Origin of the sequence: Nocardiopsis sp. CNS-639 (assembly GCF_000381685.1) — a bacterium.
Classification (GTDB): domain Bacteria; phylum Actinomycetota; class Actinomycetes; order Streptosporangiales; family Streptosporangiaceae; genus Nocardiopsis; species Nocardiopsis dassonvillei.
Genome location: NZ_KB906874.1, coordinates 1 through 57,671 on the forward strand (window position 1 = coordinate 1; position 57,671 = coordinate 57,671).

Below are 57,671 nucleotides of genomic sequence, written 5' to 3' on the forward strand. Positions count from 1 at the left end.
AGCCCGTTTCCTGTTTCGCTTCCGTGTTTCCTTGGAAGCGCCTCCCGAAGCCTAGCCGATGCAGAGCGGTGCTCGAACCGGTTCGGTTGAGAGGAGGAAGAGAGTTCGCGGCCGCGGTCCGGTTCCGAGTCGGCCCGAGGGCCGCTCGCCGTCCCGCAGCGACTCGTCCGAGTATAGGGAGGGCCGGGGCAGACGTCAAGCCGGAGCCCGGTACGCGCGTCAACCGCGCGGTCCGGGACTCTGTCGCCCCTGGCGGGCGGCTTGTTCGAGCCCCTGTGACGTGCGCGGTCCTCACACCGGGATCGCGCTGTTACGTCGGCTTTTGTTCAGACAACGAGCTTCCTGCCCGGAAGGTTCCCGCTCGAAACCCATCGGCCCCGGTTGTGGCCCAGCTCTCCCTCCCCCTGCTCCGCGCCCCGCGCTCACAGCAGGTCTGCGAGCAGCGTGGACGCGGAGGCGGGAGGCGGCCGGACCGCGCCGGACACCGGATCAGCGGGCACGGCCGCGGGCCGGTGTCAGGCACCGGCCCGCGGAGCGGCATATCAGCCGTTGAGGACCAGGCCGCCGATGTTGCGCTTGCCCTTGCGCAGCACGACGAAGCGTCCCTGGAGCACGTCCTCGGGGCGGAGCACGGCCTCCACGTCGGTGACCTTGACGTTGTTCACGTAGGCCCCGCCCTCCTGGATAGCGCGGCGGGCCGCGGACTTGCTCGGCGTCAGGCCGCTCTGCGCGAACGCGTCGGTCACCAGCAGCCCGTCGACGGGACCGTCGACCTCGGCCCGGGGAACCTCGGCCAGGGCTGCCTCCAGCGTGCGGGCGTCCAGGTCGGACAGGTCCGCGCGGCCGAACAGCGCCAGGCTGGCCTCCTTGACCTTGCGGCACTCCTCCTCGCCGTGCACGAGGACGGTGAGGTCCTCGGCCAGGACGCGCTGGGCGGCGCGGGCCTGCGGACGCTCCTCGGTCTGGCGCTCCAGTTCCTCGATCTCGTCGCGGTCGCGGAAGCTGAAGGTCTTCAGGTAGCGGACCACGTCGCGGTCGTCGGCGTTGAACCAGAACTGGTAGAAGGCGTACGGCGAGGTCAGCTCGGGGTCGAGCCAGACGCTGCCGGACTCCGTCTTGCCGAACTTGGTGCCGTCGGCCTTGGTGAGCAGGTTCGTGGTCAGTCCGTGCGCCTGGCCGTGCGGCTCGTTTCCGTCCATCCTGCGGACCAGGTCCAGGCCCGCGGTGATGTTGCCCCACTGGTCGGAGCCGCCGGTCTGCAGCGTGCAGCCGAAGCGGCGGTAGAGCTGGACGTAGTCGTAGGACTGCAGGAGCACGTAGCTGAACTCGGTGTAGCTCATGCCCTCACCGTCGAGCCGGCTCCTCACCGTCTCCCGGGCGAGCATCTGGTTGACGCTGAAGTGCTTGCCGACGTCGCGCAGCAGCTCGATGGCGTTGATCTCGCCGAGCCAGTCGGCGTTGTTGGCCAGGACGGCGTCGGTCGGCTCCGGCTGCTCCCCTTCGGGGGTGAAGCGCAGGAACGCGGACAGCTGCCCGCCCAGGTTGTCGACCCAGCCCCGCACGGTCTCCAGCGAGTTGAGCTGGCGCTCGGCGTTGGGCTTGGGGTCGCCGATGAGACCGGTGCCGCCGCCGACCAGCGCGATCGGGCGGTGTCCTGCCTTCTGGAAACGGGCCAGGGTCAGGATCTGGGTGAGGTGGCCCACGTGCAGGCTGCCCGCCGTAGGGTCGAATCCGCAATACAGGGTGATCGGACCATCGGCGAGCGCCTTGCGCAGTGCGTCAAGGTCGGTCGTCTGCGCGAGCAGGCCGCGCCACTGGAGTTCGTCGATGATGTCGGTCACTGTGTTGCTCTCTGTTGTATAGGCGGGCCCCTGGGGCCCGATCTGCCTTGAAGTGTAGGCCGGACGCGGCGGAACGCCATCCGGTTTTCCCGCCTCTCCACGCTATCGGCTGTGGTGGAGCCGCAGATCGCGCGGCCCTGCCCTGCACGGAGACGGCCCCGCCCCACGAAGAACCCGGCCGGACCCCCTTGACCCGGTTGGCTAATGACATTAGCTTTCTGGTTATCAGGGAAAGCCAAACGGCGGGGAGAGCACGATGCACCACCTCACACGTCCTCAGGGGCGGATCGCCTACGACCTCTACGGAGCCGGGAACACCGGACCACTCGTGGTCTGCGTGCCCGGCATGTTCGACCACCGCCACTCCTTCCGGTTCGTCGGCGCGGGCCTGGCCGGGGCCGGGTACCGGGTCGCCGTCATGGACCTGCGCGGCCACGGCGACAGCGACACCACCTTCGACGACCACACCAGCCGGGCGGCGGCCACCGACGTCCTCGCCCTCGCCGAGGAGCTGGGCGGAGAAGACGTGGTCGTCGTGGGCAACTCCCTGGGCGCGGGCGCCGCCGCCATCGCGGCCAAGGAGCGGCCCGACCTCGTCGCGGGCATCGCCCTGCTCGGCCCGTTCCTGGGCCCGCCCTCCCAGGGCCTGTTCACCCGTGTCGGCCAGCGTCTGCTCCTGCTGCGCCCCTGGGGTCCCCGCGCCCTGACCGCCGTCTACGACCAGTTGCACACCGGCCGCAAGCCCGAGGGGCACCGGCGCCAGTTGGAGCTGGTCCTGGAGATGCTGCGTCCGGCCGACCGCTACCGCGCCGTGTACCGGACGGTCTACGCGCCCAACGAGACCGTCTCCGACGCCGGGGGGATGCGGGCCCGGGCCGTGGTGGTCATGGGCGAACTGGACCCCGACTGGAAGGACCCGCGTGCCCAGGCCGAGCGGGTGGCCTCCGTGGTGGGGGGTTCGGTGCTGATGGTGCCCGAGTGCGGCCACTACGCCCACGCGCAGCGACCCGACGTGGTCGTGCCCGCCGTGGAGGCACTGCTCCAGGAGGTGGTGGCCGGTGCCTAGGGCGGGGTTGACCCCGGCGGTGGTGGCCGAGGAGGCGGCGCGGCTCAGCGACGAGGAGGGGTTCGACTCCCTGTCCCTGGCCGCGGTCGCCAAGCGGCTCGGAGTGGCCACGCCCAGCCTGTACAAGCACGTGGACGGGCTGGCGGGGCTGCGCCGGGAGGTGGCGCTGCTGGGCGCGAACGGGATCGGCGAGGAGGTGCAGCGCGCCGCCGTGGGCCGGTCCGGCCCGGAGGCGCTGCGCGCGACGGCCGACGCCTACCGCCGCTACGCGCACGTCCATCCGGGGCGCTACGCGGCCCTGCAACAGCTGCCGGTGCTGGCCGGGGCCAGGGCCGAGCTGGCCACCGACCCGGTACGGGTCCTGGCCGCCGTCCTGCGCGGGTTCGGCATCGCCGAGGAGCAGGCTGTGCACGCGATCCGGGCACTGCGCAGTTCGCTGCACGGGTTCGTGGACCTGGAGACGCGCGGCGGCTTCGGCCTGCCCGAGGACGTGGACCAGTCCTACGCGCTGCTGGTGGAGGGGTTCGTCCGCGCCTTCCAGGAGTGGCCGGACACGGTGCCCGGCGCGGCTGGGGCACACGAGGACACGGGGAGGGGGTAGGCGGTGCTGGCAGGACACTTCGGGGTCGCGGGCGTCGTCAGGGCGTGGCGCCCGGAGCTGCCCATGGGCGCGCTCCTGGTCGCGACGCAGTTGCCGGACCTGGTCTTCCTTCCGCTGGCGGCGCTGGGCGTGGAGAGCGGGGGCCCGGCCTCACCCGGTCTGAGCGGTTACGGGTCCCTCCTCATCCGCGCGGAGTACTCCCACGCCCTGGTCAGCAACCTGCTGCTCGCGTTGTCGGTGGGCGCTCTGGTGCACGTGTCGCTCCGTGGACGGTGGGGTCGGGACGCCGGTGCGGTCCTGGGCGGGGTGGTGTTCAGCCACTGGCTCCTGGACCTGCTCGTGCACCGGCCGGACATGCCGTTCCTGCCCGGTGGCGCGGGCGGGCTGCCGCTGCTGGGCCTGGGGTTGTGGGAGGCGCCGGTGGCGGCGGCCGTGGTGGAGGGCGCGCTGGTGCTGGCGGGCACGGTCCTGTACGCCTGGCGCACGCTCCGGGACCAGCCGGACCGCGTCCGGGCACGGCTCTACAGCGCGGGTGTGGGGCTGCTGCTGGTGGGTTCCTTCGTGTTCGACCTCCTCGCGTCCTGACGTTTCCGTCTCCCCTCGTCGGCGCGCTCCCGGTGAGCAACACCTGGCTTCGAGCGGTGTTACGGCCCTGCCCGGCATGGGCCAAGCTGGTGGGGACGACCGCGCGCCGTCCGCGCGCGGCGCCCGACCCGTTGTGGAGCCCCTGATGCCCAAGAAGGCCGCGTCGAAGATCGGTGGTCTGGTGACCGCCGTGGTCGGCGTCCTCGCCGTCGCCGTGTTCGTGCTGTACCAGCTGGGAGTGATCGAACCGGACCCCGAGCGCACCGCCGAACCCCGGGACGACGGTTCGTCCGTGCCCGGGGACGGTGGCGCCTCCTCGTCGGTGGAGCAGGCCCGGCAGTGGATGGAGGAGTTGCGGGTGGAGGAGGAGAGCGACCCGCCGGGGTACGACCGGGCGCTCTTCCCCCACTGGGACAGCGGTGTGCAGGACAACTGCACCACCCGTCAGGTGGTCCTGCTGCGCGACGGCGAGGACGTGCGGGTCGACGACGACTGCCAGCCGGTGTCGGGGTCCTGGTACAGCCCCTATGACGGGGAGACCCTGACCGAGGCGGAGGACCTGGACATCGACCACATGGTGGCCCTGAAGGAGGGCTGGCGCTCGGGCGCCCACGAGTGGACGACCGAGGAGCGCGGGCGCTTCGCCAACGACCTGGACTCCTCCCAGCTGTGGGCGGTGAGCGCTTCGACCAACCGGTCCAAGGGCGACTCCGACCCGGCGGACTGGCTGCCGCCGTTGGAGTCCTCGCACTGCGACTACGTGGTCTCGTGGATCGAGGTCAAGCACGTGTGGGACCTGACCGTCGATCCGGACGAGGAGGCGGCGCTGCGCGAGGTGCTCTCGGGCTGCTGAGGCCGGTTCAGGCGGGGTTGGCGGCTCTGACGCCCCGGGCGGTGGTCAGGAGTTCCTTCTGACCGACGAGGCCGAAGGCGTCGCGGACCTCCACCGCCGCCCCCCTGAAGGGCGTCCAGAACGCCTCGGTCTCGCCGTGCAGGGCGGTGAGGCCGTTGTTGTCGAACTCGGTGAGCTCCCAGTCGGGTGAGCGCTCGTGGTAGTCGGTCAGGAAGTCGCGGACGGCGGACAGGTCGGTGAGCCTGTCGCCGCGCATGACCAGGACCTGGAGTACCACCCTGGCCCCTCCCCCCTCCAGGGTCGTCTCCCACACCCGGCTGGAGAAGGACACTCCGCCCCACTCGTAGTCGAAGTCGGAGACCGAGGTCCGGTCGTCGATCTGGTCGGGCAGGTACCCGATGGTGAATCCGTCCAACTCTCCCCCTCGTGGGCTTGCTGCGGCCGGGGCCGCGACGAGTGCGAGCGCGGTGGCGAGGACCGCCGCGACCCACCGGAAAACACGCATGGTCACCTCCGGCGGCGGTCACGGGACCCTCCCGCACCGCCGCCACTTCTCATGGTGGGACGCCGCGAAGGCCCGTACCAGAGTGTCCTCGAGCCTGTGGATAACTTCCGCCGACACGCACGGGGCCCGCGTCGGAGCCCCCTACCCCGGCGGTCAGGGGACGAACGTGTCGGTGAGGAACTCCGCGATCGCCAGGGATGAGGTGGCCGCGGGCGAGGGCGCGTTGCGCACGCACACCACCCGCCCGTGGGTGTCCACGTGGAAGTCGTCGAGCAGGGAGCCGTCCCGGGCCAGTGCCTGGGCGCGCACCCCGGACGGGGCCGGACGCAGGTCGGCGGCGGCCAGTTCGGGCAGCAGCCGCCTGGCCTGGGCGGCGAACGCGGCCCGAGAGGCGGACACGAGGGTCTCCCGGGCGCCCACGGCCCAGTGGCGGCGGGCCAGGCGCCAGAACCCGGGCCAGGACAGGGTCCGCGCGAGTTCGCGGGTGCGCACGTCGCGTGCCCGGTAGCCCTCCAGCGCGGTGGCGAGGATGGCGTTGGGCCCGGCCATGACCTCGCCGTGGACGTGGCGGGTCAGGTGCACCCCGAGGAAGGGGTACCGCGGGTCGGGGACGGGGTAGAGCAGGCCGTTCACCAGGTGGCGGCGCTCGGGGACGAGCTCGTGGTACTGGCCGCGGAAGGGCACCACCCGGGGGTCCTCCGCGGCGCCCGCCATGCGGGCGAGGCGGTCGCTGTGCAGGCCGCCGCAGACCACCAGGCGGTCGAAGCGGTGGACGAGCCGCTCGCCCCGGGGATCGCCGGTGAGGACGCGGACGCCGTCGTGTTCCTGGCGCAGGTCCAGGACGGGTGTGTTGAGCAGGATCCGGCCGCCGGACCGGCGCACGTCGTCGGCGAACTGTTCGGCGACGGCGACGAAGTCGGTGACGGCGGTGGTCGGCGAGTGCAGGGCGGCGACGCCCGCCGCGTGGGGTTCGATCTCGCGCAGGCCCTCGGGGCCCAGCCGGGTGACGCCGGGGACGCCGTTCTCCCGCGCGCGGCGTTCGACGTCGTCCAGGCGTGCCTCGTCCTCGGCGTCGGCGGCCACGAGGACCTTGCCGACCTCGTGGTAGGGCAGCCCGTGCTCGGCGCAGTAGTCCCTGAGCAGGCCGACGCCGCGCCGGCACAGCGTGGCCTTGAGGGAGCCGGGCCTGTAGTAGAGCCCGGCGTGGACGACACCGCTGTTGTGGCCCGTCTGGTGCGCGGCGACCCGGTCCTCCTTCTCCAGGACGGTGACGCGGGTGCCGGGGCGGTGGAGGGTGAGGCGGCGGGCGAGGGCCAGTCCGACGATGCCCGCTCCGATGACGCCGATGTGTTCGGTGCTGCGCATGGGCGGCACGCTAGCAACACGGGTCCGGGCGGGAGCGGGCGGACCGGTCACAGCGAGCGCAGACCGACGAGGACGGCGTGCAGCAGGTCCTCCCGGCCCAGCGGGCGTGAGGGACCGCAGCGCTGGAGCGAGCCGTCGGCGACCATGTCGGAGACGATGGCCCTGACCTGGCCGACCGGCAGGCGCACCTCGGCGGCGAGTTCGACGACGGTACGCGCGCGCAGGGCGTGGCGGAGCAGGGCCTCGCGTTCGGGCCGCAGCAGCTCGTGGCGGCCCGGGACACGGGCGGCGACGACGAGGCTGAGCAGGTCGGGCTCGTCCGGGCCGCACCGGGGGACGCCGAAGGCGTCGGCGTCGGGGTCGCCCGCGGCCACGGCGAAGGGGCGCAGGAAGCGCTCCTGGCCGGGTTCCTCCTCGGGGCCGGGGAGGACCGGCGGCGGGGGCGGGTCGGGGCGGGTTCCGTAGGCGTGCGCGGCCGTTCTGCGGCCGGGGCTGCCGTCAGCTCTCACCGTTCCCCCTCTGCTGTGTGGGGGCGGGTGCGTGCAGCGCGCCGTCGTGCCACGGTTCGGGGACGGGTTCCTGTGCGAGCGGGTGGCCGTGCGGGTCGGGGAGGAGGTGCTCCCCCGGCGGAGCGGTGCCGCCGGGACCGCCGGAGGCGGGAACGGACCTCTGCGGTCCGGTGTGCGCGAGGACGACGCCGTGCGGGCCGGTCCGGTCCGGCCGCGGGGAGAAGGGCTGCGGGCCGGTCTGCCCGGCGGGGACCACGGAAGGCTGCGGACCTGTCTGGCCCGCGCGCACGGGGACCCGCGGTTCGGCCCGCTCCGGCCGCGGCACCGAGGGCTGAGGGCCGCTCTGGCCGAGAGGCGGCACGGGGACCTGCGGACCGGTCCGGTGCTGCTGTGCCAGGGGCTGTGGACCACTCTGGCCGGAAGGCGGCACAGGAACCCGCGGTTCGGCCCGATCCGCCCGCGGCACCGAGGGCTGTGGACCGCTCTGGCCGAGAGGCGGCACGGGGACCTGCGGACCGGTCCGGTCCGGCCCCGGCACGAAGAGCTGCGGACCTGTCTGCCCCGAAGGCGTGACGGGCGCCTGCGGGCCGGTCCGGCCGTGGACGGTGCCGTCCGCGCCGCCCGCGCCGTGGCCGCGCGTGGTGAGGGCGGCCCTCGCGGGAGGCGCCCCCCACCCGGCCGGAACGCGGGCCTCCCGTCCGTTCGCCACCTGGCGGCCCGTGGGCGTGCCCGCGACCGTCACGAGGTTGTCGACCGGCTCCAGCAGCGAGGCGGGGATGAGCACGGTCGCCCGGGTGCCCCCGTAGGGCGAGGGCCGCAGCCAGACCCGGACCCCGTGCCGCCCCGCCAGGCGGGACACCACGAACAGGCCCAGCCGGGGGTCCTCGGGCAGGGCCATGACGTCGAACTCGGGGGGCTGGGTGAGCGTGCGCTCGGCCTCCGCGTAGCCGCGCTCGGACATGCCCAGACCCCGGTCCTCGATCTCCACCACCAGCCCCTCCGCGGCCGGGGTGCAGCCGACGTCCACGGGCGTTCCCGCCGGGGAGAACTGCGTGGCGTTCTCGACCAGCTCGGCGAGCAGGTGCACCACGTCGGCGACCACCTGCCCGTGCATGAGCACGCGGGGCGCCGAGGTCAGGCGGACGCGTTCGAAGTCCTCGGTCTCGGCGATGGCGGCGCGCAGCACGTCCACGAGCGGGCGGGGCTGGCGCCAGCGGCGGGCCGACTGCCCCCCGCCGAGGATGATGAGGTTGTCGGAGTAGCGGCGCGCGCGGGTGGCCAGGTGGTCCAGGCGGAACAGGCGGCGCAGCGCCTCGGGGTCCTGTTCGTGGTACTCGATCTCGTCGAGCAGGCGGAGCTGGCGCTGGACCAGGGCCTGGTTGCGGAAGGCGATGCCCAGGAAGGCGCGGTTGGCCCCCCGGCGGATCTCGGCCTGGAGCACGGCCGACTCCACGGCGGTGAGCTGGGCGGCGTCGAAGGCCTCGGCGACCTGGCCGATCTCGTCGTCCCCCCAGTCGTCCAGCGGCGGCAGCTCCTCCTGGACGTCGACCTTCTCGCCGCGCTGGGCGCGGTCGACGATGTCGGGCAGGTCGCCATCGCGCTCCAGGATCTGTTCGCGCAGGTGGGTCAGGCGATCGGTGAGGCGGCGCGAGGAGCGGCCGACCACGGCGATGGCCACCGCGCCGCCCGCCAGGGTGAGCGCGGCCGCCGCCACGCCCAGGAAGACGCGCAGCAGTGCGGCGCTCCAGGCCAGGTCGACGGTGCGCCGGGCCTGGAGCCCGGCCAGGTCCTGTAGCGCCAGGGCGGCCTCGGCGGAGGAGTCGTCCCACGACTGCGCCCTGATGTCGATGTCGGCGTTCCAGTCCGAGCCCGTGGCCCCCTGCCCGGGTTCGTCCGGTTCGGCGAGCGGCTGGCGGGTGACCACCCGACGGCTCAGCTCCTCCGCCCGGGACCAGGCGGGCAGGGACACCAGCTCCTCGTAGCGCGCGGCCACGCTCGGGTGCATGGCGGCGCTGGCCGGCTCCAGGGTGTCGCGGTAGGCGGCGGTGAGGTAGGTGAAGTGCGCCGTCTCCTCGTAGCTCATCTCGCCCCGGGCGATGGTCCCCGCGAGCAGCGCGTCGGCGGTGGAGTAGGCGGAGGACGCGCCCATGAGCTCGCTGGTCAGGACGGCGTCGGTGAGGTTCTCCCCGCCGTCGGTGGTGTGCACGAGCGCGGTGATGGCGCCGGTGGTGCCCGCCAGGACCTCGTCGTAGCGCAGGATGGTCCCCTCCTGCCCGAGGTCGTACGCGTCCACGTCCGCGCGGACCTCGTCGAGGATCCCGGCGCTGTCCACCAGGTCGGTCGCGCTGCGTTCGACCTCGTCGTCGCGGGTTCCGCGCAGTCGCTCGGCGAACGCGACGGCCTCGGCCATGGCCGTGTCGGTGGCCTCGCGCTGCTCGTCGAGGGCGGCGCCGACCTCGTCGTCGCGGGTTCCGGTGCTCTCGAAGCGGCCCAGGTGGACCAGGGAGAGGCGGCGTTCGGCCCGCACCTCGCCGGCCGCGGCGGAGAAGACCTGTGTTCCCTCCCGCGCCTGGACGACGGCTCCCATGAACTGGACGGCGCGGATGGTGCCGATGGCGGCCACGACGAGCCAGAGCGCGAGGAAGCACAGGCTCGGGATCAGCACGATGCGGGTGAGCTGTCTCCGGATCGTGGGCGCGTTGTCGCGGGTTCTGCGCATGGCCCCCTCCGGCCTGTGCGGTTGCCGGGCGGCGAGAGGGCGCCCCGGCGGCTTTCGGTCGGTCAAGCCGAGGCTATCGAAGAATCCTTGCTTTATGCTGTCAAACGATCACTATCAGTTGCCTTTTCTTGGCGCGGTTCTCTTCCCCGGATGTGCTAAAGGCCGCTCTCGGGACGAGAAACCGCAGGTCCGGGCGCCGGGCGCACGCGACGGGGGCCGCCCGCTGTGCGGACGGCCCCCGGGAGGCACACTCGTGTGCCGGGGTACGGCGTGTCGCGCCCTCGGGGCGCTGTCGGGGAGGCTGCGTTCGTCGCGGCCGCGCGCCGTCAGGACTCCGGGCGGTGCCGGGAGCCCACCGGGGCGGGCAGCTCCTCGACCGTGGGCGGCTGCTCCACGCCCAGGGAGTTGAGGACCTCGGCGTAGCGCAGGGCGGCGATCTTGCCCAGCAGGCTGTCCGCGCCCAGGGGCGCGCCGAGTCTGGCGCCGAAGCGCGCGGCGAGCGCCTCCAGCTCCTCGCGGGGCAGCTCCGGCCCCAGGGCGCTGGGCGCGATCACCGGGCGCCTGCAGCCGCCCTGGCGCAGCTGGCCCACGACCTGCTCGACCGCGGCCTCGTTCTCCAGGTCGGCGGGCAGCACGGTCAGGCCCAGGCGCGCGGCGAGCAGCACGGCGCTCACCCCCGCGGCCCCGGCCGCGGCCTCGCCGCCCACGGCTCCGACGATGATGCCGTCCGCCATGGTGGTGTCACGGGCGACGACGCTGATCAGGCGCATGCGGTCCGCGCGCACGTATCCGGACTCGGCCAGCCGCAGGTGCAGCACCTCGGCGAGCATGGGGTGCGGCCCCAGGCCCTCGGTGACGCGCGCTTCGGCGCCGGTCCGGGCGACGGCCTCCTCGATCGCCGCGGACGTGCCCGCGTGCGGTGCGGTGACCAACGGGACGACGACGGCGGACAGGGGGCTGCCCTGGTCGTCCTTGAGATCGGTGAGGGCCTCGGTGAGGCTCTGTTCGTCGCCCTCGGTGTGGCCGTAGCGGATGGTGACCTCGGGGCGGTAGGCGCGCACGAGGTCGGCCATCCGGGCACCGATCGACTCACCGTCGGCGCCCCTGGCCCGGTCGGCCGTGCCCGGGACCGCCATGATCAGGGCGGGGGTGCCGAACCAGTTGTCGAAGGACAGCGGGTTGCGGTGGCGGCCGGAGCGCCGCTTGGGCAGTTCGCGTGGGGGAAGTCGGTCAGAGTTTCGCATACCAGGATTCAGATGAGAGGCGGATGGGGTGCCCGGTGGGGCCGGTGGTCACTGCCGCGACATTGTAGCGTTCGGCACCTTGTTGCATGGGCGTGTCCTCCGAACGTATACCGGATCGAATCCGCAGGGATTGTCCGGGTCGGCGACCCGCACGTGTCACCCGCTCATGACGGGGCTCCGGCCCTGGATCACATGGGTGACCAGCTCCACCAGCACCTCCTTGCAGGACTCGCGCTCGCGGGCGTCGGCCATGATGACCGGCACCTCGGCGGAGATGTCCAGCGCCTCGCGGACCTCCTCGTGGCGGTAGACGGTGGAGCCCTCGAAGCGGTTCACCGCGACCACGAAGGGCAACCCGCGGCGCTCGAAGAAGTCCACGGCGTGGAAACAGGTGTTCAGGCGGCGGGTGTCGGCCAGGACGACCGCGCCCAGCGCCCCCTGGGAGAGCTCGTTCCACATGAACCAGAACCTGTCCTGTCCAGGGGTGCCGAACAGGTACAGGACGATGTCGGGGTTGATGGTGATGCGGCCGAAGTCCAGGGCGACCGTGGTGGTGGTCTTGTCCTCCACTCCCCCGAGGTCGTCCACGCCGTAGCTGGCCTCGGTCATCACCTCCTCCGTGCTGAGCGGGGTGATCTCACTGACGGAGCCGACCAGTGTGGTCTTGCCCGCGCCGAATCCCCCCGCGACGATGATCTTGACCGCCTGGGGGATCGCTTCCTGCGGCCTGGTGTCAGAGTCTGCGGATGCCATCGAGTACCGCCTGAAGTACTTTCTTCTCGGGAAGCTGGGTCATGGGCGCCCGGGTGCGCACGTCGCCGTCGGCGAGGAGGTCTCCCAGGAGCACCCTGACAACGGTCAGGGGGATGTCGAGCCGGGCGGAGATCTCGGCCACCGATATGGGTCTGCGGCACAGGCTCAGGATGGCCTGCTGTTCGGGCTCTCCCTCCCGGTCCCCGCGGTCCGCGGCGGCGACGACGATGGTGACCAGGTCCAGACGCGGACCGGTGCGGGGCCGGGTGCGGCCCCCGGTCATGGTGTACGGGCGCACGAGCTGTCCCGAGGGGGCGTCACCGAGCACGACGCCCGCCGAGGGCCCCTCCGACGTCGGGTGCCCCCGTCCCCTGTACCAGGCCAGTGCCCGGCGGCCGGACAGCGGCTGCGCCGCCTCGTCCGGGGCCGAGGGCACGGCCGGCGGCGCTCCGCGCCGCTCTCCGGACGTGCTCATGAACCGGCGCTCCCGGTGACGGTGAGGTGGTCCGGCCGGCGCGGCGCGGCGGTGAGGAACTGGCCCACCCGCTTGACCCGCAGGTTCATCTCGTAGGCGACCAGCCCGACGTCGGCGTCCTCGGTGGCCAGCACCGCCAGGCACGCTCCGGCGCCCGCGGCGGTGACGAAGAGGTAGGAGTGCTCCATCTCCACCACGGTCTGGCGGACGTCGCCGCCGCCGAAGTGTCGGCCCGTCCCGCGCGCCAGGCTCTGGAACGCCGACGCCAGGGCCGACAGGTGCTCGGCGTCCTCGGGGGCCAGTCCCCGCGAGCCTCCGAGCAGCAGTCCGTCGGCCGACAGCACGATCGCGTTCTCGGCGCCGACGACGCGGTCGACCAGGTCGTCCAAAAGCCAGTCCAGATTGTCAGCGGCCTTGCTCTTGCCCACCATGTCAGTCGCTTTCTCCCGTGTGATCGTCGGCGCTCGCACCGACCTGACCGTCACTGCTGTGTTCACGTCCGTCGGCGTCGGCCCCGATGTCCGCGGCCCGGCCGCGCCGGGTACCGGCGCTGAAGGCGTCCATCATCTGCCGCGCCTGTTCGGGGGTGCGCCGTGAGGAGCCCGGGGGGTCGGCTTCGTCCCACTCCGGCGGGTCCGCGGCTCTGAGCTGGGGGGCGAGGCTGGCCTGGCGCCTGCGCCGGGGAAGTCCGGGACGGCCGGGTGCGGCGCCGACCCGGCCGTCCCCGGGTTCGGCCCCGGGGGCGGCGTCCGCGGTCTCGGAGTCGGGCACGGGCGCCGGTACCCGGCGCAGCAGGGGCGTGCCCCGGGGCGGGCGTGCGCCGTCGCCGTCGCGGGGGACCGGACGCAGGAGCGGCCGACTCCGGTGGGGGGCGTCCTGCGTGGCGAGCGCGTCGCCGTGCTGCGCCGACGGCTCACGCAGTACCGAGTGGGCGCCCTGGCGGATGGCCGCGCGGGGTCGTTCCGGGGCGCTGGATGAGGAGGCGACCAGGGCGCCGGGGATGAGCACCACGGCCCGGGTCCCTCCGTAGGGCGAGTGCCGCAGCTGCACCCGGATGTCGTGTTTGGCGGCGAGGCGGGCGACGACGAACAGGCCCAGGCGCGAGTCCCCGCCGGAGGTCATGACGTCGAACTCGGGCGCCTCGCTGAGGGTGCGGTTGGAGCTGGTCAGGACCTCCTCGGTCATGCCCAGGCCCCGGTCCTCGATCTCCACGGCCACGCCCTTGGGCACGGACTCCGTGGCGATGGTGACCTGGGTGTGCGGCGGCGAGTAGGCGGTGGCGTTCTCGACCAGCTCGGCGAGCATGTGGATGACGTCGGCCACCGCGGCGCCGGACAGCGACAGGTCGGGGACGGAGGTCAGTCGGACCCTGGTGTACTCCTCGGTCTCGGAGATCGCGCCGCGCAGGATGTCCACGAGCGGGACGGGGTGGCGCCAGCGGCGGCCGGGCTGGGCGCCGCCCAGGATGATGAGGTTCTCGGCGTGGCGGCGGCCCCGGGTGGCCAGGTGGTCGAGCTGGAAGAGGCTCTCCAGCAGGTCGGGGTCCTCCTCCTCGCGCTCGACGCGGTCCAGCAGCTGGAGCTGGCGCTGGAGGAGGGACTGGTGGCGGTGGGCGATGCCGAGGAAGACCCGGTTGACGCCCGCGCGGATGTCGGCCTGTTTGACGGCGGCGGCGACGGCGGTGCGCTGGGCGATGTTGAAGGCGTCGGCGACCTGTCCGACCTCGTCGTCGCCGTGGTCGAGCTGCTTCATCTCGGTGTCGAGGTCGACCTGCTCCCCCGACTCCAGGCGGCGCACGATACGGGGCAGGTCGCTGCGCGCGCTGCCCAGGGTGTCGGCGCGCAGCTGGGCGAGCCGGTGGGTGAGGCGTCCGGCGGAGCGGGCGGCCACACCGTAGGCGAGGGTGCCCGCGAACAGGGAGGTGATGCTGCCGCCCAGGGCGAGGGTGAGCATCCAGGAACTGGCCTGCTCGGTGGCGGTGACGACGGAGGCGGCGCGCGTGGCGGTGATGTCGGCCAGTTCGGCGTTGACCTGGTCGGCGGCCTCGCGCCAGCCCCCGAGCCCCTCGGGCGGAGTCGGGTCTCGGGTCTGTTCGCCGCTGAGGACGTCCACGATGACCGGGGCCTCGTGGGCGGCGAGGGTGTCCGCGATGGCCAGGGCGTCCTGCCAGGGGCGGCTCTCGGCGAGGGCGGTCACGGCGGGGGGCTCGCCGTCGTCGGCGGCGGGGCCGGGAGGGGCCATGTCGACGCGGTGGCGGGCGTCCGCGGTGAGCGCGACGACTCGTGCCTGCTGGAAGCGGTCGAGGGAGTCCTCGGCGAGCACGGCCGCGATGAGGGCGTCGGCCTGGCTGAAGCTCTCCTGGGCCCACATCAGGTCGGTGACGGCGGCGGCCTCGGCGGTGGCGGGCCCGTTGTCGAGGGAGCGGGCGGTGCCGGCGTAGAGGCGGATGCCCTGTCCGATCGCGGTGGTGTAGACGGTGAGGGCGTCCTCGGTCGGACCGGGCTCGGCGAGGTTCTGGGCGCGCAGTTCCGTGACCTCGGTCAGGGAGGTGAAGAAGTCCTCGGCGAGGGGTTCGGTGGCCGGGTCGTCCCGGTCGCCGATGGTGCCGCGCAGGTCGTGGACGGGGGCGAGTGCCTCGTCGGTGCGCGAGGCCGCGTCGGACAGGGCGGCGCGGCCGTCCTCGGCGGGGTCGGCGAGGTAGGCGGCGCTCAGGCGGCGCTCCTCCTGGAGAAGGGTGAGCGCCGCGGCGAGCCGGATCCCGGCGCGGCCGTCGCCGACCGAGGAGCGCAGCGACACGGCCTGGACGAGCATGGCCGTGCTGAGGACGACGAACAGCGCCAGGAAGGTGATGCTGGGGATCAGTACGATCCTGTTGATCTGAGCCCTGATGGCGCTGCGGCCGGTGCCTCCCGTGTTCCCCATTGCGTTCCTCCCACGGACTGGTCGCGGGCGCCTGCCGGACGTGGGTCGCACCGCACGACGCGCGGATGCGCCGGAAGTGCCGTGCACCGAGGGGTTCGTCACGGTTCGCACAGGGCAGACCACGCCTGGTGCCCGCAGACTCAGGACGCTACCGCACTCTCACGGCGGGTGCCGGGCGAATTCCAAAATGGGTGTGACGTGGGCGCGGGGACCGTGGACGCGGTCGCCGGAGGGGGTCCCGCGAACGCGCACGGGCGCGCCGGCCCCGGTGGGGTCGGCGCGCCCGTACACGGCTTCGGCGGGGCTCAGGCGGTGAAGGCCTTGCGGTGCTCCTCGACGACCGAGCGCAGCTTCTCCAACTGCTCGGCCACGCGCACGGGGGCGGTGCCGCCCTTGTCGGAGCGCGAGGCCAGCGAGCCGGACACGCTGAGGACCTCGCGCACGGCCGGGGTCAGGTGCTCGGAGACGGCGGCGAGGTCGTCGTCGCCGAGATCGGGCAGGTCGATGCCGCGCTCCTCGCACACGCGCACGCAGGCGCCCGCGATCTCGTGCGCCTCCCGGAAGGGCACGCGCTCGCGCACCAGCCACTCGGCGATGTCGGTGGCCAGGGAGAAGCCCTGCGGGGCGAGTTCGGCCATCCGGTCGGTGTGGAAGGTGAGGGTGGCGACCATTCCGGTCATCGCGGGCAGCAGCAGGTGGAGGGTGTCCACCGCGTCGAAGACCGGTTCCTTGTCCTCCTGCAGGTCCCGGTTGTAGGCCAGCGGGAGCCCCTTGAGGGTGGTGAGCAGCCCGGTGAGGTCGCCGACGAGGCGCCCGGCCTTGCCGCGGGCGAGTTCGGCGACGTCGGGGTTCTTCTTCTGGGGCATGATCGAGGAGCCGGTGGAGAAGGCGTCGTCGAGCGTGACGAAGGAGAACTCCTTCGTCGCCCACAGGATGACCTCCTCCGAGAGCCGGGACAGGTCCACGCCGATCATGGCGGTGACGAAGGCGAACTCGGCGACGACGTCGCGGGCGGCGGTGCCGTCGATGGAGTTGTCCACCGAGTCGGGGAAGCCCAGCTCGGCGGCGACCGCGCGGGGGTCCAGCCCCAGGGAGGACCCGGCCAGCGCGCCGGAGCCGTAGGCGGACACCGCGGCGCGGCGGTCCCAGTCGCGCAGCCGCTCGATGTCGCGCACCAGGGGCCAGGCGTGCGCCATGAGCTGGTGGGCGAGCAGCACGGGCTGGGCGTGCTGGAGGTGGGTGCGGCCGGGCATGGCGGCGTCCGGGTGGGCCGCGGCCTGGTCGGCCAGGGCCCGCACCAGGTCCAGGATCTGGTCGGCGATCTGCCGGGCCTCCTCGCGCAGGTACATGCGCACGAGGGTGGCGATCTGGTCGTTGCGGGAGCGCCCGGCGCGCAGCCGCCCGCCCAGTTCGGTGCCGACCCGCTCGATGAAGCCGCGCTCCAGGGCGGTGTGCACGTCCTCGTCCTCCAGGACGGGGGTGAACGCCCCGGAGGCCACGTCGGCCTCCAGCCGGTCCAGTCCCTCGATCATGCGGTCCAGCTCGTCGGCGGTGAGCAGGCCCGCCCGGTGCAGGGCGCGGGCGTGGGCGCGCGAACCGGCGATGTCGTGGCGGGCCAGGCGCCAGTCGAAGTGGGTGCTCAGCGACAGGCGCGCCAGGGCCTGGTCGGGGCCGCCCTCGAAACGGCCTCCCCACAGGCGCAGCGCCTCGGGCTGGTCGGCCATGGTGGTCTCTCCTTGACGTGTGGTGCGGCGGTGCGGGGCCGGGCCCCGCGTCCGCTCGGGTGCTACGTGCGCGGGCCCGGCGGTCCCGGCGGGGTCCGGGACGTCCCCGTACGAGGTTACGGTCTGCGGTCGGCCAGTCGCAGGAGGGCGGCGGCCAGGTCCTCGCCGCCCTGGGGGTCGCGGGAGATGACCAGGATGGTGTCGTCCCCCGCGATGGTGCCCAGGATGGCGTGGAAGTCGGTGTGGTCGATGGCCGAGGCCAGGTACTGGGCCGCGCCGGGCGGGGTGCGGACGATGACCATGTTGGCGGAGGCCTCGGCCGAGACCAGCAGGTCCTCGGCGAGCCGGGTCAGGCGCGCGCCGGAGACCTGTTCCAGGCCCAGGCTGTCGGGGCGGGTGCGCTGGAGGCGTTCGCCCCCCTCCCCCGGCAGCACGTAGACCAGGTGGCCGTCGGCGGTGCGGAGCTTGACGGCGCCCAGTTCGTCCAGGTCCCGGGAGAGGGTGGCCTGGGTGACCTGGACGCCCGCCTCGGACAGGCGCCTGGCCAGCTCGCCCTGGGACCTGACGTCCTCCCGGGTGAGGACGTCGGTGATCCTGGCGTGTCTGGCCGCCTTGGTCATCGGCGCCGTGCCGCCGTTCTCCGCCGTCATGGGCGGACGGCTCCGGGGTTGTCGCTGGCCTCCAGCAGGAAGGCGAGCAGGGCCTTCTGGGCGTGGCGGCGGTTCTCGGCCTCGTCCCAGACCACGCTCTGCGGCCCGTCGATGACCTCGGCGGAGACCTCCTTGCCGCGGTAGGCGGGCAGGCAGTGCAGGACGATCGCCTCGGGGTGGGCGGTGGCGAGCAGGTCGGCGTCGATCGCGTAGGGGCGGAAGGGCGCCTCGCGGTCGGCGGCCTCGTCCTCCTGGCCCATGGACACCCAGGTGTCGGTGGCCAGGACGTCGGCCCCCCGGGCGGCCTCGCGGGCGTCGGCGGTGACCGTGACCGACCCGCCGGTGGTGGCGGCGATCTCGGCGGCGCGCGCGACCACCGCGGGGTCGGGCTGGTGTCCCTCGGGTGCGCCGACGCGCACGTGGAGTCCGGCGGTGGCGCCGCCGAGCAAGTAGGAGTGGGCCATGTTGTTGGCGCCGTCGCCCAGGTAGGCGAGGGTGAGCCCGGCCAGGTCGCCCTTGTGCTCGCGGACGGTCTGCAGGTCGGCCAGGATCTGGCAGGGGTGGAACTCGTCGGTGAGGGAGTTGACCACCGGGACGGAGATGTGGGCGGCCAGGGTCTCCAGGTCGCTCTGGGCGAAGGTGCGCCACACGACGGCGGCGACCTGGCGCTCCAGGACGCGGGCGGTGTCCTCCAGGGGCTCGCCCCGGCCCATCTGGGTGCTCGCGCTGTCCAGGACCAGGGCGCTGCCGCCCAGGTCGGCCACGCCCACGGCGAAGGACAGCCGGGTCCGGGTGGAGGGCTTGTCGAAGAGGAGGGCGACGGTGCGCGGACCGGCGAGCGGCCGGTGGCCGAAGCGGTCCTTCTTCATGTCGTCGGCGAGGTCGAGGACCCGGGCCTGTTCGTCCGGGGTCAGGTCGTCGTCGCGCAGGAAGTGGCGGGTCACGGCTACTGCTGCTCCTTCGTCGCTGCGGCCTCGGCTGCGTCCAGGATGGTGGGCAGCGCCTCGATGAACAGGCCGATCTGTTCGGGTGTGATGACCAGGGGCGGGGCGATCCGGATCGCGTGCGGCGCCACGGCGTTGACGAGGAAACCGCGGACGGCCGCCTGTTCCTGCACGTGGGCGGCGTGCGGTGCGGTGAGCTCCAGGGCCCGCCACAGTCCGCTGCCGCGCTGTCCGGCCAGCAGGGGGTGGTCGATGGTGTCGAGCTGCTCGGCGAGCAGGTCGCCCATGACGGCGGTGTGGGCGAGCAGGTTCTCGCTCTCGATGGTGTCGAGGACGGCGAGGGCCGCCGCGCAGGCCACCGGGTTGCCGCCGAAGGTGGAGCCGTGGTCGCCCTTGGCGAAGGCGTCGGCGTAGCGGCCGAAGCCGACGCAGGCGCCGATGGGCAGGCCGCCGCCCAGGCCCTTGGCGAGGGTGAGCACGTCGGGACGCACGTCCTCGGCCTGGTGGGCGAACCAGAGGCCGGTGCGGCCGATGCCGCTCTGGATCTCGTCGAGGACGAAGGCGGCGCCGGTGTCGTCGCAGATCCGCCGGACCCCGGCGAGGTATCCCTCGGGGGCGGGGACGACCCCGGCCTCGCCCTGGGTGGGTTCGGTGAACACCGCGACGCAGTGCTCGTCGACGGCTTCGGCGAGGGCGTCCAGGTCGCCGTGGGGCACGAAGCGCACGTCCATGCCGAAGGGGCCGAAGGGCTCGCGGATGGCCTCCTTGCCGGTGAGGGCGAGGGCGCCGGAGGTGCGGCCGTGGAAGCCGTGGGACGCGGCGACGAAGTAGTGGCGGCCGGGCCCGGCGGCGCGCTTGACCAGCTTGAGCGCGGCCTCGTTGGCCTCGGTGCCGGAGTTGGTGAAGAAGACCTTGGCGTCGCCGCCCACGAGGCCGATCAGGCGCTCGGCCAGTTGGACCTCGCGTTCGTGGACGAACAGGTTGCTGGTGTGGGCGAGCGTGGCCGCCTGGTGGGCGACCGCCTTGACCAGTGCGGGGTGCCCGTGTCCGAGGCTGGAGACGGCGATCCCGGCGATGAGGTCGAGGTACTGGCGGCCGTCGGCGTCGTAGACCTCGCAGCCGCGCCCGAGGGTGAGGGCGATGGGCGGGACGCCGTAGGTGGGCATGAGCGAGGCCGCGAAGCGCTCGCGCAGGTGGGAACCGTTGGTCACTGTGCGCCTCCTGCGTTGGTGACGGTGGTGTGGTTGTTGCGCCAGGGGCGCGGAGCGTGGTCGTTGCCCGCGAGCAGGGCGGCCTCCAGTTCCTCGTCGGCGACCATGGTGCCCACGCCCTGGTCGGTGAAGACCTCCAGGAGCAGGGAGTGGGGCACGCGGCCGTCGATGATGTGGGCCTGGGGGACGCCGCCCTCCACGGCGTTCAGGCAGGCCTCCATCTTGGGGAGCATCCCCGAGGACAGGGAGGGCAGCAGCGCGCGCAGCTCGTCGGCGTTCAGACGGCTGATCAGCTCGGTGTTGCTGGGGTAGTCGGAGAACAGGCCCTCGACGTCGGTGAGCACGATGAGCTTGCTGGCGCCCAGGGCCACCGCGAGGGCGGAGGCGGCGGTGTCGGCGTTGACGTTGTAGACGCCGCCGTCGTCGGCGCGGGCGACGCTGGAGACCACGGGGATGCGGCCGTCGTCCAGGAGCGCGGCGACGGCTCCGGGGTCGACCCCGGTGATCTCGCCGACGCGGCCGATGTCGACGGTCTCTCCGTCCACCTCGACGGTCTTGCGCACGGCGGACAGCAGGTTGGCGTCCTCGCCGGACATGCCGACGGCGAAGGGGCCGTGCTGGTTGACCAGGCCGACGATCTCGCGGTTGACCTGGCCGGTGAGGACCATGCGGACGATGTCCATGGCCTCGTCGGTGGTCACGCGCAGCCCGGCGGTGAAGGTGGACTCCACCCCGGCGCGTTCGAGCTGGGCGCTGATCTGGGGTCCGCCGCCGTGCACGACGACGGGGCGCAGGCCCGCGTAGCGCAGGAAGACGACGGACTCGGCGAAGCGGGCCCGCAGTTCCTCGCTGATCATGGCGTTGCCGCCGTACTTGACCACGACGGTGCGGCCGTGGAAGCGGGAGAGCCAGGGCAGCGCCTCGATGAGGTGGGCCGCCTTGTCCAGGGCATGGGCCCTGGCCGGGTCGTCGGTGGTGTGGGGTGAGCGCGCGATCATGAGTTCTGGGCCCGGTCGTGGTCGGTGGCGGGGGTGTCGGCGCGCAGCTGGGTGGCCAGCTCGGCCAGCACCTCGGTGAGCAGTGCGGCGAGGTCGTCCTCGCGGGGGGACGTGCCGCTGGCTCCGCTGGCCATGAGCAGCACGGTGTCGTTGGCGGCGGTCAGGGGGTCGAGGGAGGCCGCGACGGCGTCGGCGAGCAGGCGTCGGCACTGGTCGGCGGTGACGTCGGCGTCGGTGGTGAGCACGCACAGCGCGGTGGACAGGGAGGCGTCCGGGCCCTTGGCCATGGCGCCGACGGTGTAGCCGTCGCCGCGCCGGAAGGCGATCTTGGCGACGGTGTCGGTGGTGCGGATCGCGTCCGCGGCGTCCAGCCCGCCGCCGCGCGAGGCCTGGGCCAGGGCGGCGGTGACGCCCCGGAGCAGGGCGTCGGGACCGGTGCGCCCGCCCACGGGTCCGGCGGAGCAGAGCACGACCTCGGCGGCGGAGTCGTCGAGCAGGTCCGCGGTGTGCTCGGCGGCGGCGTGGACCTCCTGGAAGCCCGCGTCGCCCCCGCCGGAGTCGATGACGGCGGCGCGCACGCGCTCGCCGAGGAGGACCTGCTGGGACCACAGGACGGGGGCGGCCCTGTCCTCGGCGGCGGTGAAGACGGCTCCGGCGGCACGGGAGGGGCCGTCGTTGACGACCACGGCGACGTCCCGGGCGCCGCCGTCCCTGAGCCCGGCGGCGACCCCGGCCGCCCGGAAGCCGCGGGGCGCGGTGACGCTCACGGGGCGACCGCCGCGAGCGGGAGGCCGGTGTCCTCGGGCAGGCCGAGGGCGAGGTTGGTGCTCTGGACGGCGCCGCCCGCGGTGCCCTTGGTGAGGTTGTCCAGGGCGGCGACGGCGACCATGCGGCCCGCGTCGGGGTCGACGGTGACCTGCACGAGGGTGGTGTTGGCGGCGAGCGTCATGGCGGTGCTGGGCCAGGTGCCCTCGGGGAGCAGGTGGACGAAGGGCTCGTCGGCGTAGGCGGTCTGGTAGGCCGCGCGGACCCGCTCGGCGGTGACGCCCTCCTTCAGGGGCGCGGTGCAGGTGGCCAGGATGCCGCGGGGCAGCGGGGCCAGGACCGGGGTGAAGGAGAGCCGGACCGGTTCGCCGGTGACCGCGGTGAGGTTCTGGACGATCTCGGGGTTGTGCCGGTGGGTGCCGCCGACCCCGTAGGGGCTGAGCGCGCCCATGACCTCGCTGCCGACGAGGTTGGGCTTGGGCGCCTTGCCCGCGCCGGAGGTGCCGGTGACGGCGACGACGGTCAGGTCGGGCTCGACGAGCTGTTCGGCCAGTCCCGGGAAGAGGGCCAGTGTGGCGACGGTGACGTGGCAGCCGGGGACGGCGACGCGGCGGGCGCCGGTGAGTCGCTCGCGCTGTCCGGGGAGTTCGGGGAGACCATAGGGCCAGGTCCCGGCGTGCGGGGTGCCGTAGAAGCGTTCCCAGGCGGCGGCGTCGTTGAGGCGGAAGTCGGCGCCGCAGTCGACCACGAGGGTGTCGTCGCCGAGCTGCTGGGCGATGTCGGCGGACTGGCCGTGCGGGAGGGCCAGGTAGACGACGTCGTGGCCGCGCAGCTCCTCGACGGTGGTGGGCGCCAGGATCCGGTCGGCCAGCGGCAGCAGGTGCGGCTGGTGCTGGATGAGGGGGGTCCCGGCGTTGCCTCCTGCGGTGACCGCGCCGATGGAGATCTCGGGGTGTCCCAGGAGCAGGCGCAGCAGCTCGCCTCCCGCGTAGCCGCTGGCTCCGGCGATGGCCGCTGTGTGTCCCATGGTGGTGCCCCCTGATCAGTTCGACTGAACTATCATGCACTCACATGCAAATGTATGCAACCAGATTCGCCGAGGCCCCCACCACTGTGCGCGGGGTCTCATGGCGACCGATCGGTGTGCTGGGAATGCCCCCGGGGCCAGGGCAGAGCGCTCCGGTGGCCGTCACCACGCGTCCGTGTGCGTACGGATTCCCCGTCCGCACCGGGGGTGCCCCTTTTCGGGCGACCCCGGCCAGGCACCCGTAGAAGCCGGGCTGAGCCTGGAGTCAGCGCGGTCGGCGCGGGACCTCCCGGTGACAGCGACCACGCCCCCTGGAACCCGGGCTGGCGGGAAGGCCCCGGGGGCTGGCGTACGACCTCCCCGCGCCACTCCCCGCGTCAGCGGCCCGAGATACGGGTGGCGATCCCGGCCAGACGCGAGGTGTGCGCCCTGTCCTCGGTCCGCGACTCGCGGCGGTCGGCGCTCCGGTACAGCCCGTGGATGACCTGCGTGCCCACCCAGCGCAGGGGCTCGGGCTCCCAGCCGCGGTCGCGGTGGCCCACCCACGGCAGGCGGGTCAGGTCGGTCTCGCGGCGCAGGACCAGGTCGCGCAGGGTGCGCCCGGCCAGGTTGCTGGCGGCCACGCCGCTGCCCGCGTAGCCGCCCGCCCAGCCCAGGCCGGTCTCGGCGTCCATATGCACGGTGGGACGCCAGTCGCGCGGCACCCCCAGCACGCCGGACCAGGCGTGCTCGACCGGCACGTCGGCCACGTCGGGGAACATGCGGGTGAGCGCCCGCCACAGTTCGGCGATGGCCTGCGGCTGGGTGGCGCCCTCCTCCTGGGCCGAGCCGAAGCGGTGCGGGACGCCGCGCCCGCCGATCGCGATGCGGTCGTCGGCCGTGCGCTGGGCGTAGACGTGGGAGTGGGCGGTGTCGCCCAGCAGCTCCCGGCCCTCCCAGCCGATCTTCTCCCACAGTTCGGCGGGAACGGGCTCGGTGACGATCATCGAGGAGTTCACCGGCTGCCAGTCGCGGCGCTGGCCGCGCAGGGTGGAGGTGAAGCCCTCGGTGGCGCGCACGACGTGGTCGGCGTAGACGGTGCCGTGCCCGGTGACGACCGCTGGGCGGGCCGCGCCCTGGCGGGGGCGGATCTCCTCCACCTCGGTGCCCTCGAAGAGGGCCACGCCCAGGTCCTCCACCACCCGGGCCAGCCCCGTGACCAGCTTGGCGGGCTGCACGCGGGCGGCGTGCGGCGAGTAGGCGCAGGCGACGGCCCCGGACACCGACAGCCGGGGCTCGTGCTCACCGTCGAGCAGGTGGATGTCGTCGGGCCAGTAGCCCCACTCCTGGAGGTACTCGATGTCCTCGGCCAGGCGCTGGCGCTGGGCGGCGTTGGTGGCCACCAGGCGCATGCCGCCGCGGACGACGTCGGCGTCGACGCCCTCGGCCTCGGCGACCGAGACCACCTCGGTGACGGTGTCCATCATCGCCCGTTGCAGGGCGACCATCGCGGCCTTGCCGTGTGACTGCGCGTAACGCTCGCGGGAGCCCGCGAACTCCGCGGACAGCCACCCTCCGTTGCGGCCCGAGGCGCCGAACCCGGCGAACTCGCGTTCGACCACCGCCACGCGCAGGTCCGGCTGCTCCTTCTTGAGGTAGTAGGCGGTCCACAGGCCCGTGTACCCGGCTCCGACCACGCAGACGTCGTAGTCAGCGGTGCCGGGCAGGGGTGCGCGGCGCTCGGGGAGCCCGGTCTCGCGGAACCAGAAGGAGACGCCTCCGTTGGCGAAGCGCGAGGACCGTGGAATCGCTCTCATCTGCGCGGCAGTAGTGAACAGTCCCATGTTTCCCCCCGAAAAACTGTGCGCTCACGGTCCACCCCGCGGGACCCACGAACTTCCGCCAACCTACACGGGAACGGCGGCCGGTGGGATGTCCTCCCCGCCTTCGGGTCCGGTGGCGCACCGGCAGGGCGTGGATTCGGCTACCGAGAGTTCCGACACGAACGCGCCGTCAGCAGCAGGAGCTGTCACGGAGCGTACGCGCGATGGCGGCGAGCTGGTGCACCCCGTCCTCGCCGAGCGGGCCCAGGACGTGTTCGCGCAGCCGTTCGACGTGTCTGGTGCGCGCCTGGCCGATGAAGTCCAGGCCGCTGTCGGTGAGGACGGCGTAGACGACCCGGCGGTCCGAGGCGCAGTTCTCCCGTTCCAGGTAGCCCTCGCGCTCCAGGCGGTCCGCAAGCTTGGTGAACCCGCCCGTGCTCAGGCTGACCTCACGGGCCAGGCGGCTCATGGGCAACCGGTGGCCGGGGGTGCGCTGGAGGCGTATGAGCACCTCGAACCACGGCCCGGCCATGTCCTTGCCGTCCGGGGTGATGCCGCCCAGGAGCTTGGGCTGAACGACGTTCATGGCCTCGTGGACCAGCCCCCATGCGGTGATGAGGTCGTCGTCGCTCGTCGCGCCGCCCGTGTCACCCGCCCCGCTCGCGCTGCCCGTGGCCTCGATCGGCTCTGTGGTCATGTCCGCTCCCTGTCCCTCCCCGGGGCGGACGCCGACGCGCATCCAACCCACAAGAAATATCTTCCCAGTAAATTTTACTCGACGCGGAACGTTTCGCCCAGTGGATTTGTCCCGAACACGTCACACCCGGCGCGCGGAGTCGCGCACCGGGTCGGGAAGGCGGCTGTGGGAAGGGGGCGGAGGAGGGCGGCCTCGGAACGAGGTCTCCTCCACGGGGCCCCGCCGGCGACACGGCGGGGCCCCGTGGTCAGTGTCGGGCCGCGACCGCGTCCAGCGCGGCCGACAGGGTGGACACCATGTGGTCGATCTGCTCCCAGGTGATGATGAGCGGCGGCGAGACGAGCAGCGCCGTCGGGATCGGCCGTACGATCACACCGCGGGCCCGCGCCTCGGTGAACACCTCCTGGGTGGTGATCCCCCGCTCGTTCAGTGCCTCCTCGGTGAGTTCCACCGCGCCCATGACGCCCAGGCCCGAGCGGACCTCGGCCACCATCGGGTGGTCGGCCAGGCCGCGCAGGGCGCCGTCCAGCTGGCGCTCGATCTCCAGCGACACCGTGAACAGGTCCTCGCGCTCCAGGATGTCCAGGTTGGCCATCGCCGCCGCGCACGCCGTCGGGTGTCCGGCGTAGGTGGTTCCGTGCAGGAACGGGTTGCCCTCCCCGTTGTAGAAGGGGTCGGCCACGCGTCCGCTGACCACGACGCCGCCCAGCGGCAGGTACCCGCTGGAGACGCCCTTGGCGAAGACGATCATGTCCGGGTCGACACCGAAGCGCTCGATGCCGAACCAGTTCCCCAGCCGGGCGAAACCGCAGATGACGCTGTCCACGACGAACAGCACGCCGTACTTGTGGCAGATCCGCGACACCTCGGCGAAGTAGTTCTCCTCCGGCAGGAAGACCCCGCCCGCGCCGACCACCGGCTCGGCGAAGAAGGCCGCGACCCGCTCGGGGCCGACCCTGAGGATCTCGGCCTCCAGGGCCTCGGCCGAGTCGTGGGGCACCACGGAGGTGTCCTCGACCAGCCTGCCGTAGCCGCTGCGGAACCGGTCCATGCCCGAGATGCTCGTGCCGAACCCGTGCAGACCGTGGTAACCGCCGGTCCGGCTGATCAGGTGGGTGCGCCCGGGCTGGCCGGTCACCGCCCAGTACCGCCGCGCCAGCTTGGCGGCCGTGTCGATGGACTCCCCTCCCCCGCAGGTCAGGATCACCCGCGGGTCGGCCACCGGGGCGTGCGAGGCCAGGCGTTCGCACAGTTCCACGGCGGGCCCGTTGGCGAAGTCCCCGTAGACCGTGTAGGCGTCCAGGGTGCTGATCTGGCGGTGGACCGCGTCCGCGATCTCGGTACGGCCGTGGCCGACGTTGCAGTACCAGAGGCTGGCGGTACCGTCCAGGTAGCGGTCCCCGGAGCTGTCCCAGAGCCACACGCCCTCGGCGCGGGCCACCATGAACTCCGGACCCCTGACCACCGTGTTCATATCGCAGAAGGTGTGCCAGAGACGGCTGGGCTCCCGCTGTTGCGTGGGAGTGAGTGCGGACGAGACAACCGTTTCGGTCATATGGCGACCTCCGAGCCGTGTCATGCGCGAGAGCGCAGTGGAAAACTCAGGTTGATCCAGCCTGCACACGGGCGCCCGTTGGTGGCAGGTGCTTGCAGGCTAAGCGTGCGACCCGCTTCACAGCAAGAGCCAAAACGAAGATCCATGCCCCGAAACACAAACTTCATTCCGGTTACCCTCGGGGGTCAGCGCCAAAACCCTTGCTGGGCTGGAAAAACTCGCCGAAAAACAATCTGGAATCTGGGCCCGCCACCGGAGCTTTCACCGACACGGCTGGCGTGGCGTGACGGTGTGCGACCTGCGCGCCACACGCGGCGCGCGGCCCCGCGTACACACGAGGGCGGGGCCGGCCACCCCGTACTCGGGAAGTGACCGGCCCCGCCCTGACCCAAACACCCGCGCCTCGACCGCGCGGAACAGCCCTTCCGCGTCAGCCGCGCAGGACGGCCCCCGTGCGCTCGGTCGCCAGGGCGACGGCCGCGTCGCGGGCCGCTCCGGCCTCCTCCGCCGTCAGCGTCCGGTCGGCGGCCCGGAAGCGCAGGGCGAAGGCCACCGACTTGCTGCCCTCGCCGACCTGGTCGCCGGTGTAGACGTCGAACAGGCGCACGCTCTCCAGCAGTTCACCGGCGCCCTCGGCCAGCGCGGCGCTGACCCGCCCGACCGGCACCGAGGAGTCCACGACCAGGGCCACGTCCTGCGTGGCCACCGGGTACGTGGAGATCTCCGGCGCGGTGACCGGGGTGCGGGCCCGCTCGATCCGGTCGAGTTCGACCTCCACCGCGGCCGTGCGCTCGGGCAGCCCGAAGGCCTGGACGGTACGCGGGTGCAGCTCTCCGGCATGGCCCACGAGCAGGCGCTCGCCGTCCACGCGCACGTACAGCGCGGCGCAGCGGCCCGGGTGCCACGGGGCGTGCTGGTCGGCCTCGACCTCCAGCTCGACCCCCGCCACGCGGGCGACGTCGCGCGCGGTCTGGATCGCGTCGGCCCAGCCGGCCTCCCGGCCCGGGCCCCACCATCCGGCGCGTTCGGCGTGGCCGGAGATCACCGCGCCCACCCGGCGCGGCTGGTCCGGCAGGGCCGCCTCGATCCGGGCCAGCTCCTCGGCGTCGGGCCCGCGGTCCACCGCGAGCATGGGAGCGCGGGGGGCGCCGGGCTTAGGCCGGTAGACCAGGCCCGTCTCGTACAGGGCCACGTCGGTGAACCCGCGGCCCGTGTTGCGGGCCAGCGCCTTGAACAGCCCCGGCAGCAGCGTGGTGCGCAGCAGCGGCTCGCCCTCGTTGAGCGGGTTGGCCAGGCGCAGGGCGACGCGGCGGTCGTCGTCGGCCGCCAACTGGAGGCCGTCGAGGTCGCGTTCACCGACGAAGGGGTAGTTCAGCACCTCGTGGAAGCCGGTCCCGGCCAGGGTACGGCCGACCGCGCGGCGCAGACGCTGGCTCGCGGTCAGGCCGCGGCCCGAGGCGCGCGGGCGGATCGAGGGGATGTTCTCGTAACCCTCGAAGCGGATGACCTCCTCGGCGAGGTCGTTGGGGTCGGTGATGTCGGGTCGCCAACTGGGCGGAACGACCCTCAGCAGGTCCCCGTCGGCCTCCACCTCGCAGCCGACGGCGCGCAGCCAGCGCTGCGTGGTGCCCTCGGGGTAGTCCACCCCGGCGACGGCGCCCGCGTGGGAGGCCCGTACCGTGACCGGCTCGCGCGCGGCGGTGCGGTCCAGGTGGGTGTAGGCGGTCTCGACGGTGGCGCCGCCCAACTCCGCGAGCAGTTCGACCGCGCGGGTGGCGGCGGCCAGCTGCACGGCCGAGTCCACGCCCCGCTCGAAACGGCGGGAGGACTCCGAGGACAGCTGGTGGCGCCGCGAGGAGCGGGCGATGTGCATGGCGTCGAAGTGCGCGGCCTCGACCAGCACCTCGGTGCTGGTCAGGGAGATCTCCGTGGTCAGGCCGCCCATGACCCCGGCGATGTTGACCGGGCCGCTGTCGTCGGCGATGACGATGTCGTCGGTGTCCAGGGAGCGCTGGACGTGGTCCAGGGTCTCCAGCTTCTCCCCCGCCTCGGCGGCGCGCACCCGCAGGGCCCCCCGCAGCTGGGCGCGGTCCCAGGCGTGCAGCGGCTGGCCGAGTTCGAGCATCACGTAGTTGGTGACGTCGACGGCCAGGGAGATGGGGCGCACGCCGCACTGGTGCAGGCGGCGCTTCATCCACAGCGGACTGGGCGCGTCGGGGTCGAACCCGGTGGCGCCGCGCAGGACGTAGCGGTCGCACAGGTCCGGGTCGATCTCGGCGGGGTGGCCCTCGCCGCCGGACTCGGCGACGGCGACGTCGGCCGGGTCGTGGAAGTCCACCCCGTACAGCGCGGCGGCGTCGCGGGCCACGCCGCGCAGGGACAGCGCGTAGCCGCGGTCGGGCGTGACGGCGATGTCCAGGACGTCCTCGCGCAGGCCGAGCGGCCCGATGGCGTCCTCGCCCACCGCGCCGAAGCCCTCGGGCAGCACGATGATGCCGCTGTGGTCCTCCCACAGGCCCAGCTCGCTGGCCGAGCAGATCATGCCCGCCGACATCCGGCCGTAGGTCTTGCGCGCGCCGATCCGGAAGCCGCCGGGCAGTTCGGCGCCGGGCAGGCAGACCACGACCAGGTCGCCCTCGGAGAAGTTGCGGGCGCCGCAGACGATCTCCTGCGGCTCTCCGGTGCCGTTGGCCCCGCCCACGTCCACCCGGCAGTAGCGGATGGGCTTCTTGAACCCGGTCAGCTCCTCGATCTCCAGCACGCGGCCGTACACGATGGGGCCGGTGATGTCGGAGCCGAGCTCGTCGACGGTCTCGACCTCCAGGCCCGCCAGCGTGAGGCGGCCGGCGAGTTCGCGGGCGGTGGTGCCGACCGGAAGGTCGACGTACTCCCGCAGCCAGCTCAGGGGGACGCGCATCAGTTCTCACTCCCGAACGCCGAGGTGAAGCGGATGTCGCCCTCGACCATGTCGTGCATGTCGCGCACCCCGTGCGCGAACATCAGTGTCCGTTCGATTCCCAGGCCGAAGGCCCAGCCCGTGTAGACCTCGGGGTCCACGCCCGCGGCGGTGAGCACGCGGGGGTTGACCACGCCGCAGCCGCCGATCTCGATCCAGCCCTCGCTGGAGCAGGTGCGGCAGGGCGCGTCCGGGTCGCCCACGGAGGCGCCCCGGCACACGAAGCACTCCATGTCGACCTCGGCGGAGGGCTCGGTGAAGGGGAAGTAGGAGGCGCGGAAGCGCGTGCGCAGTCCCTCGCCGAACACGCCCTCGACGTAGGCGTCGATGGCCCCGCGCAGGTGGGCCAGGGTGACGCCCCGGTCCACGACCAGGCCCTCCAGCTGGTGGAAGACGGGGCTGTGGGTGGCGTCGAGCTCGTCGGTGCGGAAGGTCTTGCCGGGCGCGACCACGTACACCGGCAGCTCCCGCGAGAGCAGGGCGCGGATCTGCACCGGCGAGGTGTGCGTGCGCATGACCAGGCCGGCCTCGCCCCCGTCCGGGCCCTGCACGAAGAAGGTGTCCTGCATGGTGCGGGCGGGGTGGTCGGGCTTGAAGTTGAGGGCGTCGAAGTTGAACCACTCGGCCTCGACCTCGGGGCCCTCGGCGATCTCGAAGCCCATGCCGACGAAGATGTCGGCCACCCGCTCGGCGACGGTGGTCAGCGGGTGGCGGGAGCCGCGCGGCGCCCGGTCCCAGGGCAGGGTGACGTCGACGCGCTCCTCGATGAGCACGCGCTCGTCGCGCTCGGCCTCCAGGACGGCCTGGCGGGCCTTGAGCGCCTGGCCGACGTCGCGGCGGGCGCCGCCCACGCGCTTGCCCGCGTCGGCCTTGGCCGCGGGGGGGAGGGCGCCGATCTCCCGGTTGGCCAGGGCCAGCGGGGAGCGGTCCGAGGCGTGCGCGAGCCGGACCTCCTTGAGTTCGGCGAGGTCGGCTGCCGCCTCGACGGCGGCCAGCGCCTCCTCGCGCATGCGGGCGACCTCGTCGGGGTGCAGGGAGGTCACCTCGACGGGGTCGAAGGAATTGTTCGGTGCAGACATGGTTGGTTGCCTCGCCGCCGACGTCCCCGGCTTGGAGGACGGGCGGCAGTCACGGTCCGCGGCGGGGCGGACGAAGCCGACAGGAAGAGCACAGGCGGATTTCGGGCGGGCCCGGCCGAGGACGTGTGTCACCGAGCCCGGGGCACGCCGTTGCGCCCACCGGGGAGGCTGGAGGGTCTGAGTGCCTCAGACGAACTCGGGTGCCCCGGCGGGCATGGTAAATCGGAACTCCGCGCCGCCGCTGGGGGCGCGTCCGACGGTGATCGTGCCGCCGTGGGCCTCGACGAGGCCCTTGACGATGAACAGTCCGAGGCCGGTCCCGCCCCGGCGCTTGCTGCGCCAGAACTGGCGGAAGACGCGCGGAATGGTCTCGGGCGCTATGCCCTGGCCCTCGTCGCGCACCGACACCGCTGTTCCTCCCTCGCAGGGCTCGATCACCACACTGACAGTACCAGCGCCGTGCCGCACCCCGTTTTCCACGAGGTTGGCCAGGATCTGCTCGATCTTGTCGGCGTCGAGCCACATGCGCGGCAGCTCCCCCCGGGTCTCGACCCGGAAGCGCTCCTCCGGTTCGCCGGAGGCGACCCGGCCGGCGACGACCCGGCGCACGGCGTCGGGCAGGTCCACCACCTGGCGGCGCACCTCCAACCGGCCCGACTCTATGCGGGAGACGTCGAGCAGGTCGTGGATGAGGCGGGTGACGCGGTCGGCGTCGGCGTTGACCGTCTCCAGCATGAACAGCTTCTGCTTGTCGGTGAGCCGCTCCCACTTGGCGAGCAGGGTCGAGGTGAAGCCCTTGACGCTGGTCAGGGGTGAGCGCAGTTCGTGGGCGACCTCTGAGACCAGGTCGGCGCGGGAGCGCTCGGCGTGCGCGGAGGCGTCCCGCAGGGTGATGACCAGGCGGACGAGCTCTCCCCCGGGGCGGGCGCGTACGTAGCGCGCGGCGACGAGCACCTCGCGGTCGTCGGGCAGCAGGAGGGCGCGCTCGGCCTGGCGGACGCGGTCGCGCGCGCCGCCGTAGGGGTCGCTGGCCTGCCACCAGTCGTTTCCGTCGACGCCCACGAGGGGCAGGACGGCGCGGTAGTCGCGGCCCAGGGCGGACTCGGCGGGGATGCCCAGGACCTGGGCGGCCTGGGTGTTGAAGAGTACGACGCGACCACGGGAGTCGGCCACCACGACGCCGTCGGGCAGGTCGTCGGCGTGCAGCGGAGTGCCGCCCGGTCCGGCGGGCGAGCCGCCGTCGACCTCCCACAGGGCCGCGGGGACCCGCTCGCTCGCGCGGGGCCCGGGAGCGCTCTCGGCGGGGACGTCCACGGCCGGTCCGGCTCCGTGCCCGGGGTCGTCCGGGGAGTGAGCGGTCCCGCTGCCCGAGTCCTCCGCCGGGTGGTCCACCTGCCGGCCGCTGCCCACGCCTCTCCCCGCCCCCCTTGAAGGTCCACGACCACAGGCTCCTGGGCCGAGAACCGCTGACCGGTCGTATCCGCGACACCCGTGGACACCACCGCAGGTTGTCTACCCTGCACTTCCACCTGGTACGCCTCGCGACCCGGGAACGGGCGCCCGACGACAGACGAGCGTACAAGCCCCCCTGCGACGGCCCGTCGCCCGGGAACGGGGATCACGGGCCTCAGCACACGGCGCGTGCTCACACCATGTCGTCAAGCCTGCCCGGTGGGACAGGAAGGACACGGCGTCGCACCCGCGACACGGGTAGCCCGTCGGACCCCACGCGCGACGCGCATGGACACTCCCGCGATCCCCAGGCCCCGACCCTATAGGCACGCGGTGCCGATGCACGTGCACTTCGGGCGAACCCGGTACCCGGAATCCGCACGGGCACCGGCGGCCGGGCCCGCGCACGGGAGTTCCGCGAACGCGCCCGCCTCGTTACACACAGTCACCATGCGCGTCGTGAGCTGGGCCGATCCGAACCCGTCCGGCCCGGCTCAGGAACGCCGCTGCTGCCGCGCGGTGGTGTAGAGGCAGACCGCGGCCGCGGTGGCCAGATTCAGGCTTTCGGCCCCGCCGTAGATCGGGACGCTGACCGCGCCGTCGGTCAGGGCGACGGTCTCCTCGGGCAGTCCCCAGGCCTCGTTGCCGAACACCCAGCCGACCGGGCCGTCCAGGTCGCCGCTGTCGGCGACGGCGTGCAGGTCGCGCTGGCCGCTGCCGTCCGCGGCCCACACCCGGGCGCCCACGCCGCGCAGGAAGTCGGCGGCGCGCGCCACGGGGACGCCCACGACCACGGGCAGGTGGAACAGGCTTCCGGCGGAGGCCCGCACGCACTTGCCGTTGTAGGGGTCGACGGAGGCGTCGGTGAAGATGACGACGTCGGCCCCGGCCGCGTCGGCGGTGCGCAGCACCGTGCCCGCGTTGCCCGGGTCGCGGACGTGGGAGAGCACGGCCGCGAGGCGGACGTCGCCGACCCGCTCCAGGGGGACGTCGACGAACTCGCAGACGGCGATGACCCCCTGCGGGGTGACCGTCTGGGCCAGTTCCGACATCACGTCCAGGCTGACCCTGTGGGTGGGCACGTCCACCGCGCGGGCGGCGTCCACCAGGTCGATGTGGCGCTGCATGGCCTCCGCGGTGGCGTAGACCTCGACCACGCCGGGGGCGGCCCCTCCGTGGGGGGACCGCCCCTGGGCACCGTCGACCGCCGCGGCCAGGGCCTCGCGCACAGCCTGCGGGCCCTCGGCGAGGAAGCGCCGCTCGCGTTGGCGGAAGGTGCGCTTGGCGAGCCGCCGAACCCCCTTGATCCTGGGTGAGCGGATGCTCGTGAACTCGTGGCTCGCCATCACCGCTCGCTTAGGCCGCGGCCTCGGCGGGGAGGGCCTTCTTGGCCGTCTCCACCAGGCTGGCGAAGGCGGCCTGGTCGTTGACCGCCAGCTCGGCGAGCATGCGGCGGTCGACCTCGATGCCGGCCAGCTTCAGACCCTGCATGAAGCGGTTGTAGGTCAGGCCCTGGGCGCGGGAGGCGGCGTTGATGCGCTGGATCCACAGGCGACGGAACTGCCCCTTGCGGTCCTTGCGGTCCCGGTAGGAGTAGGTCATCGAGTGGAGCATCTGCTCCTTGGCCTTGCGGTACAGGCGCGAGCGCTGCCCGCGGTAGCCGCTGGCCCGGTCGAGGACGACCTTGCGCTTCTTCTTGGCGTTGAGAGCCCGCTTCACGCGTGCCACTGGAACTCCCTAGTTGTCTCTTCCGGCGCGCGCGGCGCGCCGACCGGCCCGGCTGCGTCGAACCCGGCGACCGTGTTGCTTCGGTGGTTCCCTCACGGAGGCCGTCACCGCACCGACCGTGACCGATGGGTGGGCGCTTCCGCGGAGGGGAGGGCCCGGGACTACTTGCCGAGCAGCTTGCGCATGTTCTTGGCGTCCGCGGGGGAGAGCACGGCCTCGTTGCCCAGCTTGCGCTTGCGCTTGGAGGTCTTGTGCTCAAGGATGTGGTTCTTGTTGGCACGGCGGCGCATGATCTTGCCGGAGCCGGTGACCTTGAAGCGGTCCTTGGCCCCACTGTGGGTCTTGTTCTTCGGCATGTCGCCGTCGTCTCCTACTCCGTCGGAGTGCCACCCGCCCCGAGGGGGCGGCTGACACGGTTCTTCCGCTGCTGTGGCGGGGACACCGCGCGTCGGGGCGCCGCATCCGGGCCGTGCGCGCGCAGCCCTTCTCACCACCCGGTCCCTACCGGCGACCGGGCGGTGGAGGACTCCGCGTCGCTAGGCGTCCGTGCTCTGCTCGCGGCGGGTCTTGTCCCCCGCCGCCGCGCGGGCCTCGGCCTTGTGCTCGGACCGCCGCTTGTGCGGGCCGATCACCATGACCATGTTGCGACCGTCCTGCTTGGGCTGCGACTCCACGGTGCCGAGGTCCTGGACGTCCTCGGCCAGGCGCGCCAGCAGTCGGCGGCCCAGCTCGGGCCGGGACTGCTCACGGCCGCGGAACATGATCGTCACCTTGACCTTGTCACCGCTCTTGAGGAACCGCACCACGTGACCCTTCTTGGTCTCGTAGTCGTGCGGGTCGATCTTCGGGCGGAGCTTGATCTCCTTGATGATCGTGTTCGACTGGTTCTTGCGCGACTCACGGGCCTTGACCGCGGACTCGTACTTGAACTTGCCGTAGTCCATCAGCTTGGCGACCGGCGGGCGCGCGGTCGGTGCGACCTCGACGAGGTCGAGGTCGGACTCCTGGGCCAGACGCAGGGCGTCCTGCACGGAGACGATGCCGACCTGCTCGCCGTTGGGTCCGACGAGACGGACCTCGGGCACCCGGATGCGGTCATTGATGCGGGGCTCTGCGCTGATGAGACCCCTCCCTAGCTATGTCGATTACCTGGGACCGGTCGCCCGCCTGGTGGTGGACGGCCATGTGGACCGGGCCGCCCTCGTCCGTCGGGCCGCCGGTCGAGTCGGGGTCCGCATACAGCGAAAACCCCGCCAGCGTGTGCAAGCGGGGTGATCCGACCGGATATTCCCAGCGAGGTCGCGCGCGAGGACCGGGCACCCTGGACACGGGTGCTCGGTCGACGTAACGCGGCGCGGTCGATCGCCGGGCCGGAACCTACGCGGGCGGTACCCGGCAGGTGGGAGGATCATCTCCGCTTGCGGCTCCGGTGTGGGACACACCGGACCAAGTCGATACCTCATCGTACCAGTGTCCGGAGCCCGTTCGTCCCACCCGGGCGGGCGCCCTCTCCGGCCGTGCTCAGGCGGAGACGGAGCGGCGGGCCAGTTCGGCCTCACCCGCCGCGCGCATGGCCTCCACGGGCACGTCGTCCACACCGGTCATCAGGCGGACCTGCTCGACGGCCTGGTGCAGGAGCATGGGGAAGCCGCCGACCACGCGGCCGCCGCGCGCGGCGACGGCCGCGGCGGCGCGGGTGGGCCAGGGCGAGTAGACGACGTCGAACAGGTCTGCGCGCGAGGCGGCGAGCAGGTCGGCGTGGAGGTCGGCCGCGCCCGAGGGCAGGGAGGACACGACCAGGTCCACGTCCAGGTGCTTGTCCACCTCGGCGAGCGGCGCCACCTCCAGCGGGTGGCCCGTGCGGCGGGCCGCGGCGGCCACCTGCCCGGCCCTGGCCGGGTCGCGGGCCAGCACGGTGACCGGCGCGGTCAGGCCGAGCAGGCGCAGCGCGACGAGGGCGGAGGCCGCCGTGGCCCCGGCGCCCAGGACGACCGCGCTGCGGGGGGCGTCGGCCCCGGCCTCGGCCAGGGCCGCGGTGATCCCCGCCACGTCGGTGTTGTGGGCGTGCCACTCACGCCCGCGGCGGACCAGGGTGTTGGCGCCGCCCGCCTGGAGGGCCAGGTCGGAGACCGTCTCGGCCAGCTCCAGGGCGCGGCGCTTGAGCGGCATGGTCAGGGACAGCCCCGCCCACTCCCCGCCGAGTCCGGCGAGGAAGGGCGCGAGCTCCTCCTCACCGCACTCGTGCAGGCCGTAGGACCACTCGTCCAGGCCCATCGCCGCGTAGGCGGCGGTGTGCAGGACCGGTGAGAGCGAGTGGGCCACCGGCGAGCCCAGGACGGCGGCGCGCACCGTTGCCATGTCAGCGTCTCCCTACCACTCGGCCTGGTTCTCGGCCACCATCTGGTTGTGCTCCTCCAGGGTCGTGGAGAAGCCGGTGTGACCGTTCTCGGGGTCGACGAGCGCGAAGTAGAGGTAGTCCTCGTCCGCCGGTTCCAGGGCCGCCTCGATGGCGTCCTGTCCGGGGGCCACGAACGGCCCGGCGGGCAGTCCGGTCATGCCGTAGGTGCTGTAGCCGCGCGGGTCGGCCTCGCAGGAGGCGCGCTGCTCGTCGTTGAGGAAGGTGCCCTCCTCACCCAGGACGTAGAAGCACGTGCTGTCCATCTGGAGCTGCATGCCCTCCTCCAGGCGGTTGTGCACGACCGCGGAGATGAGGGGCATGTCCTCCTTGGTGCCGGTCTCGGCCTGGACGATGGCCGCGATCGCCATGACCTCGTTGGCGTCGTAGCCCAGCGCCTCGGCCCTGCCCTCCAGGTCGATCTCCTCGGCGACCTGGGTGTGCTGGGTGACCATCGTCTTGAGCACCGAGAGCGCGTCGGCGCCCGGGTCGAACCGGTAGGTGGACGGGAACAGGTAGCCCTCGGGCCCCTCGCTGGCGTAGTCGGGCAGGCCGAGTTCGTCGGTCTGGGCGTAGGCCGCGTCCAGCTCCTCGACGCTCAGGTCGGTGGCCTCGGAGATCCTCTCGAAGATCCCGTCCGTGCGCAGCCCCTCGGGGATGGTGACGCGCCCGCCGACGCGGCTGGCCGGGTCGAGCAGGGCGGCCACGGCGGCCTCGCCGCTCATGCCCTGGGCCAGGGAGTAGGTGCCGGGGGCCAGTCCGGAGCCGAGCTCCTCCTCGGGGACGGCGTCCAGCGCGTTGAGGAACGCGCGGGGGCTGGCCACGATCCCGGCCTCGGCGAGGTTCTCTCCCACGACCGAGCCCGCGTCGCCCTGCTCGATGACGAACACGGTCTCGCCGCTGCCCTGGCCGTCGAAGTCGGCGGGCAGGACATAGGTGCGGATGACGGCGTAGCCACCGCCCGCCACGACCAGGAGCAGGACCAGGGCCAGCACGATGGTCAGGGCGCGGCTCCTGCGGCGGCGCTTCCTGCCGCCCTTGCCCGCGTTGGCGCGGGCCCTCTTGAGCTCCTTGGCCTTCTTGCGGCTGCTGCGTCCGCCCCCGTAGGCCTCGGCGATGTCGGCGAGGTTGGGCTCCTCGTACTCGTCCTCCTCCTCGTCCTCCTCCGGCTCCTCGCGGCGGCCGCGCCTGCGGCGGCCTCCGCGCCGACCGTCGTCGGCCGCGGACGCGCGGCGTGAGCGGCGGGGACGGGGCTCGGACTCCTCCTCGGGGGCCTCCTCGGCCAGGGTCTCGTCGGGCTCCTCCTCGGGGGCCTCGTCCTCCTGCGGGGCCTCCTCCTCCACGGGGGCGCCGCGCCTGCGGCGGCCTCCGCGGCGGCGGCCTCCCCGGTCCGCCTCCGCCTGCCTGCGGCGGGAGCGGCGCGAACGCGGCTCGGAGTCCTCCTGCGGCTCCTCGTCGGGGTCCTGGGCCTCGAACACGCCGGAGTCGGGCTCCGGGGACTCGGCGAAGGCGTCGGTGCCGGGGAAGGCGCCGCTGTCGGCGGGGGCGTCGGAACGCTCGTCCCACGGGTCTCGATCGGCGCGGGCGCGGCGGCTGCGACGGGCCGGGGGCTCCTCGACCGCGGCGAACGCGCCGGTGTCGGCGGAGCCGCTGACGCCGGGGAAGGTCCCGGAGTCGAAGACGCCGCTGTCCTCGGGGGCGTCGTCCAGGAAGCCGCCGGTGGGCTCGTCGTCGCGCCTGCCGCGCCTGCGGCGCGCGCGACGGCCGCGGGGCTCCTCCTCGGGGGGCGGAGCCGCGGCGGCGGGCGCCTCGTCGGCCGGGGCGCCGCGCCTGCGGCGCCCTCCGCCGCGGCGGGGCTCCTCGGGTTCGGGCTCGGGTTCGGGCTCGGGTCCGGGGCGGGCACGGCGGCCGCGCCGGGGAGGCTCCTCCTCCCCGGAGGAAGCCGCCGCGGGGCCCTGCGCGGGCCGGGCGGGTGCGGCGGCCTCGCCCAGGTTGGCCAGGGCGGCCAGGGCGTCCTGGGTCGGGTCGCCCGCCGGACCGTCCTGGCGGGAGCGCGCGGGGCCCTGGGGGCGGGGAGACGGGGGCTCCTGGGACCGGGGCGTCTCCGGGGTCTGACGGCGGGGGGCGCTGGAGCGGGCGGCGCGTCCACCGCGCAGGGCGTCGGCGGCACCGCCGCGTCGGGTGGGGCCCGAGGGACCGGAGGGGCCGGAAGGTCCGGAAGGGCCTTCCGCCGGCGGCTCGGCACGGTGGCGGCGCCCGGACGGCTGTCCTTCGGGGCTCAGCGGGTCGTACCCACCGCCGCGGGATGCGTGCCGGGAGGTGCGGAACTCACCCGTGCCGGAGTCCTCGTTCCAGTCCGCCGGTTCGGGGCGCGCCCTGCGGCCGCGCGAGGGCGGCTGCGCGGGCGGGGGGCCGCTGAGCGGGTCGTAGTCGTAACCGCGCTCGCGGTCGCCTCGCCCACGATAGGGAGTGTCGGGGTAGTCATCCCTGTCGTTCATCATTCTCCCTGGCTGGAGCGGACGATCTCGCCCGGGGGATGGCCTGTTGACCGTTCCTGGTCCAAGGCGCTCTGGAGGAGCACGGTGGCGGCGGCCTGGTCGATGACCGACCTGCGGGCCCGGCCGCCCTTGGCGCCCTTGGCGGCGAAGGAGGCGCCGGAGAGCAGTTGGCTCTGGGCGGTCACCGTGGTGAGGCGTTCGTCGACCAGGCGGACGGGGACGGGGTGCAGGAGAGCGGCGAGCGTGCGCGCGAACTCCCTCGCGGAGCGGGCCGCCGGGCCCTCCTCCCCCGACAACGAGGCGGGGTAGCCCACCACGACCTCCCGTGCCTGCCGTTCCAGGACCAGCAGGGCGATGCGCTGCGTGTCGCCCTTTCCCCTCCGGACGGTCTCGACCGGGCTGGCGAGCATGCCGCTGGGGTCGCTCGCGGCGACTCCGATGCGTGCGTTGCCGGGGTCGACGGCCAGGCGCACACCGTGCCTCACGAGGACCTCTTCCCGGAACCGGGAGCGGTGCTCGGGCGGGCCGTGCCGTTGCGGACACGGCACCGCGGCTGGGAAATCCTCAACACGGTGGTCCTGTTCGTCAGCTGGATCGCGGGAAAGTCCGCACAGACAGCCGTGTGATCGGCTGTGACGCGCCACAGTATGCCCGATTCGATGACAGCACGCAGCCTCAACGGTGTTGGGCGCCGTGCGGGGCCGCGGGCCGCGTCGGCCGCCTCGTACGGGGCGGTTCCGGCGGGGTCCGGGTCGGACGCGCTCCGTCAGAGTGTAAAACACCCCGGAGCCGGTGCTGCGCGGGCGAACGCCGCCGCGACACCCGGCCGCTGGGCCCGGGGCGGTTTCCCCGCAGGTGGCGGCGGGTCCGGACCCCGTGGGCGCAAGCGTGCCCGAGCACCGTGGAATCCTCCACATAGTCACGCTTGGTTATGTTACATATTCATTTCGTGTCCATGCGGGGTTCGGTCGGCGCGCCCGGGGAAACGGCCGGGCCGGGTGGTCCTCGTCACGCCGGACACACGCCCGCGCACACGCGTCGGGCGTGCGCGGCACCGGTGCCGCGCACGCCCGTCGAAGCCGTCGGTCTAACCCCTGGCCACGCGCTCCTCGACGGCGCGCAGGGCCTCGTCCACCTTGGTGGCGTCGCTTCCGCCGCCCTGGGCGATGTCGGGCTTGCCGCCGCCACCGCCGCCGAGCGCGCGGGCCGCGATGCCCACCAGCTCGCCCGCCTTGATCCCGGCCTTCTGCGCGGCCTTGTTGGTCGCGATCACCACGACCGGGCGGTCCTTGGGCACGGCGGTCATCGCCACGACCGCGGGCTCGTCCTCGCCGAGGCGGCCGCGCACGTCCAGCACCAGCTTGCGCAGGTCGTCGCCGCTGGCTCCCTCCGGCGCGGGAGCGGCCACCACCAGCGCGGCGCCGTGACGGCGGGCGCCCTCCGCGATCGAACCGGCCGCCTGGAGCACCTGGGCCGCGCGCAGCTTCTCGATCTCCCGCTCGGCGGCGCGCAGCCGGGAGACCATGGAGTCGATGCGCTCGGGCAGTTCCTCGCGCGGGGTCTTGAGCTGCTCGGACAGCTGCCCGACCAGTGTCGACTCCTTGGACAGGCGCCGGAAGGCGTCCACGCCCACCGCGGCCTCCACACGGCGCACGCCCGAGCCGATGGAGGACTCGCCGAGCAGCTTGACGATGCCCAGCCTCGCGGTGGAGGGCACGTGGGTTCCGCCGCACAGCTCGACGGAGTAGTCGCTCATCTCCACAACGCGTACGCGGTCGCCGTACTTCTCGCCGAACATGGCCATGGCGCCCATCTTCAGCGCCTCGTCCAGGTTCTTCTCCTCGGTCTGGACCGGGATGTCGCCCGCCAGGACGGTGTTGACCTCCTCCTCGACCTCGGCCAGGCGCTCGCCGCCCAGCGCGCTGTCGGCGGTGAAGTCGAAGCGCAGCTGTCCGGGGCGGTTCTCCGAACCGGCCTGGCCAGCGGACGGGCCCAGCGCGTTGCGCAGCGCCGAGTGGATGAGGTGGGTCGCCGAGTGCGAGCGCTCGATGGCGTGGCGGCGGCCGGTGTCGATGCCCGCGTGCACGGTGTCGTCCAGGACCACCTCCCCGGAGCGGACGGTGCCGCGGTGCACGAACAGGCCGGGCAGCGGCTTCTGCACGTCCTCCACGTCCACCACGCCGCGGCCGTCCACGGTCAGCGTGCCGGTGTCGGCGAGCTGGCCGCCGCTCTCGGCGTAGAACGGGGTGCTGTCCAGGACGATCTCGACCTTGTCCCCCGCGCGGGCCGCGGGCGCCGAGACGCCGTCCACGACGATGCCCTTGACGCGCGACTCGCTCTCGGACTCGGTGTAGCCGAGGAAGTCGGTCTCCCCCGCGCCCTCCAGCATCTGCGCGTACAGGGAGATGTCGGCGTTGCCGAGCTTCTTGGACCTGGCGTCGGCCTTGGCGGTGTCCTTCTGGCGCTGCATGAGCTCGCGGAAGGAGGACTCGTCCACGGACAGGCCCTGCTCTGCCGCCATCTCCAGGGTGAGGTCGATGGGGAAGCCGTAGGTGTCGTGGAGTTGGAAGGCGTCCGTCCCGGAGAAGACGGTGCCGCCCCCGGCGCGCGTGCGCTCGGCGGCGCGGCCGAACAGCGCGGTGCCCGCCCGCAGGGTCTCGGCGAAGTTGCGCTCCTCGGTGTCGATCACACCGTGGATGACGTCGGCCCGGTCCAGCAGGTCGGGGTAGATGTCCTTCATCGCGTCGATGCTGACCTCGGTCAGCTCGTGCAGGAAGGCGGTCTCGGTTCCCGAGAGCAGGCGCAGGTTGCGGATGGAGCGGCGCAGGATGCGGCGCAGGACGTACCCGGCCTTCTCGTTGCCGGGCCGCACGCCGTCGCCGACGAGCATGACGGCGCTGCGCACGTGGTCGGCGACCACGCGGAGCATGACGTCCTGCTCCTGGTTGTCGCCGTAGCGGGTGCCGGTGAGCTCGGCGGCGCGGTGCAGGACGCGGCCGATGATGTCGGTCTCGTAGATGTTGTCGACGCCCTGCAGGACCGCGGCGAGGCGCTCCAGGCCCAGGCCGGTGTCGATGTTCTTCTTGGGCAGCTCCCCGAGGATGGGGTACTCCTTGCCGCTGCCCTCGCCCCGCTCGTACTGCATGAAGACGAGGTTCCAGATCTCGATGTAGCGGTCCTCGTCGGCCTCGGGGCCGCCGTCGACGCCGTACTCGGGACCGCGGTCGTAGAAGATCTCGGAGCAGGGGCCGCAGGGACCGGGCACGCCCATGTCCCAGTAGTTCTCCTCCTTGCCCATGCGCTGGATGCGCTCGGGCCGCACGCCCACCTTGTCGCGCCAGATCGCCTCGGCCTCGTCGTCGTCGAGGTAGACGGTGACCCACAGCCTCTCGGGGTCGATGCCGAAGCCGCCCTCCTCCACGGGCGTGGTGACCAGTTCCCAGGCCAGCGGGATCGCCCGCTCCTTGAAGTAGTCGCCGAAGGAGAAGTTGCCCAGCATCTGGAAGAACGTGGCGTGCCGGGAGGTCTTGCCGACCTCCTCGATGTCCTTGGTGCGGATGCACTTCTGCACGCTGGTGGCGGTGTCGTGGGGGGGCGTGCGCTGACCCAGGAAGTAGGGCTTGAACGGAACCATGCCTGCGGGCACCAGCAGCAGCGTGGGGTCCTCGGCGATGAGGCTTGCCGAGGGCACGACGGTGTGTCCGTTCTTCTCGAAGAAACTGAGGAAGCGGCGCGCGATCTCTGCCGTCTCCATTGATGCCCTCCTGCTGCTCGGCTCCGCCGCCCTGGGCGACGTGGCTGTCCCTGCCGGGACCGTGGTCACGCGTGGTCGGTAGGCGCCCATCGTAGAGGGAACCGTGATGCCGGCGCGCGTGGTTTGCGGGTGGCCGCCGGGGCCGTCCTGGTCAGGACAACGGCGGCGGCCTGGTTGTTCCCAGGCTATCGCCGCCGACCACCGCCGGGCCCCGTCGTCCACAGGCCCTCGGGAACGCGGCGGCGTCCTCACGGGGGCGGGTCGCGGCGGACCCGCCGCCGGGGCTGGCCGGAGCCGCCGCGGGAGGCGGCGGGAGGAGGGGTTCGCGTTTCGGCTTTTCCGTAACCCGGGACCGTCCGGAGGCCGGACTCCGCGAAGAGCCCCCGGCAGGGCGCGTGAACCGGTGCCGCGCACGGCGAGGGGGACCGCGATCCCTCGCGGTCCCCCTGTGACTCGGACGGGTCGGCCCGCCTCAGTAGGCGGCGGAGGCGGGCCGGGTGTAGTAGGCGCGCGTGGCCTCCAGCAGCATGAGCACGATCATGAGGACGGCGAAGGCCAGCGGGACGACCGATCCCACGGCGCCGGTGACCGCGTTGAACACCAGGAAGAGCGCCGCCAGCCCCTGGAAGACCACGACCGACCACAGGACGCCCGCGCTGCGGCGGCCCATCAGCACGGCGAGGAGGGTGGACAGGGCCCCGTAGACGAACGGGACGGCGCCGACGAGCGCGAAGAGCAGCCCCGCCTCGGTGGAGGAGACGGGAAAGCCCGCTCCCTCCCGCACACCCTGCATGAATTCCTCGCTGAACCGGCCGTCACCGGAGGCCATCGCGGCGGCCAGCCACAGCAGTCCGCCGAGCAGCAGGCCGCAGGCGCCGCCGATGAACATCAGCACCCGCACGGCGACGGCCGCGCCGGGCATCCTGACCGGGCCCGGGGGAAACGGGCCCGGCGGGAGGTGGCCGCCGTAGGGCGCGGGCTGCTGCGGGTAACCGCCCTGGTAGGGGTGGTTCGGGGGCTGTTGCGGGTAACCGCCCTGGTAGGGACCGTTCGGAGGCTGCTGCGGGTGCACGGGCGGCTCCAAGGCGAGGGGGATCGCGTGTCTCGTGGACCACTGTAGGGGACGGCTAACCGGACCCGGGCAGCCCGCGGTCGTCGGCCTCCGACAGGGACCGGTGCCCCTTCCGGGGGGCGTACCGGCGCAGGAGTTCCTCCTCCTGCTCGCGCACGGCGTCGGCGAGGTCCTCGTTGAGTTCGCGCAGGGCGCCGCGGTACTCGCTGACCTGGCCCTCCACGCGCTCGGCGATACCGCCCGGGGTGAGGGCCCGCCGGGCGCGGTGGACGCGGTGGACCGCGTAGCCGCCGATGGCGGCCCCCGCGGCGAGGTAGAACAGTCTGCCGATCACCGGTTCGCCTTCCTCCTGCGGGTGCGCACGACCGCCAGGGCCCTGCGCTGGCCGAGGACGCGGCGTACGCCGTAGGACAGCGAGGCCGCCTTCACCAGCGGTCCGGTGAGCACCGAGCGGGTCAGAGCGGTCATCGTGGAGACGTCCTCGGAACTGGCCTGCACGTTGGCGGTGATCTCCTCGACCCGTTCCAGCGAGGTGTTGGTGCGCTCCACCGTGGACGCGACGTCGTCCAGCAGGGGCGGGGTGCGGTCCCCCAGTTCCGACACGACCTTGGTCGCCTCGTTGATGAGCTTGATGAGCTTGACGAGCGCCACGCACATGAACGTGGCCAGCACCGCCCAGACCACCGCGGCGACGAGCGCGGCGACCTCTCCTCCGGTAAGCATGCGGGCTCCGTGGACAGATAGAGGGTGACTTCGAGGGTGTGCGGCGGCCCCTCGCGCACGCGCCGGGACCGGGGGCCGGGGGCGCCGGCGACCGCGCCGGACCGGGCGCCGCGAACGGGCGTTCCCCGGCTCGGCGGATCCTCCCCTGTGGTCCGCGCGGGACGGGCCGGTTTCGGCCGACCCTATCGCGTCCCGCCTACGGGTGGGCGAGGACGCCACGGCGCGTCCGCGCCCCCTTCCGGACGGCCGCTCCGGGCCACGGGGATCGACGCTCCGCCCGCCCTGGGGGACAATCGACCGCAAGCCCGGTCCTTCCGAAAAGCTGACTACGATGTGCGGACACTCAGCCGCCCCTCGGCCCCAGAAGCATCGACAGGACGCTCATGAGCCCTCGTTCTCCCCGAGAGATCTCCGTACTGGTACCGCCGGACCTGGCACCCCTCTATCCGGACGACCCCTCACGGATCGGCCCCTACCTCGTCCTCGGACGGCTGGGGCAGGGGGGCAGCGGCACGGTCTACGCGGCCGTGGACACCGCCTCCGCGAGCGCGGACGACCGTCTGGTGGCAGTGAAGGTCCTCACATCCGCCGAACTGGAGTCCGCTGACGCCTACCCCGCACTGGAGCGGAGGCTGCGGGCCCTGTCCAACGTCGACTCCGCGCGCGTGGTCGTCCCCCTGGCCTTCGACAGCGGCGCCAACCCCCCGTGGCTGTCCATGCCCTACATGGCGGGCGAGCGGCTGTCCCACTTCGTCACCAAGCGCGGCGGGCTGGGCACCGGAAAGCTGATCGCGCTGGCCACCGGCCTGGCCGAGGGGCTGTCCGCGCTGCACGCGCGCGGCGTGGCGCACGGGTCGCTGCGCCCCGGCGAGATCCTGCTGGAGTCGCGCGGCCCGCACATCATGGAGTGCGCGGTCGTGGCCTCCCCCGAGCGCATGCGCGGGGCGGGGGCGACCTGGCTGAGTCCCGAGCGCTTCCGCGGCGGGGCGGCCACGCCCGCCGCCGACGTGTTCGCCTGGGGCGCCGTGGTCGCCTTCGCCGGGACCGGGCGCCTGCCCTTCGGCCCCGGGGAGCCCGAGGAGATCGCCGAGCGCGCCGCGCAGGGCTCCTTCGACCTGACCGGTCTGGCCAAGGGGCTGCAACCGGTGGTCGGGCGCTCGCTGGACCCCGACCCGGACGGCCGCCCCAGCCTGCGCGAGGTGATCGGCGCGGTCATCGCGGTGTGGCAGGCGCAGAACGCCGCGGAGGGCGGCGGGGGCGCTGCGGGCTCCCCGGCCGGGGGCGCGGCCGCCGCACCGGACCGCGACGAGCTGGCGCGCATCCTGGAGCGCGAGTGGCACGCCGTGGAGCCGCCCGCGCGGGTGCCCGAGGTCATCCGGCTGGAGGGGCGCATGTCCAACCGGCGCCCCACACGGGCCGTGTTCCTGGCCGCGGGCGCGGTGCTCGCGCTGGCGCTGGTCGGCGGCGGCGTGTGGGGCGTCTCGCGGCTGCTCGCCCCCGAGCAGGGGGACGCCCTGGTCGCGGGCGCCGCCGGGGAGGGGTCCGCGTCGCCGAGCCCCGTCGCCGAGGAGGACCCGCTGACCCTGGTGGTGCGATTCGACCCCGCCGAGCAGGAGTCCCCCGAGACGGGGCCGTGGGTGTACACCCCCGTCGAGCGCGAGGACGATCCGGTCCGGGGCCAGGGCATCCCCAGCCATGCGGCCTGGGCCGAGCAGTGGGACGTGGCCGGGGAGCCCGGCGAGGCCGTCATCGCCCCCGACGCCGAGGTGCTCTGCGCCAAGTTCTGCGCCGCGCCCGAGCACCTGTTCATCGACGAGGAGGGCCGCGGCACCTGGGAGCTGACCGGGAGCGACTTCGTCGACTACCTGTCGTGGGGCCCGGTGGTCATCGTGGAGGTGACCTTCGCCGAACCCGCCGGTGAGGGGGACGAGGGGCCCCGCGAGATCGTGCGGGTCACGGAGCTGTTCACCGACTGACCGTCGCGGCGGGGGCTCCCGTGCCCGGATCTCCTCACCCTCGGGGCGGACGGCGTCGGGCCGCCGCACGCGCGCCGGTACCGCGGGCCGCTGCCCCGGCGCTCAGCCGCGCTGGCCGCCGCCCCGCAGGACCTCCTTGATGCGCTGGAGGACCTCGCCGAAGCGCCGTTCGGCGCCGTGCTGGGTGGGCCGGTAGTACTCGCGGTCGGCGAGGCCGTCGGGGGCGTGCCTCTGGGGGGCGACGCCGCCGGGGAAGTCGTGGGCGTAGCGGTAGCCCTTGCCGTGGCCGAGTTCGGCGGCGCCCCGGTAGTGGCCGTCGCGCAGGTGGGCGGGGACGGGCCCGGCCAGGCCCGCGCGCACGTCGGCCGCGGCGGCGTCGATGGCGGAGACGACCGCGTTGGACTTGGGGGCCAGGCTGATGTGGATGACGGCCTGGGCGAGGTTGATGCGGGCCTCGGGCATGCCGATGAGCTCCACGGCCTGGGCGGCGGCCACGGCGGTCTGCAGGGCGGTGGGATCGGCCATGCCGACGTCCTCGCTGGCGTGCACGACCACGCGGCGGGCGATGAAGCGGGGGTCCTCCCCCGCCTCGATCATGCGGGCGAGGTAGTGCAGGGCGGCGTCGGGGTCCGAGCCGCGCATGCTCTTGATGAAGGCGCTGACGACGTCGTAGTGCTGGTCGCCGGAGCGGTCGTAGCGCACGGCGTGCCGGTCCACGGCGCGTTCGACGTGTTCGGCCGTGATGGTGACCGGCTCCGCGCCGGGGGCGCCGGCGACGAGAGCGGCGGCCTCCAGATAGGTCAGGGAACGGCGACCGTCGCCGCCCGCGAGGCGTACGAGGTGGTCAGCGCCCTCGTCGGAGAGCGTGTAGCGCCCGTCCAGCCCGCGCTCGTCGGCCAGCGCCCGGTCCACCAGGGCACGGACGTCGGCGTCCTCCAGCGACTCCAGGGACAGCAGCAGCGAACGCGACAGCAGGGGGCTGACCACGGAGAAGAAGGGGTTCTCGGTGGTGGCGCCGATGAAGCTGACCCAGCGGTTCTCCACGGCGGGCAGCAGCGCGTCCTGCTGGGTCTTGTTGAAGCGGTGGACCTCGTCCACGAAGAGCAGGGTGCGGGTGCCGTGCATGCCCATGCGGCGCCGGGCGTCGTCGATGACGGCGCGCACGTCCTTGACCCCGGCGTTGACGGCGGACAGCTCCACGAAGCGGCGCTTGGTGACGCGGCTGACCACGGTGGCCAGGGTGGTCTTGCCGGTGCCGGGCGGGCCCCACAGGAACACGGACATGGGCGCGTCGTCCTCGACCAGGCGGCGCAGCGGGCTGCCCTCGCCGAGCAGGTGGCGCTGGCCCACGACCTCGTCGAGGGTGCGGGGGCGCATGCGCACGGCGAGCGGTTCCTGGCCCCTGGCGGCCTCCGCGCCGGCGTCGTCGAAGAGCGTGTCGGACACCTGTCCAGGGTAGGCGGCCGGGGGCACCGGTCAGGTCGTGGTCGCCACGGCGGCGCGGTCCCGCGCCGGCTCGGTGGAGGGGATCATGCGGGTGATGAGCAGGGCGATGTCGTCGCCGCGCCCGGCCGGGGCCATCTCGGCGATGACGTGCGCGGCGGCCCCGGGGTCCTCGTGGTGCTCGGAGAGCGCCGCGCCGACCCGGGCCAGCCCCTCGCCCATGGGCACCTCGGAGCTCTCCACGAGTCCGTCGGAGCACAGCAGCAGGGCGGTGCCGGGCGGGAGCATGCGGGTGGTGACGGCGTACTCGGGGTCGGAGAGCACGCCCAGCGGCGGGCCGGTCTCGGGCTCCCAGAGCTCGTAGCCGCTCCGGGTGGCCAGGACGACCGGCGGCTGTCCGGCCCAGGCCGCCTGCATGACGCCGCTCTCGCGGTCCACGACGAGGTAGCCGCAGGTGGCGAAGACGATCTCGCCGGTCTCGGTGAGCAGGCGGTTGGTCTCGCCCAGGACGACGCCGGGGTCGGACTGGTTGGTGGCGTAGGCGCGGAAGGCCACGCGGATCTGGCCCATGGCGGCCGCCGCCTCGACGCCGTGCCCCTGGACGTCGCCGACCAGGAGGCCGACCTTGTTCTCGGGGAGTTCGATGACGTCGTAGAAGTCGCCGCAGATGCGCCAGTCGGCGCGGGAGGGCAGGTACTTGGTGGCGATGTCCATGTCCGGGAAGCTGGCCACCTGGCGGGGCAGCATGCGGCGCTGGAGCGCGTCGGCCAGTTCCAGCTCGGCCTGCTGCGCCTTGATGCGCTGGAGGGCCTGCCCGGCGAGTCCGGCGAAGGTGAGCATGAGGGCCCGCTCGTCGCGACTGGCGTGGTGGGGGCGGTCCCAGACCATCTGCCACACGCCCAGGGCGACCTTGCCGTCGCCGAAGATGGGCACGGTGGCCCAGGCCTGGCCGCGCACCTGGCGCATGAGTTCGACGGCGGCGGGGAAGCGGCTGATGATCTCGGCGCGGCTCTCGAAGAAGCGGGGCTGGCGGTCCTGGATGACCGCGCCCATGGGGAAGTCGGTGTCGTCGGCGCGGCGGCCGTCTATGCGCTCGATGTTGCTGGTGGCGCTCTTGGCGTGGGCGCTGGGCGAGCTGCGCAGCAGTCCGTTCTCGACGTAGAGGGCGACGGCCTGGACTCCGCCGAAGATGGGCAGGAACTCCTCGCTGAGCAGGTCCATGACCTTGTCGACGGTGGTGGCCGAGACGAGTTTGGAGGACAGTTCGGTGACCAGGCGGCCGTGCTCGGCCTCGGTGCGGCGGCGGTCGGCGAGGCGGCGTACGAGCTGGACGTGCTCGGTGACGTCGTCGACGATGCCCACGAGGCGGTCGGGGTCGCCGGGCACGTAGCGGGCGCGCACGTGCAGGGAGCGCTCGTCGCCGAGGCGGTCGAAGACGCGGAAGCGCTGTTCGTAGTCGCGCCCGGCGAAGGAGGCGGAGATGGCGTCGCGCACGCGGGCGATGTCGTCGGGGTGGACGCGCTCCAGGATGCGTTCGAGCTCGCGGTCGTTCCCGGCCAGCAGCGCGCCGAGCGGGGTGGGGCCGAACATCTCGCGCAGGCGTCCGCTGACCGGGTCCAGGCTCCACAGCACGGAGTCGGAGTTGTCGGTGCGCAGCTCGCCGATCACGCGCAGGTCGGCCTCCTCGGTGGAGAGAGGGTGCAGCAGGACGACCGCGCGGGCGTCCTCCGGGCCGTCCCCGGGCAGGGGGCGCGGCTCGGCCTCCACCAGGTGGGCGACCTTGTCGGCGATCTTCAGGCGCAGACGGGACCGGCGGCCCCGGTTCCCCGCGAGGGCCTCGTGGTGGGCGCGGGCGCCGCGCTGGGCGTCGTCACCGTCGAGGAGGTCGAACCAGGCCCCTCCGGCGAGGTCGGAGGCGTCGCGGCCGAAGAGTTCGGTGAAGGCCAGGTTGGCGTGCACGATCGCGCCGTCGGCCAGGGTGAGCACCATGGGCTCGGGGGCGTGGGAGAACGCCTCCGCGAGAGCGCTCTCGGAACCATCGCCTGAAGCGCGTTTTCCGTTCACGTATGACTCATCCTCATGTCGTCTCGGACGTCACACCCGCGCGCAGGCGCGGTCACCCTTGAAACGTTCCGACCGGCTCATTCTAGTGTCCGGGGCTGGGCCGGATCTGGTGCCGGAACAGGGGCGGGGCCGATGCACGCGTCGTCCGGCGTCCGTGTGACCTGGCTGGACGCGGACCCGCGTACTCCATCGGCGCGACGGGAGGGCGGTCGATTCCGCACCCGGGGTCGCACTCGCGCGACCACAGGATGGAAATCGTTACGCCCGTGTGACTCAACAGCGCAGAATGCACTCCGCCACCACTTCCGCCCGTGACCGGGGGTGTCCCCGTGAGATACGTGTCCACTCCACAACACGTTCTCATCGCGGCTCGGAAGGGGTGATTCGCCCTCAACGGTAGGGGATGACGGCTGTCCGCGCATCCGTACCGGGGCACCGAGGCCGTGTCCGGCCACGCACGCACCCCTCCATGACGCCCGATAACGGCCCGTTTTCGCCGAGTGACCGAATGAGACAGGTTCAAAATGTGATGAATTCGGGCACCTCACGGGAACCGCGAAATTCTTCGGTCCCGGAGCGTCCGGAGGTGCGGGCCCGGGGGGTCGGCGGTCCCTCCCCGGTACACGCGTCGGGGGCGGGCGCCGTGCGCGCACCGCCCCCGACAGGGCCGACGGCCCCCTACTTGCGCTTCTCGCGCTCCTCGGCCTCGGGGTCGGCGTCCACCCCGGCCTCGGCCCGCTGCTCAGCGGTGATCGGCGTGGGCGCGCCCGTCAGCGGGTCGCCGCCCGAGGCGGTCTTGGGGAAGGCGATGACCTCGCGGATGGTCGGCTGACCGGCCAGCAGCATGACGATGCGGTCCCAGCCCACGGCCAGGCCGCCGTGCGGCGGCGGGCCGAACTTGAACGCCTCCAGCAGGAACCCGAACTTCGACTCGGCCTCGGCCTTGCTCAGGCCGATGACGTCGAAGATCCGCTGCTGCATCTCGGCCCGGTGGATACGGATGGAGCCCGAGACCAGCTCGTAGCCGTTGAGCACCAGGTCGAAGGCCCGGGAGTCGGTGGTGCCCGGGTGGTCCTGGAAGTCGGCCTCGTCCTGCACCGCCGGGGCGGTGAAGGGGTGGTGCACCGGCTTCCAGGAGCCCTCCTCGTCGGCCTCCTCGAACAGGGGCATGTCGGTGATCCACAGGATCTCCCACCGGGAGGTGTCGATCAGGCCGCAGCGCCTGCCGATCTCCAGACGGGCCGCGCCCAGCAGCTCCTGGCTCGCGGTCCGGGCGCCCGCGGCGAAGAACACCGCGTCGCCCGGCGCGGCGCCGACCTGGGCGGCCAGGCCCTCGCGCTCGGCCTCGGAGAGGTTCTTGGCCACCGGGCCACCCAGGGAGCCGTCCTCCTGGACGAGCACGTAGGCCAGGCCCTTCGCGCCGCGCGAGCGCGCCCACTCCTGCCAGGCGTCCAGCTCCTTGCGGGTCTGGGAGGCGCCGCCCGGCATGACCACGGCACCCACGTAGGGGGCCTTGAAGACCCGGAAGGGGGTGTCGGCGAAGTAGGCGGTGACCTCGACCAGCTCCTGGCCGAAGCGCAGGTCGGGCTTGTCGGAACCGAAGCGGTCCATGGCCTCGGCGTAGCGCATCCGCGGGAAGCGCTCGGGCAGCTCGACGCCGCGCACCTCGCGCAGCAGGCGGGTGAACAGCTTCTCGCCGACGGCGAAGAGGTCCTCCTCGTCGACGAAGCTCATCTCCAGGTCGATCTGGGTGAACTCCGGCTGGCGGTCCGCGCGCAGGTCCTCGTCGCGGAAGCAGCGGGTGAGCTGGTAGTAGCGCTCCATGCCGCCGACCATGAGCAGCTGCTTGAACAGCTGCGGGGACTGCGGCAGCGCGTACCAGTGGCCCGGCTGGAGGCGGACCGGGACGAGGAAGTCGCGGGCGCCCTCGGGCGTGGAGCGGGTCATGTAGGGGGTCTCCACGTAGGTGAACCCCAGGTCGCGCATGACCTCGTGGGCGACGTAGGTCGCCTTGGAGCGCAGGCGCAGGTTGTCGGCCATCTCCTGGCGGCGGATGTCCAGGTAGCGGTAGCGCAGCCGGGTCTCCTCGGCCACGTCGGCGGCGCTGTCGAGCTGGAAGGGCAGCGGCGCGGCCTCGCTGAGCACCTCGATCTCGTCGGCGACGACCTCGACCGCGCCGGTGGGGATCTCGGGGTTCTCGTTGCCCTCGGGGCGGACCCGGACCGAGCCGGTGACCTTGATGCAGTACTCGGCGCGCAGGTCGTGGGCGAGGTCGTCCTCGCGGACGACGACCTGGACCACCCCGGAGGCCTCGCGCAGGTCGAGGAAGACCACCCCGCCGTGGTCGCGGCGGCGTGCCACCCACCCGGCGAGGACGACGGTCGCGCCTGCGTGCTCGGCGCGCAACGCACCTGCCTCATGCGTGCGTATCAACGGACTACTCCTTCAGCGTCTTTGTTCGTGTCAAGTGTGCCCGACCTGCGCTCGGGTGCGGGCCAGATCCTGCGCACACGGCCTTCGGGCACCCGGTGGGGGGAGGGCCGGGGGAAAGGGCGTGCGAAGCCACCGGCGATCCGCCCTCAGGCGGGGCCGGTGCGGGTATCTCGCCCGCCGTGCGGCCGCGCGGGCGCGCTCGGGCGGCGGGCGCCTCGGTGGTGTGGGGTGGTCATACGTCGTTCCCGCGGGACGGAAGAGGGCGGCCGGGGCACGGGGTCAGCCGGCGATATCGCGCAGGTAGGGGTTGGTGGCTCGCTCGCGCTCGACGGTGGTGGCCGGTCCGTGGCCGGGCAGGACCTGGGTGCTGTCGGGGCGGCCCAGCACGGCGCTGGCGAGGCTGCGCAGCATGGCGGCGTGGTCGCCGCCGGGGAAGTCGGTGCGGCCGATGGAACCGGCGAAGACCAGGTCCCCGGCGAACATCACGGGGACGCCGTCCTCGGTGGTCACCGTGTACACGACCGACCCGGGGGTGTGGCCGGGGGTGTGCTCGACCCGGAAGTCCAGTCCGGCCAGGGTGAGGGTGTCGCCGCCGTCGACCTCGACCAGGTCGTCGGGCTCGGGGTGGGGGCCCGGACCCAGCAGGGCGGACAGCTGCGCAGCGAAGCCGGGGTCCACCCCCGCGGCGGGCTCGGTGAGCAGTCCGCGGTCCGCGGCGTGCAGGTGGACGGGGACGCCGTGGCGCGCGCACAGGTCGGCGGCCGACCACACGTGGTCGAAGTGGCCGTGGGTGAGCAGCACCGCGACGGGGGTCAGCCCGTGCTCGGACAGGACCTTGTCGACCTGCTCGGTGGCCTCCTGGCCGGGGTCGACGATGACGCAGTCGCCGCCCGGGGCCGGTGCGAGCACGTAGCAGTTCGCGGCGAGGGGCCCGGTGGGAAGTGCGGCGATGAGCACGGCGGATGTCGTCCTGTCCTCGGTCGGGTGCGCGGTCGCGGGGCGGCGGGTCCCGGTCCGGACGCAGCGTCCCCCTGGTGCAGCCTATCGAGGCGGGGCGGGGGCGGCGACCCGGTCGTCGTGCCCGGGTACGCGTTTGATCACCATTCGATCACCGCGCGCGGCTGGCCTCTTTGCCAAACCGCGTGGTAATGCCATATTGGTCACCGTCCTTGGTGCACGCCGGGGCCCCGACCTGCGCCAGCGCTGGGCGGGAGGGCGGCCCGGCCCCATACCCGAGGGCGCGCGGACCCGCGTGATCTGCGCAGACGTGAATTCACGGCGCGGCGCCTCCCACCGGATCGCGGGGATATCGTGCTCAGCACGGTGGTTCCCATCGCGAACCGGCGAGGAGTGCGACGCGACGACCCGAACCCGCCCCACGGCCGGGTTCATGACAGCAGGAGGACACGGTGACCACGGACCCTTGGGGCCGCGTAGACGACGAAGGCACGGTCTACGTGCGCACGAGCGAAGGCGAGCGGGTCGTCGGATCGTGGCAGGCGGGGGCGCCCGAGGAGGCTCTGACCTTCTTCCGGCGCAAGTACGACTCCCTGGTCACCGAGGTGGAGCTGCTGGAGAACCGGCTCCGCAACACCGACCTGTCCGCCTCCGCCGCGATGTCGAACATCGACAAGCTGCGCGACTCGGTCCGGGAGGCCAACGCGGTCGGCGACCTGGAGTCGCTGATGGGCCGCCTGGACGCGCTGGCGGGCCGCGCCGAGGAGCGCAAGGTCGAGCAGAAGCAGGCCCAGGAGCAGGCTCGCGGCCAGGCCCGGGAGGTCAAGGAGCGCATCGTCGCCGAGGCCGAGCGGGTCGCGGTGGAGACGACGCACTGGAAGTCCGGCGGCGAGCGGATGCTCCAGCTCATCGAGGAGTGGAAGAAGGCGCCGCGGGCCGACCGGCCCACCGAGCAGGCGCTGTGGAAGCGCATGTCGGCGGCGCGCAACTCCTTCTCCAAGCGGCGCAAGGCCTACTTCGCCAGCCTGGACCAGGAGCGCGAGTCGGTGCGTGCGGAGAAGGAGCGCATCGTGGTGGAGGCCGAGGCCCTGTCGGGCTCCACCGACTGGGGGGCCACGGCCCGCGCCTACCGCGACCTGATGCAGCGCTGGAAGCGCAGCGGCCGGGCGGACCGGGCGAGCGAGGACAAGCTGTGGGCGCGCTTCAAGGCCGCGCAGGACACCTTCTTCGACGCGCGCAACGCGACCTTCGCCGAGCGCGACGCCGAACTGCGGGTCAACGCCGAGGCCAAGGAGCGGATCCTGGCCGAGGCCCAGGCGGAGATCCCGAAGATCTCCGACCCGCGCCGGGCGCGTGCGCGGCTGCGCGACTTCCAGGACGCCTGGGAGGAGGCCGGTGAGCTGCCGCGCGACGTGCGCGACCAGCTGGAGGGCGCCTTCCGGCAGATCGAGGACGGCGTGCGCCGGGCCGAGGACGCCGAGTGGGAGCGCAGCAACCCCGAAGCGCGGGCCCGCGCCAGGGACACGGTCGCGCAGCTGGCTGCGGCGATCGCCGACCTGGAGGCCAAGCTGGGCAAGGCCAGGGACAGGGGCGACGAGCGCCGGGTCAGAGAGTACGAGGACGCGCTGGAGGCCCGCCGCTCGTGGCTGGCCGAGGCGGAGAAGGCCCTCGACGAGCTGAGCTGAGCCCGTTGGACGGGCCGCGCCCCGGGGCGCGGCCCGTCCGCCTGTGCGGCCCCGGGTCAGCCGCGCGGCCCGGCGACCGGTTCGGGCTCCTCCGCGGGCGCGTGCGCGGTCTCGGCGGGTACGGGCTCGGGCTCGGCCCGGGGACCGGCCTCGGGCTCCGACCCGGGGTCGGGCACGCGTACGGACTCGTGCGCCTCCCGCGGTTCGGTCTCCCCCGCGTCCGGGCCGTGCGCCCGCTCGCTCCGCGCGGGGACGGGGACGGGGTCGGGCGCCGCCCTGTGGACGACCAGCGTCTCCAGCACGGTCCGCGGCCGGTCGGCGGTCCCCTCCGCCGCTGCGGATCCGGTCCCGGCGGGCTCCCGGGCCGCGCTCACAGCGGCCTCCCCCGCTCCGTCGGCGTTCGCGCGGGCGGGCACCGTCTCCGCTTCGGGCTCCCCCTCCAGCCGGTTCCGGGTGTCGCGGTGGCGCACCAGGCCGCCGACGCACAGCGCCACCGAGGCCGCGAAGGCCAGTCCCGTGACCACCCACACCGGCGGCACCGCTCCGTGGACGCGGTGCACGGCCGCGTCACAGGAGACCAGCACCGCTCCCGGCTCCGGGCGCGCGCAGACCGTGGCGACCGGGTGCTCTCCCCCGCCGGGGACCGCGGTGATCTCGCCGGTGAAACGCATGCTCGCGCGGTCGCCGGGCTCCAGGGACCGCGACCAGGTCACCCGCCCCTCCCCCGGCTCGGCCCCGGACGTCCCCGAGACGTAGCGCACGGTCGGGGGGAGGAACTGCACGATCTCGGTCTCAGGCACCGCCTTGCCGCCGTCGTTGCGCACGTTGACCGTGTAGTGGATCCGGTCGCCCGGGCCCGGCCGCCGCGCTTCGGCGCGGGACTCCAGGGCCACGTGCAGGCTGTCCGCGCCGGGCACGACCTCCCCTCCGCCGCCTCCCGACTTGCCGGGTGCGTGGTGGGCGCCGGGCAGGGCGAGCAGGGCCACCAGCCCCACCGCAGACACCGCCGTTGCTACGGCCATGGTCTCCTCCGCGTACGAGCACAGAAATGACATTACGTCTATACGGAATAACACGGAGTAGTCACTTCGATCGTGCGCCATGCGGAGGAACCCGGAACACGCGCAAGGGCGCGCACGGCCGGTGACGGCCGTGCGCGCCCTGGGGGCCCCTCGCGGGGACCGGCGCCGCAGGTGCGGCTCAGGCGCCCACGAAGGAGCGCAGCGCGGCGGCGCGCTCGGTGCTCTCCCACGTGAACTCGGGCAGCTCACGGCCGAAGTGGCCGTAGGCGGCGGTCCGGGAGTAGATCGGGCGCAGCAGGTCCAGGTCGCGCACGATGGCGGCCGGACGCAGGTCGAAGACCTCCTTGACGGCCTTCTCGATCAGCTCCGGGGCGACCTTCTCGGTGCCGAAGGTCTCGATGAACACGCCGACCGGGTGCGCCTTGCCGATGGCGTAGGCCACCTGGACCTCGGCGCGCTCGGCGAGCTCGGCCGCGACGATGTTCTTGGCGACCCAGCGGGTGGCGTAGGCGGCCGAGCGGTCCACCTTCGACGGGTCCTTGCCGGAGAAGGCGCCGCCACCGTGGCGGGCGTAGCCGCCGTAGGTGTCCACGATGATCTTGCGGCCCGTGAGACCGGCGTCGCCCATGGGGCCGCCGATCTCGAACCGGCCGGTCGGGTTGACCAGGAGCCGGTAGTCGTCGGACTCCAGGCCGTAGGCGGCCACGACCGGCTCGATCACGTGCTCGCGGATGTCGGGGGCGAGCATCTCGTCGAGGTTGATGTCGGCCGAGTGCTGGCTGGAGACCACGACGGTGTCCAGGCGGACCGGGGTCTGGCCGTCGTACTCGACCGTGACCTGGGTCTTGCCGTCCGGGCGCAGGTAGGGCACCGTGCCGTTGCGGCGGACCCCGGCCAGGCGCTCGGAGAGGGAGTGCGCCAGCTTGATCGGCAGCGGCATGAGCTCGGGGGTCTCGCGGTTGGCGTAGCCGAACATCAGGCCCTGGTCGCCCGCGCCCTGCCGGTTGAGGGCGTCGTCCTCGTTGCCGACGCGCGCCTCGTAGGCGGTGTCGACACCCTGGGCGATGTCGGGGGACTGCGCGTCGATGGAGACGTTGACCCCGCAGGAGTCACCGTCGAACCCCTTGGCGGAGGAGTCGTAGCCGATCTCGAGGATCTTTCCGCGCACGATGGCGGGGATGTCGACGTAGGTCTGTGTGGTGACCTCGCCCGCGATGTGGACCTGACCGGTGGTGATCAGCGTCTCGACCGCGACCCGGCTGCGCGGGTCGTGGGTGAGCATCGCGTCGAGGATCGCGTCACTGATCTGGTCGGCCATCTTGTCGGGATGGCCTTCGGTGACCGACTCGGAGGTGAAAAGGCGGCGGGACACGTTGCGTGACTCCTTGCAGCGGCTGCTGGCTGACATGTGCCGGTGCGGCACGGGCGCCCCCGGCTGCCTGCCGAGGCGGCCAATACCGACCGACGGGGTTGGTTATTGGTCCACTGTAACGGGACTGTTGGGGGCGGGCACCCCGCGGACGACCTCCCCGGTCGCCACGGGTGCACGTTGAAGTCTGACGTACTCCGCGGTGGGAATCCAGTCCTGGGCACCCGCTTGTTCGACCGGGCCGCGCCAGGCGG

The 57,671-nt window shown here is 73.2% G+C and carries 46 protein-coding genes; 6 read left to right on the forward strand and 40 right to left on the reverse strand.

The window, feature by feature from the left end:
* Positions 1-542: 542 nt before the first annotated feature.
* Positions 543-1,841, reverse strand: a complete 1,299-nt coding sequence (tyrS, locus tag G011_RS0124210; protein WP_019610730.1) for a tyrosine--tRNA ligase — start codon at positions 1,839-1,841, stop codon at positions 543-545.
* A gap of 256 nt (positions 1,842-2,097) precedes the next feature.
* On the opposite strand from tyrS, the gene G011_RS0124215 reads away from it, so the two are divergent.
* The 4 genes from G011_RS0124215 (at position 2,098) to G011_RS0124230 (ending at position 4,946) form a co-directional block, all read left to right on the forward strand.
* The gene (locus G011_RS0124215) at positions 2,098-2,907 is read left to right on the forward strand and encodes an alpha/beta fold hydrolase (RefSeq protein WP_019610731.1); all 810 of its coding nucleotides are present in this window, start codon (positions 2,098-2,100) and stop codon (positions 2,905-2,907) included.
* Positions 2,900-3,508 (forward strand): TetR/AcrR family transcriptional regulator, encoded by a 609-nt coding sequence (locus G011_RS0124220; RefSeq protein ID WP_026338613.1) that lies wholly within the window; start codon positions 2,900-2,902, stop codon positions 3,506-3,508. The genes G011_RS0124215 and G011_RS0124220 overlap by 8 nt, the downstream gene beginning before the upstream one ends.
* 3 nt (positions 3,509-3,511) lie before the next feature.
* Positions 3,512-4,093, forward strand: a complete 582-nt coding sequence (locus G011_RS0124225) for a hypothetical protein (RefSeq protein ID WP_019610733.1) — start codon at positions 3,512-3,514, stop codon at positions 4,091-4,093.
* A gap of 145 nt (positions 4,094-4,238) precedes the next feature.
* Positions 4,239-4,946 (forward strand): HNH endonuclease family protein, encoded by a 708-nt coding sequence (locus G011_RS0124230; RefSeq protein ID WP_019610734.1) that lies wholly within the window; start codon positions 4,239-4,241, stop codon positions 4,944-4,946.
* A 7-nt stretch (positions 4,947-4,953) separates the two neighbouring features.
* Here the strand turns inward: G011_RS0124230 and G011_RS0124235 are convergent, their stop codons facing one another.
* The 33 genes from G011_RS0124235 to G011_RS0124400 form a co-directional block, all read right to left on the reverse strand.
* A complete protein-coding gene (locus G011_RS0124235; protein WP_019610735.1) occupies positions 4,954-5,361 on the reverse strand; it encodes a hypothetical protein in 408 nt (135 codons plus the stop codon).
* Between the two features lie 243 nt (positions 5,362-5,604).
* Positions 5,605-6,816 carry an L-2-hydroxyglutarate oxidase gene (gene lhgO, locus G011_RS0124240; RefSeq protein ID WP_019610736.1) on the reverse strand — a complete coding sequence of 404 codons (1,212 nt, stop codon included), beginning with the start codon at positions 6,814-6,816 and terminating at the stop codon, positions 5,605-5,607.
* A 47-nt stretch (positions 6,817-6,863) separates the two neighbouring features.
* A complete protein-coding gene (locus G011_RS0124245; RefSeq protein ID WP_019610737.1) occupies positions 6,864-7,325 on the reverse strand; it encodes a DUF742 domain-containing protein in 462 nt (153 codons plus the stop codon).
* A complete protein-coding gene (locus tag G011_RS0124250; RefSeq protein WP_026338615.1) occupies positions 7,315-10,044 on the reverse strand; it encodes a nitrate- and nitrite sensing domain-containing protein in 2,730 nt (909 codons plus the stop codon). Before G011_RS0124250 ends, G011_RS0124245 begins: the two co-directional genes overlap by 11 nt.
* A gap of 326 nt (positions 10,045-10,370) precedes the next feature.
* Positions 10,371-11,288: a sirohydrochlorin chelatase gene (locus G011_RS0124255; protein ID WP_013154066.1), complete on the reverse strand. Its 918-nt coding sequence runs from the start codon at positions 11,286-11,288 to the stop codon at positions 10,371-10,373.
* Between the two features lie 156 nt (positions 11,289-11,444).
* Entirely contained in the window at positions 11,445-12,041 is a 597-nt protein-coding gene (locus tag G011_RS0124260; RefSeq protein ID WP_013154068.1) for an ATP/GTP-binding protein, read from the reverse strand.
* Positions 12,022-12,516 carry a DUF742 domain-containing protein gene (locus G011_RS0124265; RefSeq protein ID WP_026338616.1) on the reverse strand — a complete coding sequence of 165 codons (495 nt, stop codon included), beginning with the start codon at positions 12,514-12,516 and terminating at the stop codon, positions 12,022-12,024. Before G011_RS0124265 ends, G011_RS0124260 begins: the two co-directional genes overlap by 20 nt.
* Positions 12,513-12,947 carry a roadblock/LC7 domain-containing protein gene (locus tag G011_RS0124270; RefSeq protein ID WP_013154070.1) on the reverse strand — a complete coding sequence of 145 codons (435 nt, stop codon included), beginning with the start codon at positions 12,945-12,947 and terminating at the stop codon, positions 12,513-12,515. The genes G011_RS0124265 and G011_RS0124270 overlap by 4 nt, the downstream gene beginning before the upstream one ends.
* Before the next feature lies 1 nt (position 12,948).
* Positions 12,949-15,438: an ATP-binding protein gene (locus tag G011_RS0124275; RefSeq protein ID WP_019610739.1), complete on the reverse strand. Its 2,490-nt coding sequence runs from the start codon at positions 15,436-15,438 to the stop codon at positions 12,949-12,951.
* A gap of 305 nt (positions 15,439-15,743) precedes the next feature.
* Entirely contained in the window at positions 15,744-17,162 is a 1,419-nt protein-coding gene (argH, locus tag G011_RS0124280) for an argininosuccinate lyase (protein WP_019610740.1), read from the reverse strand.
* 116 nt (positions 17,163-17,278) lie between these two features.
* Entirely contained in the window at positions 17,279-17,812 is a 534-nt protein-coding gene (locus G011_RS0124285) for an arginine repressor (protein ID WP_013154073.1), read from the reverse strand.
* Positions 17,809-18,756 (reverse strand): ornithine carbamoyltransferase, encoded by a 948-nt coding sequence (gene argF, locus G011_RS0124290; protein WP_019610741.1) that lies wholly within the window; start codon positions 18,754-18,756, stop codon positions 17,809-17,811. The genes G011_RS0124285 and argF overlap by 4 nt, the downstream gene beginning before the upstream one ends.
* 2 nt (positions 18,757-18,758) lie before the next feature.
* Positions 18,759-19,967, reverse strand: coding sequence for an acetylornithine transaminase (locus G011_RS0124295; RefSeq protein WP_019610742.1), 1,209 nt, complete (start codon positions 19,965-19,967; stop codon positions 18,759-18,761).
* Positions 19,964-20,965, reverse strand: coding sequence for an acetylglutamate kinase (argB, locus tag G011_RS0124300; protein ID WP_019610743.1), 1,002 nt, complete (start codon positions 20,963-20,965; stop codon positions 19,964-19,966). The genes G011_RS0124295 and argB overlap by 4 nt, the downstream gene beginning before the upstream one ends.
* Positions 20,962-21,732, reverse strand: a complete 771-nt coding sequence (locus tag G011_RS0124305; RefSeq protein ID WP_019610744.1) for a bifunctional ornithine acetyltransferase/N-acetylglutamate synthase — start codon at positions 21,730-21,732, stop codon at positions 20,962-20,964. The genes argB and G011_RS0124305 overlap by 4 nt, the downstream gene beginning before the upstream one ends.
* A complete protein-coding gene (argC, locus tag G011_RS0124310; protein WP_019610745.1) occupies positions 21,729-22,757 on the reverse strand; it encodes an N-acetyl-gamma-glutamyl-phosphate reductase in 1,029 nt (342 codons plus the stop codon). The genes G011_RS0124305 and argC overlap by 4 nt, the downstream gene beginning before the upstream one ends.
* Positions 22,758-23,134: 377 nt before the next feature.
* Entirely contained in the window at positions 23,135-24,553 is a 1,419-nt protein-coding gene (locus tag G011_RS0124315) for an FAD-binding oxidoreductase (protein ID WP_019610746.1), read from the reverse strand.
* A gap of 196 nt (positions 24,554-24,749) precedes the next feature.
* Positions 24,750-25,256: a MarR family winged helix-turn-helix transcriptional regulator gene (locus G011_RS0124320; RefSeq protein ID WP_026338617.1), complete on the reverse strand. Its 507-nt coding sequence runs from the start codon at positions 25,254-25,256 to the stop codon at positions 24,750-24,752.
* A gap of 247 nt (positions 25,257-25,503) precedes the next feature.
* Positions 25,504-26,730, reverse strand: a complete 1,227-nt coding sequence (locus G011_RS0124325; protein WP_019610748.1) for an aspartate aminotransferase family protein — start codon at positions 26,728-26,730, stop codon at positions 25,504-25,506.
* Between the two features lie 511 nt (positions 26,731-27,241).
* The gene (pheT, locus tag G011_RS0124330) at positions 27,242-29,728 is read right to left on the reverse strand and encodes a phenylalanine--tRNA ligase subunit beta (protein WP_019610749.1); all 2,487 of its coding nucleotides are present in this window, start codon (positions 29,726-29,728) and stop codon (positions 27,242-27,244) included.
* Positions 29,728-30,846 carry a phenylalanine--tRNA ligase subunit alpha gene (pheS, locus tag G011_RS0124335; protein ID WP_026338618.1) on the reverse strand — a complete coding sequence of 373 codons (1,119 nt, stop codon included), beginning with the start codon at positions 30,844-30,846 and terminating at the stop codon, positions 29,728-29,730. The genes pheT and pheS overlap by 1 nt, the downstream gene beginning before the upstream one ends.
* Positions 30,847-31,032: 186 nt before the next feature.
* Positions 31,033-32,256, reverse strand: a complete 1,224-nt coding sequence (locus G011_RS0124340; RefSeq protein ID WP_019610751.1) for a HAMP domain-containing sensor histidine kinase — start codon at positions 32,254-32,256, stop codon at positions 31,033-31,035.
* Between the two features lie 536 nt (positions 32,257-32,792).
* Positions 32,793-33,644: an RNA methyltransferase gene (locus tag G011_RS0124345; RefSeq protein WP_019610752.1), complete on the reverse strand. Its 852-nt coding sequence runs from the start codon at positions 33,642-33,644 to the stop codon at positions 32,793-32,795.
* Between the two features lie 10 nt (positions 33,645-33,654).
* Positions 33,655-34,026, reverse strand: a complete 372-nt coding sequence (gene rplT, locus G011_RS0124350) for a 50S ribosomal protein L20 (protein WP_013154085.1) — start codon at positions 34,024-34,026, stop codon at positions 33,655-33,657.
* Between the two features lie 161 nt (positions 34,027-34,187).
* A complete protein-coding gene (rpmI, locus tag G011_RS0124355) occupies positions 34,188-34,382 on the reverse strand; it encodes a 50S ribosomal protein L35 (protein WP_013154086.1) in 195 nt (64 codons plus the stop codon).
* A gap of 180 nt (positions 34,383-34,562) precedes the next feature.
* On the reverse strand, positions 34,563-35,147 hold the full coding sequence (gene infC / locus G011_RS0124360; RefSeq protein ID WP_081461740.1) for a translation initiation factor IF-3: 585 nt from the start codon (positions 35,145-35,147) through the stop codon (positions 34,563-34,565).
* A gap of 400 nt (positions 35,148-35,547) precedes the next feature.
* Positions 35,548-36,384 carry a shikimate dehydrogenase gene (locus G011_RS0124370; protein WP_019610754.1) on the reverse strand — a complete coding sequence of 279 codons (837 nt, stop codon included), beginning with the start codon at positions 36,382-36,384 and terminating at the stop codon, positions 35,548-35,550.
* 12 nt (positions 36,385-36,396) lie between these two features.
* On the reverse strand, positions 36,397-38,919 hold the full coding sequence (mltG, locus tag G011_RS32680; protein WP_019610755.1) for an endolytic transglycosylase MltG: 2,523 nt from the start codon (positions 38,917-38,919) through the stop codon (positions 36,397-36,399).
* On the reverse strand, positions 38,919-39,404 hold the full coding sequence (gene ruvX, locus G011_RS0124380) for a Holliday junction resolvase RuvX (protein ID WP_019610756.1): 486 nt from the start codon (positions 39,402-39,404) through the stop codon (positions 38,919-38,921). The genes mltG and ruvX overlap by 1 nt, the downstream gene beginning before the upstream one ends.
* Positions 39,405-40,006: 602 nt before the next feature.
* Positions 40,007-42,673, reverse strand: a complete 2,667-nt coding sequence (gene alaS, locus G011_RS0124385) for an alanine--tRNA ligase (protein ID WP_019610757.1) — start codon at positions 42,671-42,673, stop codon at positions 40,007-40,009.
* A 472-nt stretch (positions 42,674-43,145) separates the two neighbouring features.
* Positions 43,146-43,745: a proline-rich domain-containing protein gene (locus tag G011_RS0124390; protein ID WP_019610758.1), complete on the reverse strand. Its 600-nt coding sequence runs from the start codon at positions 43,743-43,745 to the stop codon at positions 43,146-43,148.
* 55 nt (positions 43,746-43,800) lie between these two features.
* The gene (locus G011_RS0124395; protein WP_019610759.1) at positions 43,801-44,079 is read right to left on the reverse strand and encodes a hypothetical protein; all 279 of its coding nucleotides are present in this window, start codon (positions 44,077-44,079) and stop codon (positions 43,801-43,803) included.
* Positions 44,076-44,468 (reverse strand): DUF948 domain-containing protein, encoded by a 393-nt coding sequence (locus G011_RS0124400; protein ID WP_013154102.1) that lies wholly within the window; start codon positions 44,466-44,468, stop codon positions 44,076-44,078. The genes G011_RS0124395 and G011_RS0124400 overlap by 4 nt, the downstream gene beginning before the upstream one ends.
* Positions 44,469-44,851: 383 nt before the next feature.
* Here G011_RS0124400 and G011_RS0124405 point away from each other — a divergent pair, with 383 nt between their 5' ends.
* The gene (locus G011_RS0124405; protein WP_019610760.1) at positions 44,852-46,444 is read left to right on the forward strand and encodes a serine/threonine-protein kinase; all 1,593 of its coding nucleotides are present in this window, start codon (positions 44,852-44,854) and stop codon (positions 46,442-46,444) included.
* Positions 46,445-46,546: 102 nt separating this feature from the next.
* Here the strand turns inward: G011_RS0124405 and G011_RS0124410 are convergent, their stop codons facing one another.
* The 4 genes from G011_RS0124410 to G011_RS0124425 form a co-directional block, all read right to left on the reverse strand.
* Complete coding sequence (locus G011_RS0124410) at positions 46,547-47,890, reverse strand: replication-associated recombination protein A (RefSeq protein WP_019610761.1); 1,344 nt, start codon at positions 47,888-47,890, stop codon at positions 46,547-46,549.
* Positions 47,891-47,920: 30 nt separating this feature from the next.
* Positions 47,921-49,951, reverse strand: a complete 2,031-nt coding sequence (locus G011_RS0124415; RefSeq protein ID WP_026338621.1) for a SpoIIE family protein phosphatase — start codon at positions 49,949-49,951, stop codon at positions 47,921-47,923.
* 678 nt (positions 49,952-50,629) lie between these two features.
* Entirely contained in the window at positions 50,630-52,384 is a 1,755-nt protein-coding gene (aspS, locus tag G011_RS0124420; protein WP_026338622.1) for an aspartate--tRNA ligase, read from the reverse strand.
* A 279-nt stretch (positions 52,385-52,663) separates the two neighbouring features.
* A complete protein-coding gene (locus G011_RS0124425; protein ID WP_019610764.1) occupies positions 52,664-53,341 on the reverse strand; it encodes an MBL fold metallo-hydrolase in 678 nt (225 codons plus the stop codon).
* Between the two features lie 452 nt (positions 53,342-53,793).
* Here G011_RS0124425 and G011_RS0124430 point away from each other — a divergent pair, with 452 nt between their 5' ends.
* Entirely contained in the window at positions 53,794-55,026 is a 1,233-nt protein-coding gene (locus tag G011_RS0124430; RefSeq protein ID WP_019610765.1) for a DUF349 domain-containing protein, read from the forward strand.
* 56 nt (positions 55,027-55,082) lie between these two features.
* Here G011_RS0124430 and G011_RS0124435 read toward each other — a convergent pair whose 3' ends face one another.
* Positions 55,083-56,048 (reverse strand): DUF11 domain-containing protein, encoded by a 966-nt coding sequence (locus tag G011_RS0124435; protein ID WP_026338623.1) that lies wholly within the window; start codon positions 56,046-56,048, stop codon positions 55,083-55,085.
* 178 nt (positions 56,049-56,226) lie between these two features.
* Positions 56,227-57,420, reverse strand: a complete 1,194-nt coding sequence (gene metK / locus G011_RS0124440) for a methionine adenosyltransferase (RefSeq protein WP_013154110.1) — start codon at positions 57,418-57,420, stop codon at positions 56,227-56,229.
* Between the last annotated feature and the right edge of the window lie 251 nt (positions 57,421-57,671).

What these genes read in the sequence shown, in the direction of transcription:
- G011_RS0124215 (WP_019610731.1), top strand. Translation starts at nt 2,098, where the DNA reads ATGCACCACCTCACACGTCCTCAGGGGCGGATCGCCTACGACCTCTAC.
- G011_RS0124230 (WP_019610734.1), top strand. Translation starts at nt 4,239, where the DNA reads ATGCCCAAGAAGGCCGCGTCGAAGATCGGTGGTCTGGTGACCGCCGTG.
- lhgO (WP_019610736.1), bottom strand. Translation starts at nt 6,816, where the DNA reads ATGCGCAGCACCGAACACATCGGCGTCATCGGAGCGGGCATCGTCGGA.
- G011_RS0124250 (WP_026338615.1), bottom strand. Translation starts at nt 10,044, where the DNA reads ATGCGCAGAACCCGCGACAACGCGCCCACGATCCGGAGACAGCTCACC.
- G011_RS0124255 (WP_013154066.1), bottom strand. Translation starts at nt 11,288, where the DNA reads ATGCGAAACTCTGACCGACTTCCCCCACGCGAACTGCCCAAGCGGCGC.
- G011_RS0124260 (WP_013154068.1), bottom strand. Translation starts at nt 12,041, where the DNA reads ATGGCATCCGCAGACTCTGACACCAGGCCGCAGGAAGCGATCCCCCAG.
- G011_RS0124265 (WP_026338616.1), bottom strand. Translation starts at nt 12,516, where the DNA reads ATGAGCACGTCCGGAGAGCGGCGCGGAGCGCCGCCGGCCGTGCCCTCG.
- G011_RS0124270 (WP_013154070.1), bottom strand. Translation starts at nt 12,947, where the DNA reads ATGGTGGGCAAGAGCAAGGCCGCTGACAATCTGGACTGGCTTTTGGAC.
- G011_RS0124275 (WP_019610739.1), bottom strand. Translation starts at nt 15,438, where the DNA reads ATGGGGAACACGGGAGGCACCGGCCGCAGCGCCATCAGGGCTCAGATC.
- argH (WP_019610740.1), bottom strand. Translation starts at nt 17,162, where the DNA reads ATGGCCGACCAGCCCGAGGCGCTGCGCCTGTGGGGAGGCCGTTTCGAG.
- G011_RS0124285 (WP_013154073.1), bottom strand. Translation starts at nt 17,812, where the DNA reads ATGACGGCGGAGAACGGCGGCACGGCGCCGATGACCAAGGCGGCCAGA.
- argB (WP_019610743.1), bottom strand. Translation starts at nt 20,965, where the DNA reads ATGATCGCGCGCTCACCCCACACCACCGACGACCCGGCCAGGGCCCAT.
- argC (WP_019610745.1), bottom strand. Translation starts at nt 22,757, where the DNA reads ATGGGACACACAGCGGCCATCGCCGGAGCCAGCGGCTACGCGGGAGGC.
- G011_RS0124315 (WP_019610746.1), bottom strand. Translation starts at nt 24,553, where the DNA reads ATGAGAGCGATTCCACGGTCCTCGCGCTTCGCCAACGGAGGCGTCTCC.
- G011_RS0124320 (WP_026338617.1), bottom strand. Translation starts at nt 25,256, where the DNA reads ATGACCACAGAGCCGATCGAGGCCACGGGCAGCGCGAGCGGGGCGGGT.
- G011_RS0124325 (WP_019610748.1), bottom strand. Translation starts at nt 26,730, where the DNA reads ATGAACACGGTGGTCAGGGGTCCGGAGTTCATGGTGGCCCGCGCCGAG.
- pheT (WP_019610749.1), bottom strand. Translation starts at nt 29,728, where the DNA reads ATGCGCGTCCCCCTGAGCTGGCTGCGGGAGTACGTCGACCTTCCGGTC.
- pheS (WP_026338618.1), bottom strand. Translation starts at nt 30,846, where the DNA reads ATGTCTGCACCGAACAATTCCTTCGACCCCGTCGAGGTGACCTCCCTG.
- G011_RS0124345 (WP_019610752.1), bottom strand. Translation starts at nt 33,644, where the DNA reads ATGGCGAGCCACGAGTTCACGAGCATCCGCTCACCCAGGATCAAGGGG.
- rpmI (WP_013154086.1), bottom strand. Translation starts at nt 34,382, where the DNA reads ATGCCGAAGAACAAGACCCACAGTGGGGCCAAGGACCGCTTCAAGGTC.
- G011_RS0124370 (WP_019610754.1), bottom strand. Translation starts at nt 36,384, where the DNA reads ATGGCAACGGTGCGCGCCGCCGTCCTGGGCTCGCCGGTGGCCCACTCG.
- mltG (WP_019610755.1), bottom strand. Translation starts at nt 38,919, where the DNA reads ATGAACGACAGGGATGACTACCCCGACACTCCCTATCGTGGGCGAGGC.
- alaS (WP_019610757.1), bottom strand. Translation starts at nt 42,673, where the DNA reads ATGGAGACGGCAGAGATCGCGCGCCGCTTCCTCAGTTTCTTCGAGAAG.
- G011_RS0124400 (WP_013154102.1), bottom strand. Translation starts at nt 44,468, where the DNA reads ATGCTTACCGGAGGAGAGGTCGCCGCGCTCGTCGCCGCGGTGGTCTGG.
- G011_RS0124405 (WP_019610760.1), top strand. Translation starts at nt 44,852, where the DNA reads ATGAGCCCTCGTTCTCCCCGAGAGATCTCCGTACTGGTACCGCCGGAC.
- G011_RS0124435 (WP_026338623.1), bottom strand. Translation starts at nt 56,048, where the DNA reads ATGGCCGTAGCAACGGCGGTGTCTGCGGTGGGGCTGGTGGCCCTGCTC.